Below are 57,671 nucleotides of genomic sequence, written 5' to 3'. Positions count from 1 at the left end.
GGATGGACGACACAGATTCATCAACGTTTACGCGCACTCGCGAGCGCGCTACGCAGCAAGTAGTCCAGACAGCCGATAGCCATCGATCAACGCGTCTCCGAGAAGTTATTCTGAGCGGCTTCTCACTGAATTGTGTACTGGCTACGGAGGCGAAAATGGCGCGGGGCTCGTTCGTCACCACCGTCGAATCAACACCCCCTCTGGCGAGCAAACCTCGCTCACCATCTCCGAGTACCAGGCGTTTCGTCTCGTATCTGCTCAACTTCGCTTCGCAAGCGCATCAGCTAGGTTTCCCCTTGCTCAAGCGGAGGCTCCTACTTGGCCACTACTGGAGCAAGTCTCCGCGTTCGATACAGCGACAGGCACTACGTTGGCAGCGAAAATCTCCCGGATTCCCATGTCTCTTTTTCGTACTCCTTGAAATTTCTCAGCGATTTCCTACATTGGCTTTTGCGCTCCGTAATTGCAGCGCCATCTGACACCTAAAGCCGGAATGGCAATTCCGTCGGACCCCTATTTATGAGAGGGTAGTCCGAGCGGAGGCCGTTATGGAACAGATGAATGCAAACGTCGTAACAGGCATGGTTCGCCGTTGTAGCGGGGTTGATTGGCGCAGAATCAAGTATGAGGACTCACTCGCCTTCGATCGCGGCGAGACACGCCAGCATAAAGGCGGCGGAGAACCTTCTTCGGTTGACCTTTCGGTTCAACTGGTCCGCATTCTCAAATATCCCGATTTCCTCCAAACGCAAGGCCAGTTCCTTGTAGCCGATGCCGTGTTTTTTCATGGCCAACACGATTACATTTCGTGCAGCGGCTTCCCACTCTCCGTACACGTCGTCATTGAACGTGTCCGCATCTGCCGTCATCTACTCATCCTCCTTTGTCCTCAGGTTGAACCCCATCGACACCCTCAATCGCATTTTCTCACCTCGTTAATCGGTCGTAAACGACTGATTTGGGATTCATGGGCCTCTGATGCTCCTACACGTCTATATCGCATCAACTACGCGTAGGACGTCATGCTTGACAAGGCTCAACTCACCGAAATTTTCGATCGGCTCGGCACGCCTGCCGCTGGGCGCGAGCTCATCCTGAATGCGCGCATTCTGGCGCCCGTACGCGAAGTAGTATCACGAGGCGGCAACGTCATCACCGTTCTGGCTAGCAGGAAGATGGGGCGGGAAATTCGCACCGAGAGCCGACACATTGAATTTGCCGTCGCAGTGACCAAGGAGCATTCAGAAGATGTGCTCGAATACTATCCGCAACCTTGTGATCTGAAACTGAAGCTTGTCAACGATGCTACCGGAGAAATACGTGCGATCTCGCACGTCCCAGACTTCCTGACGATCAGCCACGACGGGTTCACGCTTGAAGAGTGGAAATCCGAGACCAAGCTAAGTCATTTGGCGGAGAAGTACCCATACCGCTACGCCAAAGACTCCGATGGCCAATGGTATTCGCCACCGATTGAAAAGCAGGTTGCGGAGCTCGGGATTCGCTACAAGCTTTGCAGCGAAGAAGCGATCCCACGCCGCCGTGTCGAAAATCTTCTCTACCTGGCAGACTATTTCCTTCCAGATGCGGAGCCGTGCTCCGAGGACACGCTAACTCTGTTGTATTCCGCTCTCCGTGAACACGGCTCTTTGTCGTTCCACGATTTGCTGTCGTCCCCACATAGCTTCAACGCTGACTTTCTCAATCAGGCAATAGCAGACAACCTCGTGGTCACCGACCTAGACCGCGATTCGCTCGCAGAGAAGCGCCTCTTCCGGCTGTACCGCGATGCGGCAGTTCGCGATTTCTCAAACGCTGCTTTGCGATCTGGCAGCTTGCCTCGTGAGGAAAGCTTTGCACTGGACATTGCAGAAGGCTCGAAGTTCTTGTTTGAGGGGCGCGAGCTGACCATGCTCGTCGTGGGCGAGGACATGATTATCTGCAAGACGCCGGACGATTCCACGATTTCGTTGACTCGAGAATGGATCGAAGAGGCTCACGAGAAAAAGCAGATTACAGCGGTACGCGCGGGGAAGAAAAAAGACACAGATCTGAGCCGATTTTCAGAGAAGGATCTCAAGGATGCGCTTGCACGTCAGGCATTTCTCAACTCATCTTCGGACCAAAAGCACATCGCTTCAAGAACGCTGCGTCGATGGGCCGCTCGGCGGCTTGTTGCGTTAGCCAACGGTGACAACGAGATTCTTGCGCTTGTTCCTAACACGAAAGGGAGGGGCAACCGCAAGCCACGACTGAGCGATATTCAGATCGAGTTGATGGACCGCATCATCGAAACCGAGTGGAAGAATAGCAAAGCTATCAACTATACAACGTGCCATCGGAAGATGAAGGTCGCATTTGAAGAGGCTGGCGCAACATGCCCCTCATTACCAACGATGATCGCGCACATCAAGGCAAACGCGACGAACGAAGACGTCAGAACTCGACTAGGTAAGCGCATTGCCTACCAAGAGAACACCTTTATTGATGTTCTCTACTACGACAGTCCTGCTCACGGCAGCAGACCGCTGCAATATGTCCATATCGACCACACTCAACTTGATATTGAAGTCATTTCAAGCAAGACAGGCAAGTCGCTCGGCCGACCGTGGCTGAGCTTTGCGGTAGATGCATGGTCACGGCGTATTGTGGCGATCTACCTGACTTTTGATTCGCCGTCGTACACCTCTTCGATGATGGTCGTTCGCGACCTGGTAAGGCGATTTAATCGCTTGCCTGAATTCATTATCGTCGACAACGGAAGCGACTTCCTCTCGGACGCTTTCAAGTCCTTCCTGCGAGTGTTGGGCACGCATGTGAGATTTCGTCCGGCCGGGAACCCAAGGCACGGTGCGGTACTTGAGAGGATGTTTGGGCGTCTCAACACCGAATACATCCACAACCTCGCAGGCAATACCAAGGCGACCAAAAACGTTCGTATGGTTACCGGCTCGCACCTGCCCAAAAAACTCGCCGAATGGACCCTTCACGACCTCTACTACGGCATTCAGCATTGGGCGTTTGAGTTTTATGACGAACAGGAACACCCAGCGCTCGGCGATTCGCCGAGAGCCACTTTCGTGCGCGGCTTACGCGAAAACGGGTCACGCGAGCAACGACGTATCACGTTCGACCGAGACTTCTTGATTGCAACCTGCCCACCTGTGGATCGAACGGGCATGCGGCAAGTTCATCCCCAGCGTGGCGTCAAGGTGGACAACCGATTCTATTGGAACGAGGCGTTTCAGGATTCAAAGGTTTCCAAAAAGAGCTTCCCGGTACGGTACGACCCGTGGAACGCGTCGACAGTTTACGTCCTTATCAAAGATGGGTGGGTACGCGCAATCTGTCGCAACCTCCATGGCCTTGGACAGATGACAGACGTCGAACAGCGCGCAGTCACAGCTGAGTTTAACCGGCGCAGCAACACAGTCGCGGGCGACGAAAAGTCTGCGCAACGACTCCGGGAATTCCTAGAAGTATTCACACCGGAAGGCGCGGTCGCACTCGAAATGGAGCGTCAATCGGAAAACAAGAAGCTGTGGAACAACCTGCAATTTGCGAGTGTCGAGCCCATTGTGCCTGCGGATATCGCTGATTTCAGCCGAATTGAGATTCCGCTAACCAAGCCCATCGCCTCACAACCAGCTCAAAACAAAACTCCCAACGTTGCGATCCAAGCGCGACCGAAATTGCCCGATGAATCACCCCGGGCAAACCACGTCAAAAGCGACCATTCCGCCGCCGACGACGACGAATTCGAAGACTTCTAAGGTACTCACATGCAGCAACAAAAGCAAACTTCGACCCAATCCACAAGTCAGAGCACCGATATTCTGGCGGCAAAACGCATCAAGCACACACGCATCGGGGACGTCATGATGGAACTCGACACTCTAATCTACCCCGGCAGTAAAGATAGCATCCTGCTGGTGTGCGGCCCCTCTGGGGCGGGCAAGACGACGTTGTCGAGGTTCATGGTCAGTTCCGCATTGGAACGAGCCCGTCTCGAAATGGAAGCCAATCGAGGCATTATCCCTGCGATCTACGTCGAGGCCCCGTCATCCGGGGAGAACAATTTCTCTTGGCGCATGTTTTACCAGCGGATCCTTGCTGAACTTGGCGACGAAATGGACTATCCGAAGGTCGTCTACGGAGTCGACCCGGAATCTGGGCGGATGGTAAAGCCGCGGGGATCCTCCGGCAACACGCTCGCTGCTCTGCGCAGCGCGGTTGAAAGAGGCCTTAAGGCTCGCGGTGTGCAATTTCTCGTTATCGACGAGGCCGCTCATATCATCCGCCAGACCCGAGGCGAAGGCAGGCTGGAGATTCAGCTGGATACTTTGAAGTCTTTGGCCAACACCAGTGGCGCTCAAATGATTATGGTCGGGGCGTATGACCTCTACAAACTCGTGTCGCTGTCGGGGCAAATCGCTCGACGCACCCATGTCCTTCACTTCTCGCGCTATCGCGAGGATCATCCGGAGGACGTGCGGGCGTTTGAACGCTGCGTTAGTGCGTTCGAGAAAACCCTTCCCGACCTTTGGGGCGGCAAACTCTCGCAACACTCAAAGGCGTTGATGCGAAATACGTTGGGATGTGTCGGCACACTCAGCGACGTATTGAAACGCGCCGCCAGACTCGCCGACGCTTCGGGCGGATGGAGTGAGGAGGCGCTGGAACGCGCACTTCTTACCGAAGCACAGCGGCGAAAGATTCTGGATGAAATTCTCGATGGAGAGGCGGCGATCGAGCCGAGCTTCATACGAATTCTGGACAGCTCCGAAGCCCAAACGAAGCAGAAAAAGCAGCAATAAACAATGAACACTTTCTATCCAAGTCCGCGATCGGTACTTCACGCGCTCGAACCTCTCGGCGTCGGCACGCCCGATACTGAAAGCCTACTGAGCTACTTCTATCGCCTCGCGGTCTCGCATTGCGTATCCGCCCATTCACTGATGGGGAGAGTCTCAGCCGATATGGGTTGGGACAAGCGAGTCGATTCAAACCTTCAGATGCGCGAATTCAACGTGAATGCGAGCGGTGAAGTTGCTCAACGCTGGTCCGCCGCCCTGTCACAACTTACATCTGTCGCTGGCCTCCACAACCTGACCATGCTTCCGTGGCGCAGCGTCGTCGCCCAGAAAGGGCTAACAGCGAGGCCCAATAGGTGGTGTCCACTCTGCTTCGCACAAGATGTCGCAGAAACGCGTACGCCATACTTTCGACTCGCGTGGGACCTCGTCGACGTCACGGCTTGCCAACATCATCGGATCAAGCTCATTGACGCATGTTCCGAGTGCGGAAGCGCCAACGCTCGCAGTCGTATGGGCTGCGTCGTGCCCGGTTGGTGTGCCTCTTGCGGCGCGTTCCTCTGCGGTACGAGTACGTTGAGCGAAGCAAACTCCGGGGAAATATGGAAGGCAACAGAGGTCGGAGAGTTGCTGGCCGCCGCACGCAACCTGCAGTCAAATCCAAGCGCTGACGCCATGCTTGACGGCATTTCGACGCTCGTCAGGAATTGCGATAATGGGACCGGCGCAGCATTCTCAAAAAGGATCGGTGTCGCCAAGTCATCTGTTACTCACTGGCTCAAAGAACGTGGCATTCCCGCGATGTCCGCGCACTTACGTATCGCGTCGCAATGCGGAGTCAGCGTAAAAGAATTACTGACTGCAGATACAGACCGATTTTCGCACCCCTCCGAACCTACGCTGCAATTGTCTGGGCTTTTTGAGACACCGAATCGCAAAGCATCCGCGCCAATTGATCGAAAGAAAATCGATGAGAAATTGGATGAATTCGCTTGCCTTAATGTTCCAATTAGTGTCCAAGAAGCGGCACGCCGACTCAACGTTACTCCCCGAACCCTTTACGACATCTCGAATGAGAGGGCTCGCCGCGCTGGAGCACGGTGGAAAAAGCATGTAGGGGAAAGGAGCCATCAGAGACGAGAAAGAATCGTCAACAGAATGAGGAAGGCAATCGATGATCTTTGCCTTAAAGGTGAAAGTACCAGCCTTCGACAAGTGAAGAAGCTTATCAAGAATGAGTCTGGTGAGAAATTTTATAATGCAAATAATTTTTATCACAAAGCGAAATCTCGGATTCTCGCTGAATAAACAGCGATTTCTCGCCGTGATGTGGCGAAATCGAAGAACTGTTTAGCAATGTGGTCAGCCACTGGGAGAGACTGAAAAATGAGTTCCACCTCATCACTACTTCGCTCGCATCTCAATCCACTATCGCCTAAAGGTCTAGGAACTTCGGATGCCGAGAGTCTCCTCAGCTATTTTTTGCGACTTGCACTTTCTCATTGCATCTCAGCTCCGTCGCTCAAGCTTCACGTGTTCGCCTTAGCAGGCTGGAAACAACCTGGTAAGTTTCGCTTAAACGACATAAACCTCAACGGGATGGGCAACTCGACTGAACAGTGGTCGTCCGTACTGTCGCAACTCACTGGCATCGCGCAACTTGACCTGCTCACCATGCTCCCGTGGCGCAACGTCATTGCCGGTATTGGTCTTCTCTCGCCGCACTGCCGTTGGTGCCCACTGTGTTTTGCTCAAGACCTCAGCGAAGGTCGCGAACCTTACTTTCGACTCGCATGGGATATTGGGACAGTTGACGCGTGCCCAAAACATGCGGCTAAGCTCGTTGGCTTCTGCCCGAATTGTGGGCGCCCGGACGCGCGTAACGGCTCCACTTGCGTCGTTGCGGGTTGGTGTTGTTTCTGTGGAGCATTCCTTGGTGATTTTCCTGCGCCATCGTCAGCAACGGCTGCGACACTCTGGGCATCGCTCCAAATTGCGAAGTTACTGGCAGCACCTGCGACGCTTCGCGGAACGCCGACGCGGGAAACAATGATCGAGGGCTTAGTCCGTCTCATAGATCTGCTAGATGACGGGATGCCTGCCGTCTTCGCTCGCCGGATAGGGCTCAATAAGTCAACGGTGCACTACTGGCTTAGCGATGGCGGCACTCCTGCGATGCCTGCCCTCCTTCGAATCTCTGCTAGCACAGGCCTAGAGCTCCCGGCTGTGCTTAGCGGCGACGTCTCGGGTGCACACGCCCTCACGATCGTCGCCAGCGAATCCAACGAACTACGCCCGCGTCACCACAAGCGTGCATCGGCAAGGAAGATTGACTTCGAAAAGGTCAACGCACAGCTAGATGAGGTCATCGTAAGTAGCAGCGGGCTCAGTGTTAGCGAGGCAGCTCGCCAACTGAAAATGCATCCGAAGCAGTTGTATGAGATAGCAAACGACAAGGCGAAAAAAATTGCCGAAATATGGATGCGCGATCGTAAGGAACGCGCTAGCCGAAGCCGCGCAAGAGCCGCCGCACTCATCGAAGCGGCGGTTCTCGACATTCTGGCTGAGGGAAAGGGACCTAACCTGCGCGAGTTGAGACGAAGGGTTCCTAAAGAGGTGCTCGGAAGCGTTCGCGAAATCTTCGTGCTTCTCGAAGAAGCAAAGGAAAAGGTCTGCCGGAGATAGTCGTACGAGTTGGCTCAAGCGGTGAAGGTCCTAGTGGGACGGCAAGCCTCCCCTCTGGCTAGCCGTCTCTCATGTCGTTACTTCGATGCCTTTTCAGCTGGCAGTCGGGGTCGAAGATCCAACAGATGAACGCTTATCGCAACAGAATTGCCCATCGTTTCTTGAACGCGCGTGGCTTCCGACCGGAGCAGCGACATCAGTTCATCCACATCGATGCGCCGGCCATCCTCAGGATGGTCCCATTTGCGATGCCTGGCTAGGGTGATCAACAAGCACCCTGACCGGCTGTTTTCAGCGGCCATGTACTTCCTGACCAGTTGATTGTGGATCGTGTCGCGCAGGTCTTTCGCCGTTCGACCATCACCAAGCTTCAACTCAATCACCGCTTCAAGATCGGATGAGATAGACCGCAGTCTAATGTCCGTCTCCTTTTCATCCGCCGTGACAGCCTCTTGATCGACTCTGTAAACTCCATTGGCGGCGTGACTCAATTCGCGCGCAATCTCACGGCGCATAACCCGTTCCTCTGCGATACCCGCCCATGCTTCTCGTGGCGACACGTCGCGCAGGAGAAGGTCATCGAGGTCAGCCAAGCGATCTTTTAATACTGAAAACATCGCCTCGTTCGTCGACGCGGGAGCTTCGCCTGTTTTATCGAGTGAAACGGCCTGTGCGTCGTCGAACGCAGCAGAATCGATTTCTTGCGCCCAATGCTCTTCTGCAATGGACAAGACACGGTCCTTGAAATGTGCACATAGGGGATCGTTGGCCATCTCAAGTTTCGCAGACCACCCATCCTCTCCGTCGGCATCAAATAGTGCGCCAACAATTTCATTTCTCGCACGCTCAGCATGGTCCCGAGTGTCCGGACTGTAAGCGCCCTCGTGTTTAATATCGTCGCTCGGACGCACATGACGGTACGAAAGACGCAACAATCGCAATAGCAAAGATGGAGCGAACGCTTCACCGCGCAAGCTAACAGACTCAAAACGATCGCCGAACAACATACTGAACCAAGTCACAGCCTCACTATGACGTCCGGGTTCGATCGTGCTCAAGCGATCCTCTAGCTCTGCGACCCCGACCTCAGGATTGAGTCGCATAACCGTTGACAACCACGCGAAGATGAATTCACTCGGCACACTGTCCTGTAGACGCTGTCGAGCCGTCGCAAGCAGATGCTCGTGCATCTCTTCGTCACCACGCTCCAATATGACGCCAACTACCTGCCTCAGCCGCTGCGCGGTTGCTGCGTTAGCGTCTGCCAAACAGTCCCCTTTTTTGTCTAGCCACGCCTTAAGCCGCTGAAGAAAAAAATTAGCCGATGGAGCGTACCTAATGCTCTGCAATAGCAGCGGCTGACCGGATTCCGCCTTTTGGCCCAACTCCCAAGTAAGCTCGTGGCCAATGACGGCATCTACCGCTTGAGGATGAGCCTCGATAAGGCTATCCAGCCAAGCGGGTAGCCCTCCAACTTCGATTAGTGCAAAGCGCGCGGCGAGCATTGCTTCTGCGTGGGTCACTCGTGATGCCCAAGTCGCATCCTCGGCCTCAGCATAGATGGCTGCGAGCCCAAGCTGCCATCGCACGAGATATGTGTTGCGCTGCTCCAAAGGCCGTTCGCTCGCACACGTCGGCGATTCTGTCCGCCAAATTCTCATCAAGATGCGGCGTAGGCGATCAGCCGTCGCCTTGTCGAACTGTTCCTCGATAAGACGTCGATTCCAGCCGGATTCCCGACTGTCCGCTCCAGCGTGGCTCATTGCTCGCCACAAATTCCATGCAGTATTCCAGCTACGTTCGTCGGAGAATGCGCTATCAGGCTGCTGGGAAACCTCTCGCCAAAATAGCATCCAGCTCGCTCTGTCTTTAGCGGCTCGCCGTTCGCGTTGCTGTTTTATCGCGGCCCCTCTCGCCTCAATTCGTTCGAGTTCTTTGTTTCTTGCTGGTGGCTTTCTACACTCGTCAACGATAGCGAGAAGTTCCGGCAAGTCAGCAACGAGCGGCTCTAGTTCTGAAAGATGACGCGGCCACAACTCTTCGCCCGGACAGAGGCGCAGGGCAACTTGCAAGACAAACGCACGATCAGTGCTTGAACGCGCAGTATCACCTAGTGCACTTCTTACCCACGAAAGATCCCTGACTGCAACGAGCTCTAGTGGACTGTCGTGAAAAATGACTTCCACTAGGCGTTCCCGCGGATCGGTGATGACTCGAAGGGACTGAATGAATGCGTCCGTCGTCCAGAACAACAGTGCATTGTCTGTCGCCCCAAAGTCTTTGAGTCGTTTCCTCAGGGATTTGTGCGCGTCGTCTTTGCCATTCGTTCGATCGTGGAGACGCAGAGCAAGAACGCACGCTCGCAACCATTGCGAATCTATGCTGATGCTGAGCCCTCGTGTGCAAACCGCCGCGAGAGCTCCGGTGAGATTAGGCCGGTTGCTAACGAAGTGCGGCCATCGACTATCCCATCTGTGCCCCTCAGATAAAAGTTCGACAAGACCATCGCGAACAGCCACAAGCTGTGAAGAATCGAGTTCGGCGTTCTCGAGCAAGCGTGGCAATTGCAAGCCCAAACCATTGAAACTACGATCGGTTCCTTTCAGCCTCTTTAGCGTCTGACACAACTGGTCTACCGAGAGGTCGCGTGGAAACATCCTAACGAGCGCCATGCGCGCAATGTCGTCCGGCCACGCAGCATGGTCGTTTGCGACGGAATGCGCGATGCTCGTTAGCCTCGAGTCCTGAATCGCTATCATCGCATCGAGCGAAATTACGCGTTCCGAGGCCTCGGCTTTCAGATCACACACACATCCGTACGCCACATCCGCGCAGTCTACCAGGCGTCCACTCTCAATGAGATATAGCAGGATGCATCTCACCTCAGGATTTTCGACCCCCGCATGCCAAAGTCGACAAATCTCGCTTGAGAGTTCTTGAGATGCGAAGCGATGGATTTGAATGTGCGGTACTTGTCGCCCCTGCCATCCGCCCTTCCCATAGCGTTCGACGTACGATCGAAGCGCTTGAATGCGCTGACTCGGCGTGAGCGATTCGGGATCACCCTCACTTAGTAGGACTGCAGGTTCATTGTCGCGCAGCGTCTCGAATATTGCGGCATCACTCAGAGCGAGCCAGCCCGCCACTGGTCGCTTTGAGGGGCGAACGATGACTTTGCCTCTGGTCTCCGCGAAAAGCAGGCGCATCAAAGCGCGGTGCGACATCCCGCTTTCGCTGAGCGTACGAAGACGATGCGCCGCTAGGTACTCTGCGACCGAGCGGTGATGGAATCGCACGCGCCCATAAGACGCAAAACCGAACAACGGTCTTTCAAGAAGAGCTTTTCGCTCGCCAAGTTTCCAGTCCGCAAGAATGATCGATGGATCGACCGCTGCATCGTTGTGGCCAGCGTCGGAGGCAGCATTGTGCCTTATGGTCAGACGTCGGGTCATAAGCATTGCCAACGCGAGCCGACTGGCACCCTCTATCGCTTTCTCCACTGACAACTCGGCGGGCTCGGGCCTGTCGTCCCGAGGCTGCAACTTGACCCGTACATTCGCCGTAACTTGTTCATAGTGCGTGCGGATACGCTTATGCTCTCGCCAATCGCTGCATAGCTCGATCAAGTCTTGTGGTCGCCGCGCAAACTCCTGCGCGTTACGTCTCTGCAAGTCTTGGAGCAAAACATCGGGATTCTCCACGCCCTGTCCACGAGCGAATTCAACGATTTGCGTGTCCGAAAGCGGCATCAGAGCCACCGTTCGCCAATCAGGGATTTCGTCTTCTTTGTTGTCCTTTTTCTGTTCCGTTCGCATGGCAATCATCGCGAACTGCTCCTCACTCGGCTCGGCGGCAGCGGTCAATGGAATCGGAAGCACAGTGCGAACGAGCTCACCGTCAAATGCGACGGGGCGAGTTGTAATGACGATGCGAGCGCGCCCTAGTTGGCTTGCAATACCCTTCTTAAAGCGTTTTAGCGCACGCTCAAATGAGCCCAAGCTCAGTTGCAGCTCGTCTATCGAGTCCAAGAAGAACGTAGCGACGTCTGACTGGGACGAAAGCCATGCGTCAAGCCTAGCCTCTTCTTCATCGTCCAACAGGGCACGCAGTTCATCTTTTGCCAAACCTGCCAATTCAACAAAGAAGGCAGGCTCGCCAGCTGCAGACAAACGTTGAGCCTGAGTACGACATTCGAAGGTCTTCCCCGCTCCGGCCTCCGATATCAACAGCACACGTCGTGACTGTAGGAGGTCGCTCCATGACGAGCCTCGGGACCAGCCCAAGCTCGTCAGGAACGGTTGCTTGTCTGCTTCTCCGAGTTTGCCTTCGGGAATATTCTGAAAAATTCGCTCGACCATATGCCGTTTAGATAACTAGTTGGCTGCGCTCTTAAAACTCCGGCGTCACGCAGAGTTTCTCCGCCTTTTCGCCAAGAATCCGCCCGTGATCGCTACGAACGAGCACAAACGTTTCTCGATCGGAATCGTTGTGCTCGCAAAATGTGCGCAGCGTGGCGGTGGCTAACTGAGCGTAAGTGTATGCGCGAACGCCTAGGTGCCACAACGACCATACTGCACGTGTTCACGGATAGGAGCCGCAGCATACGCTCACTTCTGGGGCCCCTACGACTATGCCACCCCCATGGGCTAGCCACGCCGCTCAGCGAGAGCGTCGGCCGCGCGAATGGCACAGTGAGAAAACTTCGCTTATTTTAATGATGATTTTCAAATCATTGATTCGACATTAAAGATAAATCCAAATTCTCTTTGATTTTAATTTCGAGAGTGCTAGTCTATTCAAACCACAGCGCAAGGATGATTTAATGCCCCAGCATTACTTCCCTGCTTGCACGTCGTATTTTCATTGATTTTAAGGTGATTTTTTCATGTGCTATGCGCACATTCAAATAGGCTGCAACTCTATCAGTGACATGGCGAATGGTTACAGCCGGTGGCTATTTGAGAAATCCGATCGCGTATTTTTGGACCCGGACCGTGGTGAACATGAAATGCGGTATGCGTACTATACAACCACTGCAGAGCTTCGCCGGCGCCTTCAACTCGTGGGGTTCACCCGAGAAACCCTCGAATGCGAATTCCGAGAATTCAAACACAATGGCGTGTGGTTCTCCAATTTGCAAAAGCTCTACGACACGCCCGAGAAAGCGCAACGCCGCGCGTACACGGTCGAGCACGCGAGCCTTGACGATTGGCTCCATGCGCTTGGGCTATGGGTTAGCGGATACATGGCCTCGCGTATGCACGAGTACCGGGTTTCCGATCCACTCGTCGATATCGGGATTTTGAAGGAATGCTTTGAGCGAACTTGGAGTCCGCATAGCAAGGCGAAGAAACTTAGGGATGTGCTCCCCCGCCACAATTCAATCGGCTTCCCCTGCGCTAGCTTAGAGTGCTTGGCGGTGGCACTCTTGGAGGTCGTCAAAGAGGACGCTCCGTGCGAACTGGATGTGAGCGAATTTGTGAACTGCGGGGACTCAAGTTTCGACGATGTCGAGAGATACGATGGCGAGATCTGGTTTCCGGGCGACAGGAAGCCGATCGAGAGCAACTTTACTGGTTACGTCGAGTGTGATGACATCTAACAGGGGGTTGCCCTCGCAAGCCGCTAGATCGGAAGTCTGAGAGCGGCGGGCGACGCCTGGACGAAGATGACCCGTGTGACACGTTAAGAAGCGTGCGCGTCGGACCGATTTAGGCGGAAAGCCGCGGCCCGAAGAGTAACGGCTTCCCCGTCTAGCACTTTTTGCCCATAAGGCAAAAAGTGGCCGATCGTCCAATAAAGCATAACGTGGCCAAATGGCCAATTTATGCTTAACGGCACAAGATTCACGCGTAATGCGAGTGCGTATAACCTGGTGGGCCGGGTGGGGTTCGAACCCACGACGTCCTTTCGGAGGCGGATTATGAGTCCGCTGCCTGCAACCAACACGGCGTCCGGCCCAACGACGCTACAACAAAGACAGCGTCAACAAAAAAGCCCGGTCTGCCAAAGGCCGGGCTTTTCGACGGCAGGCCGACATACTACACGAAACCGGGCCAGCCTGACCATCCGATCCCTGCTTTCGCTTGCGATAACTCCGAATCGCAAGCGCGCAAAGCGATCAATTGCCTTCGAGGAACGACTTGAGCTTGTCCGAGCGGCTCGGGTGACGCAGTTTACGCAGCGCCTTCGCCTCGATCTGGCGAATCCGCTCGCGCGTCACGTCGAACTGCTTGCCGACCTCTTCCAGCGTATGGTCGGTGCTCATCTCGATACCGAAACGCATGCGCAGCACCTTCGCCTCGCGCGGCGTGAGCGAGTCGAGCACGTCCTTCACCACGTCGCGCATCGAAGCGTGCAACGCGGCGTCCGACGGCGCCACCGTGTTGGTATCTTCGATAAAGTCGCCCAGATGCGAATCGTCGTCGTCGCCGATCGGCGTTTCCATGGAGATCGGTTCCTTCGCGATCTTCATGATCTTGCGGATCTTGTCCTCCGGCATTTCCATCTTCTCGGCGAGCGTGGCCGGATCCGGCTCGAGACCGGTTTCCTGCAGGATCTGCCGCGAAATGCGGTTCATCTTGTTGATCGTCTCGATCATGTGAACCGGAATACGGATCGTGCGCGCCTGGTCCGCAATCGAACGCGTGATGGCCTGACGGATCCACCACGTGGCGTAGGTCGAGAACTTGTAGCCGCGCCGGTATTCGAACTTGTCTACCGCCTTCATCAGGCCGATATTGCCTTCCTGAATGAGGTCGAGGAATTGCAGACCGCGGTTCGTGTACTTCTTCGCAATCGAGATCACGAGACGCAAATTGGCCTCGGTCATTTCGCGTTTGGCCTGACGCGCCTTCAGTTCGCCCGCCGCCATCTGGCGATTGGTTTCCTTGAGGTCCTTGAGCGGCAGCACCACACGCGCCTGCAGATCGAGCAGGCGCTGCTGCTGTTCGCGGATCGCCGGAATATTGCGCGACAGAATCGCGCTATACGCGTGATTCTCGCTGACGATCTTCTCGGACCAGTCGAGGTCGGTTTCATTGCCCGGGAACCGCGCGATGAACTCCGAGCGCGGCATGCCGCACTTGTCCACGACCGTGTGCAGGATCTGGCGTTCGACCTGGCGCACTTCGTCCACTTGCGCGCGCAACGTGTCGCACAGACGCTCGACGGTACGCGCCGTGAAGCGGATCGACATCAGTTCGGTCTGGATGGTTTCCTGCGCCTTCAGGTAGGCCTTCGACTTGTAGCCTTCCTTTTCGAACGCGCGGCGCATCTTGTCGAACCATTCGCTGATGAGCGCGAATTTTTCGAGCGAGGCGCGCTTGAGCGCTTCGAGCTGCGCCGCGTTGGCCGTCGCCTGCGCCGCGCCGTCGTCGTCCTCTTCTTCTTCCTCTTCTTCCTCTTCCTCTTCGTCTTCCTCGCTTTCGTTCTCGATCTCTTCCGCTTCCTTGGCGTTGAAGCCGTCGGTGTCTTCGGCGTTCGGATCGACCAGGCCATCGACGAGCTCATCGACGCGAATCTCGTCGTTCGCGACGCGCTCGGCCATGGCGAGGATGTCGGCAATCGTGGTCGGGCAAGCGGAGATCGCCATGACCATGTGCATGAGGCCGTCTTCGATACGCTTGGCGATTTCGATTTCGCCTTCGCGCGTCAGCAGTTCGACCGTGCCCATCTCGCGCATGTACATGCGCACGGGGTCGGTCGTACGGCCGAATTCGGAGTCGACGGTCGAGAGCGCGACCTCGGCTTCTTCCTCGACTTCGTCGTCGGAAGAGGCGTTCGGTGCGTTGTCGTTGAGGAGCAGCGTTTCGGCATCCGGCGCCTGTTCGTAGACGGCGACGCCCATGTCGTTGAACGTGCTGATGATGCCTTCGATCGCCTCGGTTTCCGTGAAATTATCCGGAAGGTGATCGTTGATTTCGGCGTAGGTGAGGTAGCCGCGCTCCTTGCCAAGCTTGATGAGCGCGCGAAGCTTGTTGCGACGTTCCTCGAGTTCCTCGACGGTACCGGGCTGCGACGACGCGAACGCGTCTTTCAGCAGCGCCTTTTCCTTCGCTCGCCGGTCGCGCGCACGGGTGGTCTTCTCACCCTTGGCCGCCGGGGTGGGCGTGCTTTCCTCGCTCTGGTTTGCGTCGTCATCGACGGGCACTTCATTCAGCTTTTTCGTCATGGAGTTCGCCGTACCGGCTGTAGTCTCGACTCGCGGCTGTTGGACATCAGCCTCTTGAACCGTGGATACTGGAGCCTCGCGCTCTGCCGCATCGTCCGCAACGGCAGGCACTTGCCTTGCACTACTCGGACCACCGGACCGCTTCGTTGCCGGATGAGTTGCAGCTTTCGCCGCACGGGTTGGCGCCGCTCGCGCGGCCGAAGCAGCCATGGCTTTCTTCCGGACTGCGGGTACTTCATGACTGGCGGTTGCCGCCTTGCGGCGGGAACTGGCGGATGGGGCGTCCTGGGCATTCGTGACCTTGCCGGTCGGCTCCGTCGAGCCTGTGCCTGTCGCCTTTTTTCCGCCTGTAGTCTTTGCCATTGCCATTCCGCCCCTTGCTGGAAACTGGACACCTTTCGGCATCACCCGGCGAAACGACCTCCGAGTGATACTTGAGCTGCCCGCCCGGAAAAAACAAAAACAAACCGCTGAAAACCTTTTATTATAGCACGCACGGTAATAATCACCCCCGCACACGCCTCCCTTACAGTCCGAGCTGACGTTTCATGTCAGCCCGCGTCTGATTCAATTTAACGTATTCGGCCAATTCTTCAGGCGTGTGCCTCGATTGCCGCGAAAGCACGTCCAGCCGTTCGCTGCAGGCGTCGAAGCGCATTTTGAGGATGGCAGCCGTCATTTCCTCGCTCACGAGCCGTTCCTGCTCGCGGCGCTCCTCCTGCACGGCACCGTCTTCTGGATTTTTCATCAGCAAATCCCGAACGTTTTCATCATAGTCCAGAATTTCGCGAAAAATCTCCTCGAACGTGGGGGCATTGGCCCCATTGCGCAAGAGATCCGAAAGCAGCTGGAACTCCGCCGCGTCGCCCAGCGCGCGCGCATGGGTGGTCACTTCCTCGAACAGCTCGCCGTGGCGCGTGAGCGTGATGAGCGCCTGTTCGGCCTCCTCGTCGAGCTGCGCCACGATGCGCGGATACATCACGAGGTTGCGCAGCGCCTTACGCTCGATACCGGTCACGAGGTGCCGGTCCTTGCGCGCGGGCGCCTGGCGCGCCGCCTGGGCGATGCGCGCGTCGACCTCGCAGAGTGCCGCCACTTCCTCGAACGGCACGTCGAGCCGGTCGGCGAACATGTGCATGATCTGCGCACGCAACGCGTTCGCAGGCAGCGCCTGGAGCAGCGGCTTGGCGTCGAACAGCGCGCGGGCGCGGCCTTCCGGCTGATCCAGCTCCTTGCCCGCCAGCACTTCGTTCAGCATGAACTGCGACAGCGGCATGGCGCGGTCGACCTGCTCCTTGAACGCCTCCGTGCCGAATTCGCGCACGTAACTGTCCGGATCGTGTTCCGTGGGCAGGAACAGGAAGCGGATCGTGCGGTTGTCGGCCGCATGCGGCAGGCACGCGTCGAGCGCGCGCCGCGCCGCGCGCCGGCCGGCCGAGTCGCCGTCGAAGCTGAAGATCACCGTATCGGTCTGACGCATCAGCTTCTGCACGTGGATCGGCGTGCAGGCGGTGCCCAGCGTGGCCACCGCGTTCTGAAATCCGAGCTGGGCGAGCGCGACCACGTCCATGTAGCCTTCGACCACCAGCACGTAATGCTGTTCGCGAATCGCGAGACGCGCCTCGAACAGCCCGTACAGCTCGCTGCCCTTGTTAAATAGAGGCGTTTCGGGCGAATTCAAATACTTCGGTTCGCCGCCGTCCAGCACGCGGCCACCAAAGCCGATCACCTGCCCCTTCACGTTGCGGATGGGGAACATCACGCGGTCGCGGAAGCGGTCGTAGCGGCGCGCCTGGCCCTGTGCGTCCTGCTTTTCGCTGACGATCACGAGGCCGGCTTCGACGAGCGAGTCGTCGCGATAATCGGTAAACGCGGTTTCGAGGTTCTGCCATCCATCGGGCGAATAGCCGAGCCCGAAGCGGGCCGCGACTTCGCCGGTCAGGCCGCGTTTTTTGAGGTACTGGATCGCATTGGGCGCGCTGCGCAACTGCTTGCGGTAGTAGTCGCAAGCCGTCTGCATGATGTCCGACAGCGCGTTCGTGACCGCTTTCGAGACACCGGGCGCATAGCCGCCCTCACCGCTCTGGCCGCCCTGTCCGGGGCGGCCGCCGCCAAAGCCGCCGCGCATCGGCGACGGTTCCTGCGGCACGGTCAGGCCGACCGACTGCGCGAGTTCATTGACGGCTTCGGGGAACGTGAGCCCGGCGTGCTCCATCAGGAAGCCGATGGCGGTGCCGTGGGCGCCGCAACCGAAGCAGTGATAGAACTGCTTCGTTGGACTAACGGTAAACGATGGGCTCTTTTCGTTGTGGAACGGGCAGAGACCCATGAAATTCGCGCCGCCCTTCTTGAGCTGCACGAAGCGTCCCACCACGTCGACGATATCGACGCGGTTTAGCAGATCCTGCAGGAACGAATGCGGAATCATCGGGGCCTGGTCGCTCGGTTGGCGTAAAACGGGGGCGCGCTTGCGCGGCGCCCATGACGGGCAGTCGCCTCGCCGCGGCGGCAGGCTGTCATGCAGACGCCGGCGCCGCGCGAGAGCGTGCCGTTACTTCGAGAGCGCGGCCTTGACGAGACCGGAGACGGCCGTCATGTCGGCGCGGCCGGCCAGCTTCGGCTTGAGCACGCCCATGACCTTGCCCATGTCCTGCGGGCCCGCCGCGCCCACCTGGGCGACCGCGGCCTGCACTTCGGCGGCGATTTCGGCGTCCGAAAGCTGCTCGGGCATGTAGGCAGCCAGAACGACCAGCTCGGCCTGCTCCTTTTCGACGAGGTCCGCGCGCGCGGCGGCTTCGAACTGGCTGATCGAGTCCTTGCGCTGCTTGATCATCTTGTCGATGACCGCCGTAATGCCCGCGTCGTCGAGCGTCACGCGCTCGTCGACTTCACGTTGCTTGATGGCGGCGAGCAGCAGACGAATCGTGGCGAGACGCTCGCTTTCGCGCGCGCGCATCGCGGCCTTCATGTCGTCGTTGATCCGGTCTTTGAGACTCATCACTCACCTGAATTGCGTTGGTTGCAGAAACCCGGAAAACCGGGGCAGTGAGGTCGTCCTGCCGAAACATCGTAGCGAAGCATCGGAGAAACGCAAAAGCGAATGCAAAAACCCGCCTGGAAGCGTTTCCAGGCGGGTCGGTGCGGATTCGGCTGGGTTGCGACCACACCAGAGAACAACACGGCGCGCGACGGGATCCTGCAGGAACCCTGCGGGCCGGCGCGCCGCGCTGCTTGCGCCGTCATGGATTTCCGCGGACGGAACGGCCATGGCGGCGCGGAAATCAGTACATCTTCTTCGGCAGCATCTGGCTGCGCAGACGCTTGAAGTGCCGCTTTACCGCCGCCGCCTTCTTGCGCTTCCGTTCAGCCGTAGGCTTCTCGTAAAACTCACGCGCACGAAGCTCGGTCAGCAGCCCGTTCTTCTCGATCGTGCGCTTGAAGCGCCGCATGGCGACTTCAAAGGGTTCGTTTTCTTTTACGCGGATGGTCGTCATTTTCCAATAACGGATCGGGGGTAAAGAGGATCGAGTATAGCAGAGGGTTTTTCAAAAGACAGGTAAACGTCGAGCCCGTTTTACCCGCCTCAAAACCCGCTCAAGCCGCGCCGGTAAAGGCTGCGGCGGCTTCGCCCGCCGCCACGCCGGAGGCCCAGGCCCACTGGAAGTTGTAGCCGCCGAGCCAGCCCGTCACGTCCACCGCTTCGCCCACGAAATAGAGTCCCGGCACGCGCTGGCTCATCATCGTCGCCGACGACAGTTCGCGCGTATCCACCCCGCCGCGCGTGACCTCGGCCTTCTTGTAGCCCTCGGTGCCGGTGGGCGTGAGCGTCCACTTCGCGAGGCCGTCGCCGATGCGGCGCAGCGTCTTGTCGGGCAGATCGGCAATACGCGCCTCCAGCGGCACCTGATGCGTCTCCAGCCAGGCGTGCGCAAGCCGCGCCGGCACCCACTCGGCGAGCAGATTGCCGATCTGGCGCTTCGTCGCGCCCTTCGCCTCGATCAGCGCCTCGGTGGCGTCGCGATCGGGCAGCAGGTTCACGCGGATCGGTTGCCCAGGCTGCCAGAAGCTCGAAATCTGCAGGACGCCGGGGCCGGACAGGCCGCGATGCGTGAACAGCAAGTCTTCGTCGAAGGCGCCGCCGGTCTTGCGCTCGCCCGTCGCCACGTTCACCTCCAGCGAGACGCCCGAGAGCGGCACGTACGGCGCCCATTCGTCGTGCGCGAAGGTCAGCGGCACGAGCGCCGGACGCGTGTCGATCAGCTTGTGGCCGAACTGTTTGGCGACGCGATAGGCGAAATCCGTCGCACCGATCTTGGGGATCGACAGGCCGCCCGTGGCGATCACGAGCGCCTTCGCCCTGATCTGGCCCTGCGGCGTGCCGAGCACGAAACCGGTTTCGTCGGCGTGGCCGACCTGCTCGACCGGCAGCGGACGGCGCCACGCGACGCGCCCGGCGTCGCATTCGGCGCGCAGCACGTCGATGATGGCTTCGCTCGACTGGTCGCAGAACAATTGGCCCTTGTGCTTCTCGTGCCACGTCACGCGATGCTGGCGCAGCAGCGCGAGAAAGTCGCGCGGCGTGTAGCGCGCGAGCGCCGAACGGCAGAAATGCGGGTTGTTCGAGAGATAGTTGGCGGGACTGGCGTGCAGATTCGTGAAATTGCAGCGTCCGCCGCCCGAGATGCGGATTTTTTCCGCGAGGCGCGGCGCGTGATCGATCAGCGCCACGCGGCGTCCCTGCTGGCCGGCCACCGCCGCGCTCATCATGCCGGCCGCCCCTGCGCCGATCACGGCGATGTCGAATGATTCCATGGCGCGCATTTTACCTGTGCGGCCGCTCGCCATCGCCCGCCAGCCGTCTTGCGCGTGCGCTGCTATACTTTCAGGCTTCCCTTTTACTTTGTTTTAGCGACGGTTCGCGCCTCTTTGGCGGCCGTTGCGCGCCCCACCATGCTCGTACTCGGCATCGAAAGCTCCTGCGACGAAACCGGCCTCGCGCTCTACGACAGCGAGCGCGGCCTGCTCGCGCACGCGCTGCATTCGCAGATCGCCATGCATCGCGAGTACGGCGGCGTCGTGCCCGAACTCGCTTCGCGCGACCACATCCGCCGCGCGTTGCCGCTGCTCGAGGAAGTGCTCGCGAACAGCGGCGCGGCGCGCACCGACATCGACGCCATCGCCTTCACGCAAGGCCCTGGTCTCGCGGGCGCGCTGCTGGTGGGCGCGAGCATCGCCAACGCGCTCGCGATGGCGTGGAACCGGCCGACGGTCGGCATCCACCATCTCGAAGGGCACCTGCTCTCGCCGCTGCTGGTGGACGCGCCGCCGCCGTTCCCGTTCGTCGCGCTGCTGGTCTCAGGCGGCCACACGCAGCTCATGCGCGTGACCGACGTGGGCGTCTACGAAACCCTCGGCGAAACGCTCGACGACGCCGCCGGCGAAGCCTTCGACAAGACCGCCAAGCTGCTCGGCCTTGGCTATCCGGGCGGCCCGGAAGTCTCGCGGCTCGCGGAGTTCGGCACGCCCGGCGCGATCGAATTGCCGCGTCCGATGCTGCATTCGGGCGATCTCGATTTCAGCTTCAGCGGCCTGAAGACCGCCGTGCTCACGCATGTGAAGAAGCTCGGCCCGAATATCTGCGAGCAGGGCAAGGCCGATATCGCGCGCGGTTTCGTCGATGCCGCCGTGGACGTGCTGGCCGCCAAGTCGCTGGCCGCGCTCAAGCAGACGAAGATGAAGCGCCTCGTGGTCGCGGGCGGCGTGGGCGCGAACAAACAGTTGCGCGAAAAGCTCTCGGCGGCGGCGCAAAAGCGCGGCTTCGAGGTGCATTACCCCGACCTGTCGCTGTGCACCGACAACGGCGCGATGATCGCGCTTGCGGGCGCGCTGCGCCTGCAGCGCTGGCCCGACCAGGCCACGCACGACTACGCGTTCACGGTGAAGCCGCGCTGGGATCTGACCTCGCTCGCGCAGCAGTGAGCGCGACGTCGGCGCAATAAAAAAGCCGCCTTTTCAGGCGGCTTTTTTACGTCAGCAACGCACGCTTTCGACCCGATCAGGCCGACACGCGCTTGTCGTGTTCGATCACGGCGTAGGCGCTGTGATTGTGGATCGACTCGAAGTTTTCGGCTTCGAGCGTATAGGCGATCACGCGCGCGTCGGCGTTCAGACGCACGGCCACGTCGCGCACGAGGTCTTCGACGAACTTCGGATTCTCATAGGCGCGCTCGGTCACGAACTTCTCGTCCGGACGCTTGAGCAGGCCCCACAGTTCGCACGAGGCTTCCTGCTCGGCGATGACGATCAGCTCCTCGACCGCCAGTTCGCCGTCGAACTCCACGTTCATCGTCACGTGCGAGCGCTGGTTGTGCGCGCCGTACTGCGAGATCTTCTTCGAGCACGGGCACAGGCTCGTGACCGGCACGAGCACCTGCAGGAACAGGCGCGTCACACCGTCGCGCACGTCGCCCGTCAGCGTCACTTCGTAGTCCAGCAGACTCTCGACGCCCGACACCGGCGCGACCTTCTTCACGAAGTACGGGAACGACACTTCGATGCGGCCCGCCTGCGATTCGAGCTTCGCGATCATCGCGGTCAGCATCGCGCGGAACGTCGACGGTTCGAGCGGCTGCTTGTTCTCTTCGAGCAGCGCCACGAAACGCGACATGTGCGTGCCCTTCTGGTCGGCGGGCAGATGAACGTCGAGATTCCACGTGCCGACGCTCGGCTGCACGTCGCCTGCCGCCGTCTTCACGGTCAGCGGATGGCGCACGCCCTTCACGCCGACGCGCTGGATCGGGATCTGGCGGGTATCGACGGAACTCTGGACGTCCGGCATCACGAAAGCCGGATTCATCTGATTCATGTTCTTATCCTCAGGCCGCGCCGAACTGCGGCGCGCAAATGGCAAGCGCCGGCATGAGCCGGCGCTGGCTGGCGGAGCGCGGGTGCAAGACCCGTCCGCCGGTTCAATTGTGGAGTGGGCGGCGGCGGCGCGCGCGACGGTTTTCCGATGAAAACCCGCGGCGCCGCTCAGCGCGATCCAACTCAGGCGACGCGCATCACCGACTTGCCGGACGCGTTCGCCGCGCGGTCGAGGAAGCGCTCGCGAATCGACTTCGCGATCCCTGCCGCGTCGAGGCCACAGCCCGCCAGCAGCTTGGCCGGGTCGCCGTGATCGATGAAACGGTCCGGGAGGCCCAATTGTAGTACGGGCTTGATAACCCCACTTTCAAGCAGGGATTCCACGACGGCCGAACCCGCACCGCCCATGATGCAGCCTTCCTCGACGGTCACGAGGTAATCGTGCGTCTCGGCGAGCTGCTTGACGAGCTCCGCGTCGACCGGCTTCACGAAGCGCATGTTCGCGACGGTGGCGTCCAGCTCCTCGGCGGCGGCCAGCGACGGCGCAACCATCGTGCCGAACGCGAGGATCGCCACGCGCTTGCCTGCCGGCGCGGCGCTTTCGCGGCGCACTTCGCCCTTGCCCACCGGCAGCGCGGCCATCTGCTTGACGGTCGCGACGCCCGTGCCCGCGCCGCGCGGATAGCGCACGGCCGTCGGGCAGTCCTGCTGGAGCGCCGTGTAGAGCATCTGACGGCATTCGTTTTCGTCCGACGCCGCCATGATCATCATGTTCGGGATGCAGCGCATGAACGCGAGGTCGTAGGCGCCCGCGTGCGTTGCACCGTCCGCGCCGACGAGGCCCGCGCGGTCGATCGCGAAGATCACCGGCAGGTTCTGCAGCGCCACGTCGTGGATCAGCTGGTCGTAGCCGCGTTGCAGGAAGGTCGAGTAGATCGCGACCACCGGCTTGAGGCCTTCTGCCGCGAGACCGCCCGCGAACGTCACCGCGTGCTGCTCGGCGATGCCGACGTCGAAGTAGCGATCCGGGAAACGCTTCTCGAACTCGACCATGCCCGACCCTTCGCGCATGGCCGGCGTGATGCCGACGACGCGGTTATCGAGCTCGGCCGCGTCGCACAGCCACTCGCCGAACACCTGCGTGTAGGTCTTCTTGGCGGGCGTGGTGGACGGCTTGATGCCTTCGGCCGGGTTGAACTTGCCGGGACCGTGGTACAGGACCGGGTCGGCTTCGGCGAGCTTGTAGCCCTGGCCTTTCTTCGTCACCACGTGCAGGAATTGCGGGCCGCGCAGTTCCTTGATGTTCTGCAGCGTGGGGATCAGCGAGTCGAGGTCGTGACCGTCGATCGGGCCGATGTAGTTGAAGCCGAATTCCTCGAACAGCGTGGCCGGCACGATCATGCCCTTCGCGTGCTCTTCGAGCTTGCGGGCGAGATCGAGCACCGGCGGCGCGTGACGCAGCACGCGCTCCACGCCCGCGCGAGCGGCGGCGTAGAAGCGGCCCGACATCAGGCGCGCGAGATGGCGATTGAGCGCGCCCACCGGCGGCGAAATCGACATGTCGTTGTCGTTGAGGATGACGAGCAGCGGCACGTCGTCTTCGACGCCGGCGTTGTTCATCGCCTCGAAGGCCATGCCGGCCGTCATCGCGCCGTCGCCGATCACGGCGATGCCCATGGCGTTATCGCCCTTGAGCTTGCTCGCGATGGCCATGCCGAGCGCCGCCGAGATCGACGTGCTCGAGTGCGCGGTGCCGAACGTGTCGTACTCGGATTCGTCGCGTTTCGGGAAGCCCGAGATACCGCCGAACTGACGCAGCGTCGGCATCTGGTCGCGGCGACCCGTGAGAATCTTGTGCGGGTAGGTCTGATGGCCCACGTCCCAGACGATGCGGTCGCGCGGCGTGTCGAACACGTAATGAAGCGCGATCGTCAGTTCGACCGTACCAAGGTTGGACGACAGGTGGCCGCCCGTTTGCGAGACGCTGTCGAGAACGAAAGCACGCAGTTCGTCGGCAAGCGGTTGCAACTGGCGGCGATCAAGGCGGCGCAAATCCGCCGGGTCGTCAATGGTTTTCAGCAAGTCGTACATCGTCGTTCCATTGTAGGAAATCGGGCGCTCCCGCACTTCTGTCGCGCATTACTTCCCGTTCATGCGCGCGGGCGGGTTGGCGCAATCAGCTAACCCGGTTCACCACCAGGTCAGCGAGTTCGGCGAGGCGCTGGGCGCGCGCGCCGAACGGTTCGAGCGCCGCGTGCGCGTCGGCGCGCAACTGCTGCGCGAGGGCGCGGGAAGCATCCAGACCGATGATCGACACGTAGGTCGGCTTGCCGTCCTTCGCGTCCTTGCCCGCGGTCTTGCCCAGCGTGGCCGAGTCTGCGGTCACGTCGAGAATGTCGTCCACCACCTGGAAGGCGAGGCCCACGGCCGCCGCGTACTTGTCCAGTGCGGCAAGGGTGTCGGCGGAAGGCGTTTCGCCCGCCACCGCGCCCATGCGGACCGAGGCGCGCAGCAGCGCGCCCGTCTTCAGGCGGTGCATCGTTTCGAGCTGCTCGCGCGTGAGCGAATGGCCCACGCTCGCGAGGTCGATCGCCTGACCGCCGGCCATGCCGATCGAGCCGCTGGCGAGCGCCAGTTCGCGCACGAGCGACGCCTGACGCGGCGCGTCGACTACGTCCGACGTCAGCGTGATGAAAGCTTGCGATTGCAGCGCGTCGCCGACCAGCAGCGCCGTCGGTTCGTCATATTTGACGTGTACCGTGGGCTTGCCGCGGCGCATGTCGTCGTCGTCCATGCAGGGCATGTCGTCATGCACGAGCGAGTAGACGTGGATCATCTCCAGCGCGCAGGCCGCCGCGTCGAGCGCCTCGGGCGTCGCGCCGGTCAGTTCGCCGGCCGCGTGGCACAGCAGCGGGCGCACCCGCTTGCCGCCGCCGAGCACGGCATAGCGCATCGCGTCGTGCAGCGGCGCGGGCTGGACGTCCGCTGCCGGCAAATAGTGATCGAGCGCGCTTTCGACCCGGTCGAGCACCAGCCGGGTCCATTGGTCAAATGTCATAGATCGTCGTCTCCGCCCATTGCGGAGCCTGTCGTATTGAGGGGCACGGGCCGCAGCGTTTCGCCGTCCAGCACGCGCACCTGTTGTTCAACCTTTTCGAGCTGCTGCTGGCAGAACTTCACCAGCACGGCACCGCGACGATACGCGGCCAGCGATTCCTCGAGGCTCAGGCTGCCGCCTTCCATGCGCGCCACGAGCGCGTCGAGTTCGGCGAGCGCTGCCTCGTAGCTGTCCGGCAGAGCCTCGGCCCCGTCCGGTACGCCAGCTTCCTGAGCCGCGCCAGCGCGGTCTTTCGATGCCGTTTTCGCCATCAGTGGTCGCCAAAATGAAACAAGGCGGACATTCTACGGCAAAAGCCCCCCATGCGCCCCGCTCGCCGGCTTCTGTACCGTCACGACCACATCACGCGGGCTTACAGGAATCGGTGCCGGAAGGTCGCGGTCGCCGCGATATTGTCGCTTTTTCGTCGCCTTCCCGCCGCAATTTCGCCGCAAACCGGGCAAAAATCAGTCACTTAGCCACCCCACCCCGGGGTAAACCAGTTATACTAGCCGGCTCCCTAAATCGAATCTTCGATGGTTGGGTTGTTCACTGCTTTCACGTCTTCATCGGGAGTGGGAATGTCCAATCTGAGCAATGCATTGCAGCTGAAGTCCATTCAAAGCCAGCTGCCAGTCACGGCTTACTTTGACGAAGCGCTTCTCAAGCGCGAAATCGAAACGCTTTTCCAGAAAGGTCCTCGCTACGTCGGCCACGAATTGATGGTGCCCGAAGCGGGGAATTATTTTGCGCTGCCCGGCGAAAAAGAGGGCCGCGTGCTGGTGCGCAACAAGAGCAACGAGATCGAACTGCTCTCAAACGTTTGCCGCCATCGCCAGGCCATCATGCTAAACGGTCGCGGCACCGCAGACAACATTGTATGTCCGCTGCATCGCTGGACGTACGACCTCAAGGGTGAACTGCTCGGCGCGCCGCACTTCGCGGACAAGCCCTGCCTCAACCTGAACAACACGCCGCTGCAAAAGTGGAACGGCCTGCTCTTCGAGTCGGCCGGCCGTGACGTCGCGCGCGATCTCGCGCGCCTCGGCCCCGCGAAACATCTCGACTTCACGGACTACATGTTCGATCACGTCGAGGTGCACGAGTGCAACTACAACTGGAAGACCTTCATCGAGGTCTATCTCGAGGACTACCACGTCGTCCCGTTCCATCCGGGTCTCGGCCAGTTCGTCTCCTGCGACGACCTGAAGTGGGAGTTCGGCGAGTGGTACAGCGTGCAGACCGTGGGCGTGCACAGCCAGCTCGGCAAGCCGGGCAGCCCCACGTACCGCAAATGGCACGACGAGGTCCTGCGCTTTCGCAACGGCGAGCCGCCCGAGTTCGGCGCCATCTGGATGGTCTACTACCCGAATCTGATGATCGAGTGGTATCCGCACGTGCTCGTCTGTTCGTGGCTGATTCCGAACGGCACGCAGAAGACCACCAATATCGTCGAGTTCTATTATCCCGAGGAAATCACGCTGTTCGAGCGTGAGTTCGTCGAGGCCGAGCGCGCCGCCTATATGGAAACGGCCATCGAAGACGACGAGATCGCCGAGCGCATGGACGCCGGCCGCCGCGCACTCATGGAACGCGGCGTCTCGGAAGTCGGCCCGTACCAGAGCCCGATGGAAGACGGCATGCAGCACTTTCACGAGTTCCTGCGCCGCGAACTGGGCGACATCTGAGCGCGGCTTCGAGGTCGCGCGCGGCCACGCCGGCGCACACTTCATGCCATCGACGGCATCACGGAAAGACGGGCTTCGGCCCGTCTTTTTGTTTAGACTGACGGCATCGGGCCCACGCTGTGCACACGCACATCCGGCGGCCGCGCACGATACCAGGAGCCGTCATGCCCCACACTCACTACACCACGCTGATCTCCGCCGCCAACCTGCACGAGCGCATGAGCGCCGCGCCGGGCAGCGTGCTCGTCTTCGACTGCCGTTTCGATCTGCTCGATCCCGGCGCGGGTGAAACGGCCTACGCCGCCGGCCATCTGCCGGGCGCGCGCTATCTGCATCTCGATCGCGATCTGTCCGGCGCCAAAACCGGCACAAACGGCCGCCATCCGCTGCCGGACCGCGCCTCGCTCGTCGCCACGCTGGCGAGCTGGGGTTTGAACGCGGGTCAGCAGGTCGTGGCCTACGACGCGCAAGGCGGCTCGTACGCGGCGCGGCTCTGGTGGCTGCTGCGCTGGCTCGGCCACGACTCGGTCGCGGTGCTCGACGGCGGCCTGCAAGCCTGGGAAGCGGCGGGCCTGCCGCTCGCGAAGGACGTGCCGGCGGCCACGCCGGGCACCTTCAAGGCGGGCGCGCCGCTACAGGTGACCATCGACGCCGCGGCTGTCGTGCGCAATCTCACGGCACGCGAACTGACCGTGGTCGATGCGCGCGCCAGCGACCGCTATCGCGGCGAGAACGAAACCATCGATCCAGTCGGCGGCCATATTCCCGGCGCGAAGAACCGCTTCTTCAAGGACAACCTGAGCGCCGACGGTCGCTTCAAATCGGCCCATACGCTGCGCGAGGAATTCTCGGCGCTGCTGCCGGGCGTGACGCCCGAGCATGTGGTGCTGCAATGCGGCTCGGGCGTGACCGCCTGCCACAACGCGCTGGCGATGGAAATCGCCGGCATGCATGGCGCGGCGCTCTACGGCGGCTCGTGGAGCGAATGGGTCGCCGATCCGTCGCGCCCGGTGGCAACGGGGGCGAATCCCTGATCCGCTGTCATCCTCGGATCGCCGCGCGAACGTTGTGCGACGAAAGGCGTCGGCCTCAACCGACGCCGTGTTCCTTGAACCACGCGATCGCGCGCTTCCAGCCATCTTCGGCATCGGCCTTGCGATAGCTCGGCCGGTAATCGGCGAAGAACGCATGGCCCGCGTCGTCGTAGACGACGAACTGCGAGCCGCGCGCGCCCTGCGGTCCCTGCGCGATCGCCGCCTTCATCTGCTCCAGCGTGTCCTGCGGAATGCTGGTGTCCTGCCGGCCGTACAGCCCGAGCACCGGCACCTGCAGCGTGCCGGCGAGATCGAGCGGATTCTGCGGCGTATTCGCGGTGTGATCGCCCACCACGCGCCCGTACCACGCCACTGCCGTCTTGATGCGCGGATTGTGTTCCGCATAGAGCCACGCGTAACGCCCGCCCCAGCAAAAGCCGTTGACGCCCACGCGCTTCACGTCGCCGCCATGCTGGCCCGCCCAGGCGATGGCCGCGTCGATATCGCCGAGCACCTGCGCATCGGGCACCTTGCTCACGATGTTTTCGTTGATCTGCTGGATCGTCGGATACACCGAGGCGTCGCCCTCGCGCACGAAGAAGTCCGGCGCGATCGCCAGATAGCCGAGCTTCGCGAAGCGGCGGCACACATCGGCGATATGTTCGTGCACGCCGAAAATCTCGTGAATCACGATGATCACCGGCAGATGCGTCTTGCCGCGCGGCTGCGCGCGATACGCCGGAATGAGCGTGCCGTTCGACTGGAATGCGACTTCGCCCGCGTCGAGACCTTCGCTATCGGTGTGGATGGTTTGCGCGGACACCGGCAGCACCGCGGCGGCGAATCCGCTGCCGAGCGCGGCCTTGAGAAAAGTGCGCCGATCGAACGGCACATGCGGGACGAGACTATCGACTTCGGGCTTGAGCATGCAACGCTCCTCGCGATAAGAACAACGCCATCAAAAAAGAATGCGCCCGCAGGCGCATCACAGGATCAATGCAGTTTCACGCGCGGCAGCGTCGTGCGCCGCAGCCAGTGCGCGACGGTGTCGAGCACCATGCGCGCGTAGCCGTGCAGCGCGGCGATATGCAGCCGGTACAGCGACATGTACATGAAGCGCGCGAACAGGCCTTCGATCAGCATGCTGCCGCCGATCAGGCCGCCCATCAGATTGCCGACCGCGCTGAAGTGACCGAGCGACACCAGCGAGCCGAAGTCGCGATAGGTGAATTCGGGCAGCGGCCGACCTTCGAGCCGCATGCCCATCGAGCGGAACAGGAACGACGCTTCCTGATGCGCCGCCTGAGCGCGCGGCGGCACGCCGCGTTCGTTGCCGGGCCACTCGCAGGCGGCGCAGTCGCCGAGCGCGAAGACGTTGTCGTCGAGTTCGGTTTGCAGCGTGCGGCGCACGATCAGTTGGCCCAGCCGGTTGACGGTCAGGCCGTCGAGTTCCGAGAGAATCTGCGGCGCCTTGATGCCCGCGGCCCACACCGTGAGATCGGCGCGCACGGCCTTGCCGCTCGCCGTGCGCACGACGCCCGGCGCGACCTCGGTCACGCGCTCGCCGCTCAGAATGCGCACGCCGAGTTTCTCCAGCAATTCGGTCGTCGCCGACGACACGCGCTCGGGCAGCGCGGGCAGAATGCGCGGCCCCGATTCGATCAGCACGATCCCCACGTCGTGGCTCGGATCGAGCTTGTGCAGACCGTACGCCGAAAGCACCTGCGCCGTGTTGCGCAATTCCGCCGACAGTTCGACGCCGGTCGCGCCTGCGCCGACGATGGCCACCTGCACGCGCGGCTCTTCCTTGCCTTCGTGATCCCGCGTGACGGGTTCGGGCGCCTGATGTTCCGCGCGCATGCACGCGGCGATGAGCTTCTTGCGAAAGCGCTCGGCCTGCCCGACGGTGTCGAGCGCGATGGAATTCTCGGCCGCGCCCGGCACGCCGAAGAAATGCGTCGTGCTGCCGATGGCGAGCACGAGCGTGTCGTAGTCGAGCACGCGTTCGGGCAGCAGTTCGGCGCCGTCTTCGTCGTTGACGACACCGAGCGTGATGCGCCGGGCCGCGCGGTCGATGCCGACGAGTTCGCCCTGCTGAAACTCGAAGCCATGCCAGCGCGCCTGCGCCGCGTACTCGAGTTCCTGCGTGAAGGGGTCCATGCTGCCCGCGGCCACTTCGTGCAGCAGCGGTTTCCAGATGTGCGTGGGATTGCGGTCGACCAGCGTGACCGAGGCGGTCGGGCGGCCGCGTTTCGCGCGCGTTTCGCCGTAACGGTCGCCCAGCCGCGTCGCCAGTTCGAGCCCGCCTGCACCTCCGCCCACTACGATAAAGCGATGCATAGTTTCTCCGTGCATGTCGATTGGCGATAGAACGTCCGATGCGCGCCGCTTGTCCGCATCGAGTTGGACACGATGCATACAGCGGCACGGCCATCGGCCGTCGGTTCATTGTCGGATGACGGAGCGCGCGGCGGCAAGACGGGCGGCACACATGCATCACATGTGCTCCGCCCACTTGCGCGTGGCCGCGCGCGCGGTTACGGCTTAGTTACGGTTCGACTACTGCGCACGCGTCATACGTAAGCTCAGTGCGCGTTCAGTGCGCCGTCAGTGCGCCGTCAGTGCGCTTCTTCCCAGTTCGCGCCCACGCCCACTTCGGCGACGAGCGGCACCTTCAGCTTCGCCACCGAGCACATCAGTTCCGGCAGGCACTTGCGCACTTCGGCGAGCTCCGCCTCGGGCACTTCGAGCACCAGTTCATCGTGCACCTGCATGATCATCTTCGTGCCGATCTTGCGCTCGTCGAGCCACTTCTGCACGGCGATCATCGAGAGCTTGATGAGGTCGGCGGCCGTGCCCTGCATCGGCGCGTTGATGGCGGCGCGCTCGGCGGCCTGGCGGCGCGGACCATTCCCGCCGTTGATCTCGGGCAGCCACAGTCGGCGGCCGAACACCGTCTCCACGTAGCCGCGCGATTTCGCGTCCATGCGCGTCTCGTCCATATAACGCGCGACGCCCGGATAGCGCGCGAAATACCGGTCGATATAGAGCTTCGCGGCGTCGCGCGTGATGCCGAGATTCGACGCGAGCCCGAATGCGCTCATGCCGTAAATCAGGCCGAAATTGATGACCTTGGCGATACGGCGCTGATCGTTGCTCACTTCGAGCGGCGTCACGCCGAACACTTCGGCGGCGGTCGCGCGGTGAATGTCATCGCCGCGCGCGAAAGCCGCGAGCAGCGATTCGTCGCCCGAAATATGCGCCATGATGCGCAGCTCGATCTGCGAATAATCCGCCGACACGATCTTGCAACCCGGCGACGCGATAAACGCCTCGCGAATGCGACGGCCTTCGCCGGTGCGCACGGGAATGTTTTGCAGATTCGGATCGTTCGACGCGAGACGGCCCGTGACCGCGACGGCCTGCGCGTAGTTCGTGTGCACGCGGCCCGTCTGCGCGTTGACCATGCGCGGCAGCTTGTCCGTATAGGTGGACTTCAGCTTGGCGAGGCCGCGATGTTCGAGCAGCAGCTTCGGCAGCGGATAATCTTCGGCGAGCTTTTGCAGCACTTCTTCGTCGGTGGACGGCGCGCCGCTCGGCGTTTTCTTCACGATCGGCAATTGCAGCTTCTCGAAGAAGATCTGGCCGATCTGCTTGGGCGAACCGAGATTGAACTCGCCGCCCGCGAGCGCATACGCTTCCTGTTCGAGTTCGACGAGACGCACGGCGATCTGCGCGCTCTGCTTTTCCAGCCGCTCGGTGTCGATCAGCACGCCGTTGCGCTCCATCTTGCGCAGCACGCGCGACGTGGGCAGCTCGATGCTGCGATACACGTAATCGAGGCCCTTCTCCGGCGCGATCTGCGGATAGAGCGCGCGATGCAGTTGCAGCGTGACGTCGGCATCTTCGGCGGCGTATTCGGCGGCCGTTTCCAGCGCCACTTCGTCGAAACCGATCTGCAGCGCGCCCTTGCCCGCCACCTCTTCGTACTTGATCGTCTTGATGCCGAGATGGCGCAGCGCGAGGCTGTCCATGTCGTGCGTGCGATGCGATTCGAGCACGTACGATTCGAGCAGCGTGTCGTGCTCGACGCCGCCGAGTTCGATGCCGTAGTTCGCGAGCACCTGCTCGTCGTACTTCATGTGCTGGCCGACTTTCTTGTGCTGGGCGCTTTCGAGCCACGGCTTCAAGCGCGCGAGCACCTCGTCGATCGGCAATTGCTCGGGCGCGTCGGGGCCGCGATGCGCGAGCGGCAGATACGCGGCCACGCCCGGCTCGGTCGAAAACGACATGCCGACGAGTTTCGCAACCATCGGATCGAGCGCGGTGGTTTCGGTATCGAACGCGGTGAGTTCGGCGGCTTCGATCTTCTTGAGCCAGGCGTCGAACTGCTCCCACGTCTGAAGGGTTTCGTAGTGACGCGGCGCGTCGACGAACAAGGCGGGCTGCACGTTCGCGTCTTTCGCGGGCGCATCGCCTTGCGTGGCGGCAGGCACCGTTTCGCTCTGCTGGCTCGCTTCGGTCACTTCGCGCAGCCACGTCTTGAAGCCGTGACGCGCGAAGATATCGCGCAGTTCCTCGCGCGCTTCGGGGCGCGTGGCGAGCGACGTTTCGATCGATTCCAGATGCGGAGCGAGATCGCACGCCGTCTCCACGGTGACGAGTTTTTTCGCCATCGGCAGGAAGTCGAGCGCATCGCGCAGATAACCGCCCACGGCGCCCTTGATTTCGTCCGCGTGGGCAATCACGCCGTCGAGCGAATCGTATTGCGTGAGCCACTTCACGGCCGTTTTCGGTCCGCACTTGTTCACGCCCGGCACGTTGTCGACCGTGTCGCCGATCAGCGAGAGATAGTCGATGATGCGCTCGGGCGGCACGCCGAACTTCGCGATCACGCCTTCGCGGTCGAGCGTTTCGTTCGTCATCGTGTTGATGAGCGTAACGCGCTCGGTCACGAGCTGCGCGAGGTCTTTGTCGCCGGTGGAAACGATCACCTTCATGCCGAGCTTTTCGGCCTGCGCCGCGAGCGTGCCGATGACGTCGTCGGCTTCCACGCCGTCGACCATCAGCAGCGGCCAGCCGAGCGCGCGCACCGCCGTATGGATAGGCTCGATTTGTGCTGCGAGCGGTTCCGGCATGGAAGGACGATTGGCCTTGTACTCCGGATACCAGTCGTCGCGAAACGTCTTGCCCTTGGCATCGAACACGCACGCGCTATACTCTGCCGTAACGTCCTTGCGCATTCGACGCAGCATGTTGATGATGCCGTAAAGCGCGCCTGTGGGTTCGCCGTCGGGACCGCGCAGATCCGGCATTGCATGGAAGGCCCGATAGAGATAGCTAGAACCGTCGACCAGTAATAAGGTCTTACCTTCCAGCTCAGTTTGTAGCTTCGTTTCCACGCGTAGTTCTTCAGGCATTATGGACAAGAGAAAAGTGATTCCGAGTCTGCGTTCACTCGCAGATCAAGAGCGCGCAACGGCCAAGAAGGCGCGCGCATCGTGGCAGATGTTCACGATTATGGCAGAGTTTATCGAGGCGACCGAATACCTGTCCGAGATCCGGCCAGCGGTCAGCATCTACGGCTCCGCGCGCCTGAAACCCGACTCGAAGTACTACCAGCTGGCCAGCACGATCGCGCGAAAAGTGTCCGACGCGGGCTTCGCCGTGATCTCCGGCGGCGGTCCCGGCATCATGGAAGCGGCCAACCAGGGCGCGCACGCGGGCAAGTCGCCGTCGGTGGGTCTGAACATCGAGTTGCCGCACGAGCAGTCGGGCAATCAGTGGCAGGACATCTCGCTGCGCTTCCGCCATTTCTTCACGCGCAAAGTCACGTTCGTGAAGAACTCGGACGCGGTCATCGTGATGCCCGGCGGCTTCGGCACGCTCGACGAACTGGCCGAAGTGCTCACGCTCATCCAGACCCGCAAGTCGCGTCACGTCCCCATCATTCTGGTGGGCGCGGAGTTCTGGGCGGGCCTGCTCGCGTGGTTCCGTTCGGCGCTCGTGCCGATGGGCCTCATCAATCCGGAAGACATGGATCTGATGCAGGTAATCGACGACCCCGACCAGGTGCTCGAAGCGGTGCTGAAGTTCTACGAGGACAGCGGCGAGGAAGCGGAGAAAGAACATCCCGCACGCGGCGACTCCGACGAAGACCGCATGTTCTATCTGTGATGGCTTGATGGAGCGTGCTTGACGCAACGGCGCGCGGGCCTCCCGAGGTCCGCGTGGCGCGGCGTAACGCTTTATCGCCATCGAGGCGCGATCGCCGCAAGGCATCGCGCCGTTTTTATTTCACCAGCTTTCTGCGGCTTTCTTGCCGCTTGCAGGTGCGGATGTTGCGCTTGCTTGCCCAGGTACGCGTCACGCCTTCGCGGTCTGCGCCATCTGCGCCGGTTGCGCGCGCGCCTGCTCCTCCAGCCACGCGCAGAACTGCGCGACTTCGGGCACGTCCGCCACTTCGCGACGCGCCACCCACCAATAGCCGCGTGCATCCAGCAGCGGTCCCGCGAGCGGCGCGACGAGCCGGCCCGACGCCAGTTCGTCGTCGAGCAACGGCAGCGGTCCGAGCGCGACGCCCAGACCATCGACCGCCGCCTGCAAGGCCAGATAGAAGTGATCGAACGACTGCTTCTTGCGGCAGCGCGCCTTCACGTCCGCCGCCGCGAGCCACGCGCGCCACGCATCCGGACGCGTATCCGAATGCAGCAAAACGTGGCGCGCGAGATCGTCGGCGTGCTGGATCGGCGCACGCTTGAGCAGCGTGGGACTGCAGACCGGCAACTCCATTTCGTCGAGAAAGTGGCCGCTCGCACAGTCGCGCCAATGCGCCGGGCCGCGCCGCACGGCGACGTCGAACGCTGCGAGCGTCTCGACCGGCGCGTTCGACGTCGACAGACGCAGTTCGACATTCGGCGCAAGCCGCTGAAACTGCGAAAGACGCGGCAGCAGCCATTTCATGGCGAAGGTGGGCAGCGCACTCACGCGCAGCACCCGCACGGCGCCCGTGTCGCGCAACTGCTCGGTGGCGCGCGCGATGTCGTCGAAGGCGGCCTGAACGGACGCGAGATAGCGCCGCCCGTGCTCGTTGAGCGCGACGCGCTTGCCGTGCCGATGAAACACCTGCACGCCCACCCACGCCTCGAGCGCGGCAACCTGGCGGCTGATGGCACCGTGAGTCACATGGAGTTCGCCCGCGGCGGCCGTGAAACTGTTATGCCGCGCGGCGGCTTCGAACGCACGCAGCGCCGGAAAGGGAGGAAGCGATCGGGACATGCTTGTGATTCTAGATCACAAGAGACGCGCTAAAAAATCGTTTTGTGGCGCAGCGATTCGGCGCTACCCTCGCTGCTTGCCACAGAGGTTCCCGCATGCATAAACATCCCGCCGATCCGCCCCACCACAACGAGCCCGCGCCGCAGAACGCGCTCCACCAACCGAGCGTGCGCGAAATCTTCCTCGGCTTCCTTGGTCTCGGCTTCACTTCGTTTGGCGGCGCGCTTCCGCTGGCGCGACGCGCCATCGTCGAGCAGCGACGCTGGCTCAGCGGCGCGGAGTTTACCGATCTGCTCGGCTTGTGCCAGTTCCTGCCGGGTGGCAACGTCATCAACCTCTCGGTGGCGATCGGCATGCGCTTTCACGGCTGGCGCGGCGCGCTCGCGGGACTGCTCGGGCTGATCGCGGGACCGTCGATCGTCGTGGTCGGGCTCGGCGTGCTCTACGAGCGCACGCAGAACGATCCGCACGTGCGCCATCTGTTCGTCGGTCTCGCGGCGGCGGCGGCCGGGCTGCTCGTGTCGATGGCGCTGAAAATCGTGCTGCCGCTGCGGCACGACAAGGCTGCGGCGGTCGTCGCGCTGCTCGGCTTCGTGGCCATCGCCGCGCTGCGCGTGCCGCTCCTGCCGACCATGCTGGTGCTGACGCCGCTCGGCGTCGCACTGGCCGCGCGCGCCGCGCGTCGCGAAGGTGGTGCGCGATGAACTCGACACTCGTTGCGCTCGCCGCAATCTTCAGCCAGCTCTCGCTGCTCGCTTTCGGCGGCGGCAACACCATCCTGCCGGAAATGCAGCGCCAGGTCGTCGAGGTGCATCACTGGATGCCCGCCAGCGAATTCAGCGCGCTGTTCGCACTCGCGCAGGCCGCGCCGGGCCCGAACATGATGATCGTGACGCTCGTCGGCTGGCACGTGGCCGGCTGGGCGGGCATGCTGGTGACCTCGATCGCGAAGTTCGGCCCGTCGTCGCTGGTGACGATCGCGGCGCTGCACGCGTGGGACCGCTTCAAGGACCGGCCGTGGCGCCGCATCGCGCAGCGCGGACTCGTGCCGGTCACGGCGGGCCTCGTCGCGGCGAGCGCCGTACTGATCGCCAAAGCCTCCGACCCGACGTGGATCGCCTGGGCGATCACCGGCGTTTGCGCCGTGCTGGCGTTCCGCACGAAGATCCATCCGCTCTGGCTGCTCGCGGCGGGCAGCCTGATCGGACTGACCGGATTCGGGCAGTGACGCGGCACAATGCTGCGGCCCTGGATTGATTCGGAATGCGATTTGAATCGATGGACGCCGCATTGCAACGCGATGAGCAACACACGCCGCGCAATGCTTGTCACGATTTCTTCTGAAGATTATGCGCGCTGATTTTGCAGTGCAGCAATTCGTCGCCTAGAGTGAAACCTGTCTCACTCGTGTGTTTCACAGGCACGATTCGCGGGCCGCTGACGAGCGGCTCTTTTTTTGCGCGTTGACCGTTCGGCAGACTTGCGTGGCCTCATCGGCACGCGGACGGCGGCCGTGCGCATTCGCCACTGGCCGAACGGCTTGCTACACCGCTTTCCCCGCCTTTTCCGCACGCGATTTGAACGAACGCACAGCACGCCGCCTCGGCGTGTTGCGCGTATGCATCACGCGCTGCCACGGCGCCACGGCCTGACTAGATTGATGAGCAGGACAACAGGCGACGGCAGGTGACGAATTGGTGGAACCGCATTCCGACTGCGCGATGACGCAGACGTTCGAGCCGCGCACATGGACATACGGCTGGAATTTGTTCGTGACCGCGATCGTGGTGATCGCGCCGCTCGCGCTCATCCTCATCGAATACAAGTTACGCGACGAGATCTGCGCGCTGCGCGGCCGCGAAGCGTGTCACGCGCTGGAATTCTTCACGCCGGCGATGATGGCCGCCGCGCTCGCCATGGTGCTGCCGTGCATGAATCTCGCGTTCACGCGCCCTCAATTGCAGCCCTTACCGCCCGCGCCTTCGTTCGCGCGATTTGCCGCGCGCCGCCGCTGGGCGCGTCGAAATTGCGTCGCCCGACGTCGAAACCGCGCGAATACTTTGATCTGGATACTCGATCACGGCATTGCCTTCTTTGCGCTAGTTTTATCGTGCGGCATCTTTGCGATGTGGCTGCTGAGCCTCCATCCCGAAGGCAGCCCCGGTGCGGGAGAAACATGGGGCACCCCTCACAAGCTGAGTTGCGCAACTTACGCACTGGCCACGCTACTCACCTTGTCCAAAATCACCCTGGAGCGGTACAGAAAATGAATGAATGGCCTGTAGAAGTCCTGTTCGGCATCCCGGCCGCGGCGATTGTCGTTGGCATCATCGGATCGTATGCGCTGCACCGCTGGCTATGCTCGGTCGACCGGATGAACGCGCTCTTCGCTCAGGCGGACGCCGCCGAGTTGGCGCTGCGGCGCGTGTCCTATCGGCAACCTACAGCGGTTCCCGTGGATCCCTTCACGCGTATCGGCATGAACGTGAAGGCGCGCGACCTCGCTATCCGCATCGATGGCGGTCGCTACGCGCGCCTGCCCGCAAACGTCATGTATGCCGCGCCGGCTTGAACGGCGGCTTGCGCGATACGCATTCGCGCATCGCGCACAGACACCCGCCGCCGAATCGCGCCGTTACTGGAACGCCACTTCCGCGAAGCTGCGCAGCTTGCGACTATGGAGCTTGTGCAAGCCGTTCGTGCGCAGGATCTCCATCGCCAGCACGCCAATCTGCAAATGCTGATCGACCTGCGCGCGATAGAACGAATCGGCCATGCCGGGCAGCTTCAGTTCGCCGTGCAGCGGCTTGTCCGACACGCACAGCAAGGTGCCGTACGGCACGCGGAAACGGAAGCCGTTCGCGGCAATCGTTGCGCTTTCCATATCGAGCGCGATTGCACGGCTTTGCGACAGGCGCTGTACCGGTTCGCGATGATCGCGCAGTTCCCAGTTGCGGTTGTCCACACTCGCCACCGTGCCCGTGCGCATCACGCGCTTGAGTTCCACGCCGTCGAGCTGCGTGACCTGAGCAACCGCGCGTTCGAGCGCCACCTGCACTTCGGCGAGCGCGGGAATCGGCACCCAGAGCGGCAGGTCGGCATCGAGCACGTGATCCTCACGCACATAGCCGTGCGCGAGCACGTAGTCGCCGAGACGCTGCGTATTGCGAAGCCCCGCGCAGTGGCCCAGCATGATCCAGGCGTGCGGACGCAGCACCGCGATGTGATCGGTGATCGTCTTCGCATTCGACGGCCCCACGCCGATGTTCACCATCGTGATGCCGCTGCCGTCCGCGCGCTTGAGGTGATACGCGGGCATCTGCGGCAGACGCGCGGGCGTAGTGCCCTCGACATCCTGTTCGCCGAGATTCGCGTTGTACGTAACCACGTCGCCGGGTTCGACAAAGGAGGTGTATTCGCTGCGATAGTTGCGCAGATCGGCGTCGTCGGTGCGCGCCATCATGGCGCGGCCCAGCTTCACGAACTCGTCGATATAGAACTGATAGTTCGTATAAAGCACGTAGTTCTGGAAGTGCGTGGGCGCCGTGGCCGTGTAGTGCTTCAGGCGATGCAGCGAGAAGTCCACGCGCGGCGCCGTGAAGAGCGCCAGCGGAAACGGCTCGCCGGGCGCCGGTTCATAGGTGCCGTTCACGATGCGGTCGTCGAGTTCCGCGAGGTCGGGCGTGTCGAATACGTCGCGCATCGCGAACAGGCGCTCGCGGTCGAGATCGCCTTCGAGGTGGATGCCTTCGGCGAACGCGAAGTGAATGGGAATGGGCTGCTGCGAAACGCCCACTTCGATCGACACATGATGGTTCTTCGCGAGCAATCGCAATTGTTCGCGATAGTAGTTGCCGAACAGGTCCGGGCGCGTGATGGTGGTTTCGAATTCGCCGGGGCCGGCCACGAAACCGTACGAGCGCCGCGAGTCAATATGCGTATTGACGGCCGTGCGAATGCACACGAACGGATAGCATGCGCGCACGCGCCGCTCGAATGCCTCTCCGCGGCGGTAGCGCGCGAAGGCATCGCGCAGGAACGAGGTATTCGCTTCGTAGATGGCCGCGAGGCGCGCCACGGCGTCGGCGGCGTCTTCGAAGGCTTCGACGGGAAAGTCGTGTGGTGGCGTCATGAAGGCCCGCCCGTTGATGTCGTTTTTCATTGTCGTTTGCCCTGGTTCGTTTCAACGACATTAGCACGGAAGCAGGACAATCTGACATCGCCCTGCGCGCAAACGGGAGATTCTTCATCGCTGCGCGAGCCCCCGCCGCGCGGGGACGCGGACCGCCCCGCCGGCGCGGACCGACACGCGAATCGAGGCGCGAATTTGCTAGAATTGGAGGATCCCGGTCTGTGCCGGGACCAGATTACGGCGTTGACCTGCCAGGTCTGGTCAACAGGAGAATCACAATGAAGTCGCACCTTCTAGCCGCCGTCGCGGCGACGCTCGCGTTCAGCGGGTTCGCCATGGCTGCGCCGGCCGACGACGCCCAGACCGCCGTCGAGGCCCAGTCCGCCCAGCCTGCCCAGTCCGAGAACGAACGGGCCGGCTTGCCTAATCTGGAGAAGATCAACCGTCCGGCTGCGCGCGTCAGCTCGAAGGTCGACATCAATGACGTGCCGCGCACGCCGAGCTTTCATGAAGTGAGCCCGACCGGCACCGAAATCACCGAATACCGCGACAAGGGCAAGCCCGTCGAGATCAACGTGCATTCGAACTTCGGCACGCATTACACGATGAGTTCGAACCCCGACACCTCGCCGCAAGTCCGCCAGAACGGCCAGGCCAGCACGCGCCTGCCGTCGATCAACCTGCATTACTGATACGTCCCTTCGCGCGCGGGCGGCGTGCGCTGTCCGCGCCGCCTCCCGCCCGGCACGCCGCCCCTGAAACTACTCTGGCGCGAGCGGCCACGTCCGCGAACCGGGCCCCGATTACGAACACCTCACGACCTCAGGCATGGCCGTCTTCACTGCTGTCACCGACACCCAGCTTGCCCATTGGCTGCACGACTACGATCTTGGCGACGTAGTCGATTTTCGCGGCATCCAGTCCGGCATTGAAAACAGCAATTTCTTTCTGACGACGACGCGCGGCGAATACGTCCTGACGATCTTCGAAAAGCTCACGGCGCAGCAACTGCCGTTCTATCTGGATCTGATGCGCCATCTGGCCTCGCACCGCGTGCCGGTGCCCGACCCGATGCCGCGCAAGGACGGCGCACTGTTCGGCCTGCTGCACGGCAAACCCGCGGCCATCGTCACGAAGCTCGACGGCGCGCCCGAACTCGCGCCCGGCGTCGAGCATTGCACCGAAGTGGGCCAGATGCTGGCGCGCCTGCACCTCGCGGGCCGCGACTTCAGCGGCGACCAGCCGAATCTGCGCAGCCTGCCGTGGTGGGAAGAAACGGTGCCGACGGTCGCACCGTTCCTCGACGGCGCGCAGCGCGAACTGCTCGAAAGCGAGCTGGCGCATCAGCAGCAGTTCTTCGCCAGCGACGACTACGCCGCGCTGCCCGGCGGCGCCTGCCATTGCGACCTGTTCCGCGACAATGCCCTGTTCGCGCACGCCAGCCCGGAAACGGGCCACACGGTGCGCCTCGGCGGCTTCTTCGACTTCTATTTCGCGGGCTGCGACAAGTGGGTGTTCGACGTCGCCGTCACCGTGAACGACTGGTGCGTGGACCTCGCGACCGGCGAACTCGACATCGCGCGCGCCGAGGCACTGCTGCGCGCCTACCAGACCGTGCGGCCGTTCACGCCCGAGGAAAACCGCCACTGGGCCGACATGCTGCGCGCGGGCGCGTACCGCTTCTGGGTCTCGCGCCTGTATGATTTTTACCTGCCGCGCTCGGCCGAGCTGCTCAAGCCGCACGATCCGGGCCATTTCGAGCGCATCCTGCGCGCGCGCCGCGCCGGCGTGCCCGACGCTCTTCACGCACACGCTCACCGTTCATGCAACTGATCGAAGTCCCCGCGAAACAGGGCTATGTGTGGTTCCGCCAGGGCATCTGGCTGTTCCGCCGCAATCCGCTCGCCTTTCTCACGCTGTTCTTCGCGTATCTGCTCGCGATGACGCTCATCTCCGCGGTACCGGTGATCGGCGGCGTGCTGCCGCTCATCTTCGTGCCGGGCATCGCCGTGGGTTTCATGGCCGCGTGCCGCGACACCATCGCGGGCAAACCGGTGTTCCCGACCATCCTCGTCGACGGCTTCCGCTCGTACGGGCAAACGGTCACGAAGCATCTGTTCGTGCTGGGCGGGATTTACGTCGTAGCGATGACGCTGGTGCTCGCGGCATCGGCGCTCGTGGACGGCGGGACGCTGCTGCGCCTCATGACGCTCGGCGGCAACCTCGACACCGAAACAATCGAGAACAGCAACATACCGCTCGCCGTGCTCGCCTCGCTGGCGGCCTACGTGCCGGTGTCGATGATGTTCTGGTTCGCGCCGGTGCTGACCGCCTGGCACGACGTGCCGCCAGTCAAGGCGATTTTCTTCAGCATCGTGAGCTGCTGGCGCAACAAGGGCGCGTTCGTGGTGTACGGCGCGCTGTGGTCGGCCGTGTCGATCGGGGTGTCGCTGGGACTGTCGACGCTGCTGCGCGCGCTGGGCGCCGGCGACTTCGCGCTGGCCATCCTGATGCCGGCGCTCATTCTGGTCACGACGATGCTTTACTGCTCGTTCTACGCGACCTACCGCGGCTGCTACGGCGTACAGGAAAAACCGGCCGCCGATCTGCCCGATTCGTCGAATTCGACCGGTTCGGGACGTTGACGCTGGCCGCGCGCTGCGGCTGGTCACACCTGCGGGGCGCCATGGTGCGCCCCGTTTGCTTTTCAGACTACTAACGCACTGCCGACTGGCTTAGCCGTAGTGGTTCATCCACGACGGTTGACGGCCGGTCTTCTCGCGATCGAGCTTGCGCATGCGGAATTCCAGGTCATAGATGTCGGCCGATTCAGACAGATAGGCTTCTTCACGCTCTTTGCGCGAAGTTTCGGCGGATTTCGTGAGGAACAGGAAGAGGCGGCTGATCAGGTACATGGTCTGGCTCCGATAATTGGGCACATGCCCGCGGAAGGAATAGAGCCATTATAGGGAAAACCCTGACTAGGGTAAACCCTGAATGTGACACGGATTGTCGCATCTGTTCAACGAATTGCCCGGATCAATCCGCGCCTTGGGCGAGCTCGCCGTCTTCGTAGTAATCGTCGCTTACGGCATCGCGGCGCCTGGATTCGAAAAAGTCCCAGATCATCGCGCTGGCGTCCGGGCCTGCTGACGAGTGGAACGGCACGCTGTCGTCGCCGCCGCTCCAGGCGTGATCGAGTGTGTTCACGCGGCACAGCCGCACCACGCTCGCGCCGTCGCGCGCGTAGTCGTGGAGCGTATAGCCGTCGCCCTCGCTTTCGTGCGACACGACGCCCTGGCGCACGCCATGCGCATCGGCCAGATTGTTCAGACGCAGAAATTGCACCGCGAGCTGCTCCGCATTGACCGGCGCGACTACCGCGTCGGCGTCGCCCTGCACAATCAGCGCGGGCATGCCCGGATACGGACGGCCTGCCAGTTGCTCTTCGACAAGTTCGACGGGATCGTGGTGCAGCCCGCGCCGCATCACGTCGAGCGCGGAGACGCCCGAGCGCGCCTCGCCGAACGCCGGCCCCGAATGCAGCGCCAGCGCCGCGAAGCGGCCCGGCGCACGCACCGCCAGCATCGATGCCAGCCCCGCGCCCGCGGACAGACCCGCCAGATAGACGCGCGAACGATCGAAACCGTGGCGCTGCACGAGCGAATCGACGAGCGAGATGATCGCCGTCACCTCGCCGCCGCCTGCGGGCTGACGCGCGTCATACCAGTGCCAGCACTGATGCGGATGCGCCTGCGCCGATTGCTCCGGATACAGCACGGCGAAACCGTGCTTGTCGGCCAGCAGATTCATGCGCGTGCCTTCCGCGAACGAATCCATCGTCTGTTTACAGCCGTGCAGCATGACCACGAGCGGCATGCCCTTCGTGTCGAGGCCTGGCGGGAGATACAAGCCGTAGGCGAGCGGCCGCGTCATGCTTTTGGCGAGATACTCGTCGCGGTGCCATTCGCCCGCCGCCCACGCCGCAGCACGCGGCCCGACGCGCGATTCACGCACCGGCGGCCGCGCGGGCGCGGGCGACTGCGCCACGTGCACCGCGCGCGCCACCGCTTCGCCTGCGGCATGCGCGGCATGCTGGGCGTCGCGCCACATGGTCTGCACATCCGGCGCATGCACGCCGGCTTCTCGCAACGCCTCGCGGGCGGCGCGTTTCTGGATGGCGAGCAGACGCTGCATGCCACCCGCCCATAGCTTCGTCAGATTCTTCGTCATCAGCGGCCTCGTGAAAGGGGGTCGAACACCCGAGGCGATTTGCCACGGTGATTCGTTGTGCGATGCACAATAACACCATTCCGCGCTGCCTGCAGAAATGCTCATCCGGCTGTCTGGCCGCACCGATCGGGCTCTTTCGTGCAGTGCACCGCACCGGCTCATTTCGCGACGCCGCTATACTGGAAGATCACGCAACGCCATGTCGGCCTACCCGGCCGCTTGCGCGTTAAACAATGGATACCCTCTAACGCCCGCGTCACGGCGCCATGCCATGCCCGACTTACCCGCACACCTCTGGATCTCGATCACCAACCTCGGCAGCGCAGGCCTGACGTTGCCGCTCGCGCTCGGGATCGCGCTGTGGCTGCTCACCGGCTATTCATGGCGCATGGCGGCGAGCTGGCTGCTGCTGCTGGGTGCGTCAATCGGACTCGTCACCGTCACGAAGATCGCGTTTTTGGGCTGGGGCGTGGGCGTGCGTTCCTACGACTTCACGGGCCTGAGCGGACACGCCATGCTCTCCACGGCGGTCTATCCGGTCGCCTTTTTCCTGATGCTGCAAGGCAGCCGCACGGCGCTACGCGCCACGGGCGTGGCGATCGGGCTCGCGGTGGGCATCGCGGTCGGGACGTCGCGCGTGGTGCTGGTCGCGCACTCGCCGTCCGAAGCCGTGACGGGCTGCATCGTCGGCGCGCTCACCGCGCTTGCCTTCGTGGTCTATTGGTGGAAGACGCCGTCCACGCGCATTTCGGCCGCCGTGGTCACGCTGAGTCTGGCCGTGCTCGCATTCGCCGTGCACGACGTGCGCGTGCCTACGCACCGTTGGGTGACGAATCTGGCGCTCACGGTATCGGGGCACAATCAGCCGTACGTGCGCGCCAAGTGGAAAGCCAATCGCAACAGGCTCGCGCCCGGTACGCCGAACGCGCCGGTCTCGCAAACCCGCGACACGCTCACGCCGACGCTGCAACGCGTCGCCTGAGTCCGCATCGGGCATACGCGGCTGCGGCGCTCGCGCGAAGGCGCGCTCGAAACCGGCTCGAAACCGGCTCGAAGCCAGCTCAAGCCACCGCCAAACCACGCTATCCGGCCACGCCCAGCAGCACGCTCGACGCCTTGAACGCGGCCGTCGCGGCCACGCCCACTTCCAGTCCGAGCGCGTCCACGCTTGCCTCCGTGACGATCGCCGCGATCACCACGCCGCCCGGCAACGCCAGCGTCACCTCCGCATTCACCTCGCCGCGCCGCAGCGCGCTCACCGTCCCGCTCAGGCGATTGCGCGTGGAGAGCCGCGCCGCCTCGCCGTCCGCGCCACCGGCCACCAGCAGCACCGACGACGCCTTCACGAGCGCCACCACGTCCGCGCCCACGGCCAGCCCAAGCGACTCGGCGCTCTCGCGCGTCACGATGGCGGCGAGCGTCTGGCCGCCCGGCAACGCGATCGACACCTCGTCGTTGACGGCGCCGCGCACGAGCGCCGTAATCGCACCGTAAAGCTGATTGCGCGCACTGGTGCGCAGACCGAAGCGCCCGAGCACGGCGAGGTCGCCGCTCGCGCCTTCCAGCGCGCCGCCCAGCTCGCTCACGGCCTGCGCCGCGCGTTCGAGGAAACGGCGATGCTCGCGTTCGATCGCGCGATACGTGTCGATGAGGCGCAGCGCACGCGGCGTGAGCGTCGTGCCGCCGCCGCCCTTGCCGCCGGCCGCGCGCTCGACGAGCGTCTCGCCGGCGAGGTTGTTCATGGCGTCGATGGTGTCCCACGCGCCCTTGTAGCTCATGCCGACGGCCTTGGCCGCGCCCGTGATCGAGCCGGTCTCGCGAATCGCCGCCAGCAGCGCAATGCGCGCCGCACCGCCGAGCATCTGCGCGCCCGCCTGGAACCACACCGAGCCGCCGACGCCCAGCTCGCGCGCGTCAGCGTCGGGAACGGGCGGGGAAGGAAAATCGCTCATCGCGCCAACCTGGAAAGAGTTCGGATCGAGCGTCGATTATAGGTACCGCGGCAGACGCCAGGCGTCACGCGCCGCGCGACACCTTCGGCGGCGGCAACTCGCGCAGCAGCCGCTCGCCCTCCTTCGCCGTGTAACGCTTGACCGCCTCGCACCAGCCGCGCGCGAAACCAAGCTGATACGGCTCGGCATCCATGCGTTCGAGATAGCGCAGCGCGACGGCCGCGTCGTTGCCGTCGCCGAGCACGCTTTGCAGCCGCGACAGCGTGCGCGCGGTCTGCGTGCGCGTGCGGCGCGAGGTGATCGACGTGAAGAATTCCAGCGTGTAGCGCAGATATTTCGCGGCGATACGCACGCGATGGCGGCTGGCTTCGTCGATGGCGGTGAGCTTCTGCGTCTGCGCGAGGCGCTCGAAATAACGCCGCACGCGCTTCCTCGCATGCCGATACAGCGAACGTCCGTCCTCGTTCGACGCACCGGACCGACGCGCCAGCGCCGCCAGCCACTGAAGCCACGCGAGCGCCGCGTGGGCGTAACGCGGCGACGCCAGCGCCTCGCGCACGCGCGCACGCGCGGCGGCGCGTTGCGCTTCGGCCGCGTCGCGCAGCTCGTTCCAGCGCGCGGGTTCGGTATCGGCGCCCGCGAGCGCGGGCAGCGTCGACTCGACGAACACATCGCGATCGCGCGCCTCGCCGAGCAGGCCGCCCAGCCATTTCAGCTCGGGCGCGATGTGCGTGTTCCAGACCGCGTCGCGCCAGCGCGAAAAAATCCGCATCGCCGTGCGCAGTCGCCGCTGCGACACACGCATCTGATGAATGAACTCCGTGTTCGGCGAATCGCGCACACCCGCGTCGTTGCCGAACCATTGGGCGCTGATGTTCGCGCCAATCGCGAGCAGCGCGGCCTCGGCGGTCGCCGCACCGCGCAGATCGACGGGATCGGCGTGAACGGCGGCGACGTCTCCCGCCGCGCAGCCCGCCGCCGCGCGCTCGAGCGCATCGGTCACACGCACGAAGGCCGGCAGCACGTCGACGATGTCGTGCGCGCAGGCGAACAGCGCATCGACGAGCGGTGCGGCGTCGGCGCCCTCGTCCCACGCGACGCTCACGCGCAATTCGTGCAATTCGTGCAGTTCGCGCAATGCATTCCGTTCCTCGGCCTCGCGCGAGGGCGCGAGTGCGTCGCGCACATCGGCATCGAGCACGACCTCGGTGCTCACGCCTTCGCGCGTCCAGCGCCACGCATGGCGTTCGCCCGCGAGCGCCGCCACCGGCTCCGGTGCGCCCGCCGCCGCCAGCGCTTCGCGAAAGGGCGCGGGCGCGGCGTCGAACAGCGCGCTCTCGATATCTTCGGCTTCGAGCGGCGCGTCGAAAATCGGCTCGACGATGCGGATGCCCGGCGTGAACGTGCGGCGACGCGACACCACCACGCCATGCACCGCGCCGCGCGTCTCGACGGCGAGCCGCCAGCCGCCCCGCGCGAGCGCGCCGCCCCGATCGAACATGACGCGGCGCATCGACGCACCTGCATCGGTGGCATCGGTGGCATCGGTGGCATCGGTGGCATCGAGCGCGCAGAGCTGCGGCAACGCGGCGCTGACGATAGCGGCGAATGCGCCGGGAGCCGAGCCGCGCGAAGCGGACGCATCAGGCGAAACAGCGGAACGAGGCGCAGGGGACGAGGCGCAAGACGCGGTAGATCCGGCGGACCGGTCGGCATGAGCGGCCGGAGCGGCTGGTGGGGCGGCGCGCACGACGTCGAGCACGATTTCCAGAACGCGGGTCATTGACGCTCCGAGTTGTCGGTGGGCGGCAGGTGGGGCGGCAGAGGGGACGGCAAGCAGCAAGGTCGCCAGTCACTGGAGCGGCATCCTGCGGCGGCGGCGCTGCTGTCCTGATATTACACGCGCGCCGTACGCTCTGCGCCCGACGGCATCCCCCGATTGACTCACACGATTTGTACGACTTGATAACGGTCAAAATCGTAAAAACGCGACGGTGAAACAATGCTTACATAACCTGTCGATGTTCTCCGTTCCATAAGGAGTATTGAGTGTTTCCCGAATTCCGCGAGCTTATCTCCCACCTCAAGATTCAGGACGATCATTTCGCCCGCCTCTTCAATCGCCACAACGATCTGGACCAGCAAATCAAGAATATGGAAGCCGGCATCGTGCCCGCGAATGGCATGGCCATCGAGCAACTGAAGAAAGAAAAGCTGCAACTCAAAGATTCGCTCTATCTGATTTTGCGCAAGGCAGCAGACGCGTAAGCGGCGGCCTCCGGCAGCGTGTCGCGCGCGGTTGCCGGTTACCGGTTGCCAGTTGCTGGCAGCCGTGTCCCGGCGGCCAGCGCCGACAACACGCGCACGCCATCGGGCGCAACCTGGCCTGGCCGCCCGAACGGCCGACCGCCTGCCGCCCCGGGCATCCGTCCTTCGCGGTATCCAACGCTTTGTCGCTATCAAGCGTTGTCCAGCGCTTTCCAGCGCTTTCCAGCGCCGCCTTGCGGACTCCCGAACGCTTCGTTCGCACACGTCGCGCAAGCCGCACGCGTCGCGCCTCGCGAGTCTCACCTGTTGCGCCTGTTCAATGCAGTCGGATCGATACCGGCTCACCGTTTCCGTCGAGAGAACCTGACTTATGCCCAAAATCGTTCCCAACGTTTCTTCGCTGACGCCCGCTTCCGCAGGCGCCCGCAACCGCAGCGCGCGCAATGACGACGGCCCCGCCGCGCGCCAACCGGCACTCACGCCGCTCGGCGCGGAACGCCGCACCGTCGACGACGCCGTGGAAGCCGCGACCCAGGTCATCGCCGGCGCGATGCACGATCTCGTCGTGGCCAACGGCGTTGCGCCGCCATCGGCCAATGGCGATGCGCGCATCCATGCAAACGGCGCCGAAACCGACGCCGCAGAAGTCGGCGTCGACATGCCCGCGCCGCTGCTCGACTCCATCGCCGCCCTGATGAAAGGTCTGTCGCCCGACGAAGCCGTGCAATTGCGCAGCCTCATCCTCGAAGGCCAACCGGCCGAGTGGCGCAAGCCGCGCGCGCGTCATCCCGACGAGGAACTCTCGAGCGGCTGGCGCGACGGCGAGTATCCGTATCGCAATCTCATGTCGCGTCGCGCTTACGAGCGGCAAAAGTACCGACTGCAGGTCGAGTTGCTGAAGCTCCAGGCGTGGGTGCGCGAGACCGGCCAGCGCGTCGTCATCCTGTTCGAAGGCCGCGACGCCGCCGGCAAGGGCGGCGCGATCAAGCGCTTCATGGAGCATCTGAATCCGCGCGGCGCGCGCGTGGTCGCGCTCGAAAAGCCCACCGAGGTCGAGCGGGGCCAGTGGTATTTTCAGCGCTACGTGCAGCATCTGCCTTCGGCGGGCGAAATCGTGCTGTTCGATCGCTCCTGGTATAACCGCGCCGGCGTCGAGCGCGTGATGGGCTTTTGCTCGCCCGCCGAATACACCGACTTCATGCAGCAGGTTCCGGAGTTCGAGCGGCAGTTGATCCGCAGCGGCATTCACCTGATCAAGTTCTGGTTTTCGGTAAGTCAGTCCGAGCAGCGCCGCCGTTTCAAGGAGCGCCGCGTGCATCCGCTCAAGCAGTGGAAACTCAGCCCCGTCGATCTCGCCTCGCTCGACAAATGGGACGAGTACACGCAAGCCAAGGAAGCGATGTTCTCGCAAACCGATACGGCAGACGCGCCCTGGACCGTCGTGCGCTCCGATTGCAAGAAACGCGCGCGTCTGAACGCCATGCGCTACGTGCTGCACAAACTGCCGTATGCGAGCCGCGAAACCGAGTCGATTGGGACGGTCGATCCGTTGCTGGTGAGTCGGGCGCTTTGAGGGTTTGAGGGGTTGTCTCGGTCGAGAGGCCAGCCAGGAACGCGCCGCGGGAAACTGCGGCGCGTTTTTCTTTGGCGCGTGGTGCGACGCCTACGTCGCATACTGCGCCGCCCCGTTCCCAAAAGACACTCAATGTAACACCACGAGAAAATCGCTCTGAGCCGCGTGTGTCAAGGTTTTCCGGCTACTCGGCCAGCGCAGGAAAGGGCGCAGAGAAGCTGATTTTTACGCAATTCAAAGCGCGACGCGGGCAAGCCTCCAAGTCCATCCGACACCAATTTATCGAGTCGGGCAGCCAGCTTTTAACTCCCGGGGGTTTGCCGCTACGTCTGCCCCAGTAGGCGGCGGGGGCCCTCTGCGAGCTCAACGGCCTGAGCCCGCAGTCGCTAAGTGCCCACAATCATCTGCTCGCCTTCGTTGGCTGGAGTCCTCGAGCTGATCGAAGGCCACACGCGCAGTTAGCGCATAGATCGAGTGCATCGCGTGTTGGCGATAACAGCAAAAACGCACGACTGCCATGCAGTTTCACGCATTCGCAGCGCAGCGCACGCGGCTTAACATCGGCGCGTCGCTCACCACACCGCTATGCGAATGTCTAACTTCTCACTCATCCTTGTCGTTTCCATGCTGAGCGCCTTCGGCCTCATCGCCTCCGATGTCTACCTCCCGGCCATGCCCGCCATGGCGCATCAATTTGCTATTGGCGCCTGGCAAATGCCGCAGACGGTCTCGGCTTATCTGATCGCGCTGGCCTGCGCGCAACTTTTCTACGGCCCACTGTCCGATCGCTGGGGACGCAAACCCGTGCTCTCGGTCGGGATCCTGCTCTATGTCCTTGGCTCGCTTGGCTGCGCGAGCGCCAACGGGTTCACCAGTTTTCTGGCGTGGCGCATGCTCGAAGCACTCGGCGCCGCATCGGGCCTTGTGATCGGCCGCGCGATCATTGCTGATACCTGCGACAAGAAGAGCTCCGCGAAGGTGTACAGCGTCGTTTATCCGCTTGTCTCGCTCTCACCGGCTCTCGCGCCTGCGATTGGCGGCAATCTGGCCGCGTGGTTCGGCTGGCGCAGCGATTTTCTATTCGTCGCCGCGTTTGGGCTGGTCGCATTCTGCCTCGTGCAGACGTTGCTCAAAGAAACGCGCGTGGCCAGCGCGACGCCTCAACTGATGAATCCATTCGCAGGCTTCGCCGACGTGCTTCGCGACCGCGCATTCGTGCGCTATACGCTCGTCGTCTGCGCGATCTATTGCGCCTGGTTCATTTACCTGACGCAGTCGCCGTTCATCTTCTCGGGCTTTGGCCTGTCCGAGCAGCAAAGCGGTTGGCTGTATCTGCCGCTCACTTTTGGCATCATCTCGGCCAATCTCGTCTCGCGCCGCCTGCTTGACCGTGTCTCCTACGATTCGATTGTCGTAGCCGGAGTCGCGTGTTTCGTTGCGGGCGCAATCGCTTTCGTTGCGTTCCAGTGGTGGGACATGGCACATGTCTTCACGATCGTCCTGCCCATGTTCCTCGTCAGCCTCTCGAACGGTTCCTCGCTGTCGCTCGCGGTGTCGGGCGCGATCGCCAGCGAACATGGACGGGCGGCGACGGCCTCAGGGCTGGTCGGCTTCTTCCAGATCGGCAGCGCGTCGCTCGCGGCAGCAGCGGCGAGCGGTCTGCTAGGGACCGGCAGCCAAGTGCTGGCGATTGGCGTGCCGTGCTGCGCGCTGGTCGCCGCGCTCTCAATCGTGCCACGATGGTACGCCGCGCGGAGAACGTTAGCGCTTCGCAAGGGCGCATGGCGCTAAGCGATCAGTGTGTGCCAGCGACGTTGCCTCGCTGGTTCTCCGCTGTACCGAGGCTTACTCGCTAACGCAGGCGCTCGAAGGATTCGTCGATTGCGTCGATGGCCGCGCGCACGCGCGCGGCACGATTCAAGTCGCCGTGCAATACGAGCCACACCTGATACGGGCGCGCACGCGATCTATCCGGCCACACACGCACGAGCGCATCATCCGTTCTGGCCATATAAACAGGCAATTCGCCAATGCCAATGCCCGCGCGCACGACCGTCGCCAGCATAAGACTCGAACTGACCTCGGCGACGACGCGTCCGTTCGTCGTCGGCTCGCCACAAATGGACGAATCCTGATTGCGCGTAATCGAGGGCTGGTACATCACGAGGTCGTGGCCCTCGAATGCTGTTCCACGCTCGGGTTCGCCGCGTGCGGCGAGATACTCTCTGCTCGCGAACAGACCGACCTCCCATTCCGCCAATTTGCGGCACACGAGATCGGGATTTTCGGGGCGCACCGTTCGAATCGCGAGATCGGCGTCGCGCCGCGCGAGATTCAGCACCTGAATCGACGTGCTCAGCACCACCCGGATGGCGGGATGTTGCACACGCAGCCGTCGCAGCGCCGGCACCACGAAATCGAGGGCGAGCGAATCCGTCGTGGTCACCCGCACTTCGCCTTCAAGGCGATCGTCCGCGCCTTGTGCGCGGCGCTCGAACTCACTGGCCGCGTGCTCCATCGCCTCCGCGGCCTCTATCGATTGCTCGCCAATTGGCGTGGCCACGAATCCCGTTGATGTCTTGAGAAAGAGCTTTGCGCCAAGCGCCTTTTCAAGCGCGGTAAGCCTGCGCCCCACTGTCGCCTGATCGACTTCCAGTCTGGCGGCTGCTTCGCGCAACGTGCCGGACCGATGCACCGCGAGAAATACCCTTGCGTCATCCCAGTTCATGTAGTTCTTTCTTCCACCTGTTTCTAGCATTTTTGCATTGCTTGCCTGCGATTTTACGTGTTGAAGTTTGCGCGCTCAATATGAACAATCCGGTCTAACCCGAATGCGAACGATGCCTCCTCAGGATGGCGGGCCGGACGATTGCGGGTGAACGAATGAAGACCATAAGACGAAATACAACAAATATGCCAATGGCATTAATAAACACAGATCTATCAACCACCGCGAGGGAAGCGTGATGAGTTCCAATCCGTCGTTTAATGTGTCGAAGAGCCTAATGAGGCTTCTGGAATCGCTAGGTATCGGTCATATCTTTCTGGTTCCCGGCAAGATGGTTTACCCGCTCCTCAATGCCGTCGACGAGGCAGAAGGAATTCGCGGTATTGTTGCCGCGCACGAAACGGGCAGCGCATTCATGGCTGACGGCTATGCGCGTGCGAGTCGCAGGTTCGGTGTATGCCTCGCAATCTCGGGGCCCGGCACGATGAACCTGGTTCCGGGCATGGCCGCCGCTCGCGCCGACCGTATTCCTGTCCTGTATCTGGCGGGTGGCATCCCGTCGCAAGCCGAAGGAAAAGGAGCATTTCAGGACGGAACGTTCGGCGGGATCGCTGAAGCAAGCGTGGTCCGCAATCTCGTTGACGACGTCGTGGATCTGAAGAGCCGGCAGAACCTGCAAGCAGAAATGCGTCGCGCGACCAATGGCTTGAACTGGATGCGCCGCGCCCGTTCCTTTGTGAGCATTCCGCTTGATGTACAGGAGGAAACGATCTGCCCGAGCCACGAACTCGAACATCGTCCTTATCAGCAAGGTCATTTCAACTCGCACGACGTCCCGGCAAATGCGGCCGCCGTGCAGGAACTCTGCGCCCAGTATCTGCTGCGCAGCAAGAAGGTCGCTTTCCTGATCGGCGGACGTGGCAACGACGCCGCGACGGCGGCCGTACTGCGCGAGGTCGCGGAGAATTACTGCATTCCCGTCGCCACAACGCTCTCAGGCAAAGGGGCGTTTCCGGAGACTCATCCCCTGGCGCTCGGCGTTTATGGCTTTTCAGGCCACTCGCGCGCGATCCAGCTCATCAATTCGGAGGAGCTCGATGCTCTCGTCGTGTTTGGCTGCGATCTCAATCAACGCGACACCTTGAACTGGAGCCAACATCTTACGGCTGGCAAGGATCTGGTGATTTTCGATGACAGCTTCGACGCGCCGCCAATGGGTCACGTGCCAAACCGTTGCATCTTTTCGGGCATCGGCGCCACACTGCGCCTACTCGCACGACAGGACGCAAGCCCTGCCGAACTCGCGCCTGCCGCGCTCGAACATCGCACGACATGGGTCGAGAGCCTGCAAAGCATCCCGCTCTACGATTCCCGCTTCGAGGCCGCCAATCTTGGCGTTGTTGGAGAAACGGTGTCGCTCTATCCCGGCGATGTGGTGCGCCGACTTTGTGCCAGCATGCCGAAGGACGTGAATGTGGTCGTCGATTCCGGTGCACATCGCATTTTCATGGCTCATTACTGGCTCTCGTCCGGCATGGGCAACTACTTTTCGTCGAGCTCGCTGGCGCCGATGGGTTGGGCCGTTGCAGCGGGCATTGGCATCAAGCTCGCGGCGCCCGATCAACCTTGCCTCGTGGTGACCGGCGATGGCTGCATGTTGATGCACGGCGTGGAAATCCAGACCGCAGCACGCTACGGAATCAAGGTTGTATTCATCGTCCTAAACAATTCGGCGCACGGCGCCATTCACATCGACGCCATCAGCAAGGGCTCCGTCGACGAGCAGTTCAGCAAACTGCCGCGACACGACTGGACGGCCTTCGCAAAGTCGCTGGGCGTCCCATCGCGCAATGTCGACACGCTGGATGGACTCGATAAAGCCGTTGCCGAAGCGCTCGAGGCGCCCGGGCCGTTTGTGGTCGAAGTCGCGACCGGCGTATTTCCTGCACCCAATCGTTACTACGCCGAGTCTTCGCGCCGTTCGCGCGATGTCGCGGCCCCCGGGGAAGAGACGCAAAATCTGGCGAATGCGCGAGACGACGCTCTCCTGCTCGCAGACTGATTGCAAATAAAAATACATTACAGATGAAGACCAAAACGTCAATCCTTGCAACGGCCGCCTCTTCAGGCCGTGGCCGCCTGCTTGCGCTCACCTTCGCAGCTACGCTGGCTGGCATCCTGTGCGGCATCTGCGAACACGCTAACGCAGCGGACGACGATGTCGTTGTGACGCCGCTCATTCATACGTCGCGCTCATGGGATGGCGCCATCTATCAGGCCTGGCCTCAAGGTACGCCGCTGATCGATGTTCAACGCGTGCACGTGCCCGCACATACCATCCTGCCGTGGCATAGCCACGGCGTCGTGAATGCCGTTTATCTGCTCAGCGGAAGCCTGACCGTGGAAAAACGCAATGGCGAATCGCGTACCACCTTCAAGGCAGGTCAAGTTATCGCGGATACCGTGGGTACCGTTCACCACGGATACACGACCGACGAACCCGCGGAGATGATCGTCTTTTTCTCGGGTGCAGAGGGCTTGCCGCTGCGCACGCTCGACAACCACTGAGCATGGAGCGCCAACATGGCTGAAATCGTCGTTTTCTCAATCAATATTGCCAAGTCCGGGATGGAATCGCAGCTTGAAGTGCTGCTCTCGAGCCTCGTCGCCCCGACCACACAGGAAGCGGGAATGATTAAATACGAACTCTGCCGCGACAAGCGTAACCCGCGGGCGTTTGTCTTTCATGAGATCTGGGCAAGCCAGCAAGCGCTGGACGATCATCTGAATACGTCGCACATTGCCGAATATCGGCGACTCGCTCCGGATATGCTCGAACACAAATCGCTGCATATTACGGAGCGTGTCGCGCCCGTTCGCTAAATCGCAACGCGAGCTGCACACGCTCGCCAATCCCATCTGTCGCAACGCCGCCTGCTTTAGTAGCGCGGTGTTGCGCTACCTCGCTGTGTCTTTCACTACTGGTAACCCCAGGACGCCATGCTCCCTCACGCAAAGGCGCACGGAGGAGATATGTCTTCGCCCCGTTGTGCCTGTTCCAACATACAAGCTTCGACGTCTTACGCCGCCCAGCCAGGCGAGCAACGCTCGTTTGGCGAATCGCTGGCCGCCATGGCCGGAATCGGCATCGTCAACATGCTCATCGCGCTCGATCAGACCACGGTTAGCACCGCATTGCCATCGATCGTCGCCTCGCTCGGCGGCTTCGAGTTCTACACATGGATCGCAAGCGCTTATCTGCTAGCCTCGTTGATCTCCGTACCGATCTTTGGCCGGCTCGGTGATTACTATGGCCGAAAATCGTTTGTTGTCGTCGCGATCGTCACATTTACCGTGGCATCCGTGCTGTGTGCCCTCGCGCCAACTATCGGCGCCTTGATTGCCGCACGCGCGTTACAAGGAATTGGTGCGGGCATGATGACCGGCACGGCATTCGCATCGATACCCGATCTATTTCCCGATCCCAAGGCCCGCGCGCGCTGGCAGGTCGTGCTCGCGGCGGCATACGGAATTGGCACCGCCGCCGGCCCGTCTCTAGGCGGCGCATTGACGGATCTTTATGGATGGCGTTCGACCTTCCTTATAAACCTTCCGGTGGGCATTGCAGCGCTTCTTTGCGTGATCCGCTATTTGCCGCGTTCGTCACGCACGATCGAGGGTGGCATACAGATCGACTATGCGGGCGCTGTCATGCTGTCCTTGCTACTCGCTTGCGTGTTGCTTGCTTGCGCAGACGAAGCCTCGCAAGCGTCCGTGAACATCAAGCTGATCGCGACCGCGAGCCTACCGATCGTCTGTACAGTTTTCGTCAAATGCGAACAACGGGCCGCCGCACCGATCATTCCCCTCTACCTCCTGCGCAACCGGCAGATCGCCACCCTGTTATGTCTCTCGCTATTCACGGGTGCGATCATGTTTTCGATGATCTTCTTCACCCCGCTTCTGCTCCAGGCCGGTTTCAATCTTTCCGCTACCCAGGCAGGCAAACTGTCGACGCCGTTGGCCGCCTGCATCGCTGTCGGAAGCCTCCTGAATACGAGCATGGTTACGCGGATCAAACGCCCCGCCTATATTCTGACGACAGGCTTCGCACTGCTTGCACTCGCGTCCCGTGGAATCGCGTGTATCGATTCGGCGAATGCAGCAATCTTTCTGGAACTCGCGTTGTTCAGCGGCGGAATGGGTCTAGGCCTCATCCTCAATAACCTGAATATTTTCGCGCAGGAAATCGCTGGGCGGGACAATGTAGGTATTGCGACCTCGCTATTGCAATCGACGCGCATGGTGGGCGCGCTCGCCGGGGTCTCGATGCTCGGTTCATGGATAAACAGACGGTACGTAAGCGGACTCCCAGCCGTACTTGACGCGTTGCCTGGAGAGGGAAATCGACGCTGGATAGCGCAACTTGGCGATCCACAAATTCTCGTCGATACGGACAAACAGCTACATGTGCTGCGCGCACTGACCGTCGCGCCATTTTCAGGCATCAGTTTGCTGGACGGCTTAAGAACAATGTTTGTTTCAGTTCTGCATTGCGGATTCAACTTTGTTGCAGCTTTGGCTGCAGCAGCATTCCTTTTGACATGGACGGTCAGAAGCATTCGATTTGAGTGAGGCAACGTGCGATAAGGCAAGCAGTCTGCGAGGTAAAGGCCGGTGGTATGGCGCGTCTGGAACATTTGCGCAGCGGACTCAAACTCCGCATCTGGGCGCAACGCCGTTGAACCAATATAACCGCTCGATTTCGCACATCAAACTCATAGCCCACCCACGAAATTTGAATTCAGGGTGAACTCCCCTTTGACTATACGTATCTCAGACGGCCAGTCGAGGGAGGATCGGCTGGCAAAAGGCGAGAGATAAGTTGGACCAACGAACAGGCACGAGTCACCGGACGGCAGGAACCGACATTCGCCGGGCGACCAAGCTGAATTCAGCGAACGACACGTTTGATCACTTCAGTAGTGGTGCCACACCGCAAGTAAGTTAAGGAGGATTGATGGAAATTCTTGAAGCATATTGTGTGGAGCTTGGCAAAGTTGTTGATATCTACGTGAACCGAGCCGGGAATCGTGGAGGCTATTGGGTTTAAGTTAAAGCAGGCGCATCCGCAGTATTTCTGAGTTGCCTG

Annotated in this window: 46 protein-coding genes, 1 tRNA gene and 1 pseudogene; 25 read left to right on the top strand and 23 right to left on the bottom strand. The window is 62.0% G+C overall.

What is annotated here, in order from left to right; genetic code table 11:
* Window positions 1-632 precede the first annotated feature (632 nt).
* Window positions 633-869: a DUF6471 domain-containing protein gene (locus tag SB764_RS36000; RefSeq protein WP_410866227.1), complete on the bottom strand. Its 237-nt coding sequence runs from the start codon at window positions 867-869 to the stop codon at window positions 633-635.
* Between the two features lie 153 nt (window positions 870-1,022).
* Between SB764_RS36000 and SB764_RS35995 the strand changes: the two genes are divergently transcribed.
* The 5 genes and pseudogenes from SB764_RS35995 to SB764_RS35975 all read left to right on the top strand — a co-directional run bounded on the left by SB764_RS35995 (window position 1,023) and on the right by SB764_RS35975 (window position 7,499).
* Window positions 1,023-3,773, top strand: coding sequence for a DDE-type integrase/transposase/recombinase (locus SB764_RS35995; RefSeq protein ID WP_410866226.1), 2,751 nt, complete (start codon window positions 1,023-1,025; stop codon window positions 3,771-3,773).
* Window positions 3,774-3,782: 9 nt separating this feature from the next.
* A complete protein-coding gene (locus SB764_RS35990; protein ID WP_410866225.1) occupies window positions 3,783-4,817 on the top strand; it encodes an ATP-binding protein in 1,035 nt (344 codons plus the stop codon).
* A gap of 3 nt (window positions 4,818-4,820) precedes the next feature.
* Window positions 4,821-5,270 (top strand): annotated as a pseudogene (locus tag SB764_RS35985) (TniQ family protein); the annotation flags it as partial.
* Between the two features lie 120 nt (window positions 5,271-5,390).
* Complete coding sequence (locus SB764_RS35980; protein ID WP_410866235.1) at window positions 5,391-6,122, top strand: hypothetical protein; 732 nt, start codon at window positions 5,391-5,393, stop codon at window positions 6,120-6,122.
* A 78-nt stretch (window positions 6,123-6,200) separates the two neighbouring features.
* Window positions 6,201-7,499 carry a TniQ family protein gene (locus SB764_RS35975; RefSeq protein ID WP_410866224.1) on the top strand — a complete coding sequence of 433 codons (1,299 nt, stop codon included), beginning with the start codon at window positions 6,201-6,203 and terminating at the stop codon, window positions 7,497-7,499.
* A gap of 77 nt (window positions 7,500-7,576) precedes the next feature.
* Here the strand turns inward: SB764_RS35975 and SB764_RS35970 are convergent, their stop codons facing one another.
* Window positions 7,577-11,857: an NACHT domain-containing protein gene (locus SB764_RS35970; RefSeq protein WP_410866223.1), complete on the bottom strand. Its 4,281-nt coding sequence runs from the start codon at window positions 11,855-11,857 to the stop codon at window positions 7,577-7,579.
* A gap of 527 nt (window positions 11,858-12,384) precedes the next feature.
* Between SB764_RS35970 and SB764_RS35965 the strand changes: the two genes are divergently transcribed.
* Window positions 12,385-13,101, top strand: coding sequence for a HEPN/Toprim-associated domain-containing protein (locus SB764_RS35965; protein ID WP_410866222.1), 717 nt, complete (start codon window positions 12,385-12,387; stop codon window positions 13,099-13,101).
* 271 nt (window positions 13,102-13,372) lie between these two features.
* On the opposite strand, the gene SB764_RS35960 is transcribed toward SB764_RS35965, so the two are convergent.
* The 6 genes from SB764_RS35960 to SB764_RS35935 form a co-directional block, all read right to left on the bottom strand.
* Window positions 13,373-13,460 (bottom strand) — tRNA-Ile (locus SB764_RS35960).
* Window positions 13,461-13,620: 160 nt separating this feature from the next.
* Window positions 13,621-16,035 (bottom strand): RNA polymerase sigma factor RpoD, encoded by a 2,415-nt coding sequence (gene rpoD, locus SB764_RS35955; protein WP_183713820.1) that lies wholly within the window; start codon window positions 16,033-16,035, stop codon window positions 13,621-13,623.
* 163 nt (window positions 16,036-16,198) lie between these two features.
* Window positions 16,199-18,100 carry a DNA primase gene (dnaG, locus tag SB764_RS35950; protein ID WP_065059951.1) on the bottom strand — a complete coding sequence of 634 codons (1,902 nt, stop codon included), beginning with the start codon at window positions 18,098-18,100 and terminating at the stop codon, window positions 16,199-16,201.
* A gap of 123 nt (window positions 18,101-18,223) precedes the next feature.
* A complete protein-coding gene (locus tag SB764_RS35945) occupies window positions 18,224-18,670 on the bottom strand; it encodes a GatB/YqeY domain-containing protein (RefSeq protein WP_065059952.1) in 447 nt (148 codons plus the stop codon).
* A gap of 283 nt (window positions 18,671-18,953) precedes the next feature.
* Window positions 18,954-19,166: a 30S ribosomal protein S21 gene (rpsU, locus tag SB764_RS35940; RefSeq protein ID WP_065059953.1), complete on the bottom strand. Its 213-nt coding sequence runs from the start codon at window positions 19,164-19,166 to the stop codon at window positions 18,954-18,956.
* Window positions 19,167-19,266: 100 nt separating this feature from the next.
* Window positions 19,267-20,484, bottom strand: coding sequence for an NAD(P)/FAD-dependent oxidoreductase (locus SB764_RS35935; protein WP_410866221.1), 1,218 nt, complete (start codon window positions 20,482-20,484; stop codon window positions 19,267-19,269).
* A gap of 138 nt (window positions 20,485-20,622) precedes the next feature.
* On the opposite strand from SB764_RS35935, the gene tsaD reads away from it, so the two are divergent.
* Window positions 20,623-21,651 carry a tRNA (adenosine(37)-N6)-threonylcarbamoyltransferase complex transferase subunit TsaD gene (gene tsaD, locus SB764_RS35930; RefSeq protein WP_065059955.1) on the top strand — a complete coding sequence of 343 codons (1,029 nt, stop codon included), beginning with the start codon at window positions 20,623-20,625 and terminating at the stop codon, window positions 21,649-21,651.
* A 76-nt stretch (window positions 21,652-21,727) separates the two neighbouring features.
* On the opposite strand, the gene folE2 is transcribed toward tsaD, so the two are convergent.
* From folE2 to SB764_RS35910, 4 genes are all read right to left on the bottom strand, one after another.
* The gene (folE2, locus tag SB764_RS35925; RefSeq protein WP_065059956.1) at window positions 21,728-22,537 is read right to left on the bottom strand and encodes a GTP cyclohydrolase FolE2; all 810 of its coding nucleotides are present in this window, start codon (window positions 22,535-22,537) and stop codon (window positions 21,728-21,730) included.
* Between the two features lie 182 nt (window positions 22,538-22,719).
* On the bottom strand, window positions 22,720-24,627 hold the full coding sequence (gene dxs / locus SB764_RS35920; protein ID WP_065059957.1) for a 1-deoxy-D-xylulose-5-phosphate synthase: 1,908 nt from the start codon (window positions 24,625-24,627) through the stop codon (window positions 22,720-22,722).
* An 85-nt stretch (window positions 24,628-24,712) separates the two neighbouring features.
* A complete protein-coding gene (locus SB764_RS35915) occupies window positions 24,713-25,594 on the bottom strand; it encodes a polyprenyl synthetase family protein (protein WP_065059958.1) in 882 nt (293 codons plus the stop codon).
* Window positions 25,591-25,905, bottom strand: coding sequence for an exodeoxyribonuclease VII small subunit (locus SB764_RS35910; protein WP_065059959.1), 315 nt, complete (start codon window positions 25,903-25,905; stop codon window positions 25,591-25,593). The genes SB764_RS35915 and SB764_RS35910 overlap by 4 nt, the downstream gene beginning before the upstream one ends.
* 309 nt (window positions 25,906-26,214) lie before the next feature.
* Here SB764_RS35910 and SB764_RS35905 point away from each other — a divergent pair, with 309 nt between their 5' ends.
* Window positions 26,215-27,321: an aromatic ring-hydroxylating oxygenase subunit alpha gene (locus SB764_RS35905; protein ID WP_065059960.1), complete on the top strand. Its 1,107-nt coding sequence runs from the start codon at window positions 26,215-26,217 to the stop codon at window positions 27,319-27,321.
* A gap of 164 nt (window positions 27,322-27,485) precedes the next feature.
* Entirely contained in the window at window positions 27,486-28,355 is an 870-nt protein-coding gene (locus SB764_RS35900) for a sulfurtransferase (protein ID WP_074982588.1), read from the top strand.
* Window positions 28,356-28,410: 55 nt separating this feature from the next.
* Here the strand turns inward: SB764_RS35900 and SB764_RS35895 are convergent, their stop codons facing one another.
* The 3 genes from SB764_RS35895 to polA form a co-directional block, all read right to left on the bottom strand.
* A complete protein-coding gene (locus SB764_RS35895; protein ID WP_065059962.1) occupies window positions 28,411-29,283 on the bottom strand; it encodes a dienelactone hydrolase family protein in 873 nt (290 codons plus the stop codon).
* 65 nt (window positions 29,284-29,348) lie between these two features.
* Window positions 29,349-30,695 (bottom strand): NAD(P)/FAD-dependent oxidoreductase, encoded by a 1,347-nt coding sequence (locus tag SB764_RS35890; RefSeq protein ID WP_065059963.1) that lies wholly within the window; start codon window positions 30,693-30,695, stop codon window positions 29,349-29,351.
* Window positions 30,696-30,973: 278 nt separating this feature from the next.
* The gene (gene polA / locus SB764_RS35885) at window positions 30,974-33,775 is read right to left on the bottom strand and encodes a DNA polymerase I (RefSeq protein ID WP_410866234.1); all 2,802 of its coding nucleotides are present in this window, start codon (window positions 33,773-33,775) and stop codon (window positions 30,974-30,976) included.
* A 1-nt stretch (window position 33,776) separates the two neighbouring features.
* On the opposite strand from polA, the gene SB764_RS35880 reads away from it, so the two are divergent.
* A complete protein-coding gene (locus SB764_RS35880; RefSeq protein WP_065059965.1) occupies window positions 33,777-34,532 on the top strand; it encodes a TIGR00730 family Rossman fold protein in 756 nt (251 codons plus the stop codon).
* Window positions 34,533-34,721: 189 nt separating this feature from the next.
* Here the strand turns inward: SB764_RS35880 and SB764_RS35875 are convergent, their stop codons facing one another.
* Window positions 34,722-35,633 (bottom strand): transcriptional regulator GcvA, encoded by a 912-nt coding sequence (locus SB764_RS35875; RefSeq protein ID WP_110326685.1) that lies wholly within the window; start codon window positions 35,631-35,633, stop codon window positions 34,722-34,724.
* Window positions 35,634-35,728: 95 nt separating this feature from the next.
* Between SB764_RS35875 and SB764_RS35870 the strand changes: the two genes are divergently transcribed.
* From SB764_RS35870 to SB764_RS35855, 4 genes are all read left to right on the top strand, one after another.
* On the top strand, window positions 35,729-36,337 hold the full coding sequence (locus SB764_RS35870; RefSeq protein WP_183039070.1) for a chromate transporter: 609 nt from the start codon (window positions 35,729-35,731) through the stop codon (window positions 36,335-36,337).
* Window positions 36,334-36,861, top strand: coding sequence for a chromate transporter (locus SB764_RS35865; protein ID WP_065059968.1), 528 nt, complete (start codon window positions 36,334-36,336; stop codon window positions 36,859-36,861). Before SB764_RS35870 ends, SB764_RS35865 begins: the two co-directional genes overlap by 4 nt.
* 493 nt (window positions 36,862-37,354) lie before the next feature.
* Window positions 37,355-37,903 carry a hypothetical protein gene (locus tag SB764_RS35860; protein ID WP_124263082.1) on the top strand — a complete coding sequence of 183 codons (549 nt, stop codon included), beginning with the start codon at window positions 37,355-37,357 and terminating at the stop codon, window positions 37,901-37,903.
* On the top strand, window positions 37,900-38,205 hold the full coding sequence (locus SB764_RS35855; RefSeq protein WP_065059970.1) for a hypothetical protein: 306 nt from the start codon (window positions 37,900-37,902) through the stop codon (window positions 38,203-38,205). Before SB764_RS35860 ends, SB764_RS35855 begins: the two co-directional genes overlap by 4 nt.
* A gap of 63 nt (window positions 38,206-38,268) precedes the next feature.
* On the opposite strand, the gene SB764_RS35850 is transcribed toward SB764_RS35855, so the two are convergent.
* Window positions 38,269-39,795, bottom strand: coding sequence for an AMP nucleosidase (locus SB764_RS35850; RefSeq protein WP_065059971.1), 1,527 nt, complete (start codon window positions 39,793-39,795; stop codon window positions 38,269-38,271).
* Window positions 39,796-40,043: 248 nt separating this feature from the next.
* Between SB764_RS35850 and SB764_RS35845 the strand changes: the two genes are divergently transcribed.
* The 3 genes from SB764_RS35845 to SB764_RS35835 all read left to right on the top strand — a co-directional run bounded on the left by SB764_RS35845 (window position 40,044) and on the right by SB764_RS35835 (window position 42,410).
* Entirely contained in the window at window positions 40,044-40,457 is a 414-nt protein-coding gene (locus SB764_RS35845; protein ID WP_065059972.1) for a hypothetical protein, read from the top strand.
* A 136-nt stretch (window positions 40,458-40,593) separates the two neighbouring features.
* Window positions 40,594-41,598: a homoserine kinase gene (locus tag SB764_RS35840; RefSeq protein ID WP_074982596.1), complete on the top strand. Its 1,005-nt coding sequence runs from the start codon at window positions 40,594-40,596 to the stop codon at window positions 41,596-41,598.
* A complete protein-coding gene (locus SB764_RS35835) occupies window positions 41,589-42,410 on the top strand; it encodes a BPSS1780 family membrane protein (protein WP_065059974.1) in 822 nt (273 codons plus the stop codon). Before SB764_RS35840 ends, SB764_RS35835 begins: the two co-directional genes overlap by 10 nt.
* Window positions 42,411-42,500: 90 nt before the next feature.
* Here the strand turns inward: SB764_RS35835 and SB764_RS35830 are convergent, their stop codons facing one another.
* Complete coding sequence (locus SB764_RS35830; RefSeq protein ID WP_065059975.1) at window positions 42,501-42,680, bottom strand: DUF3563 family protein; 180 nt, start codon at window positions 42,678-42,680, stop codon at window positions 42,501-42,503.
* 124 nt (window positions 42,681-42,804) lie between these two features.
* Window positions 42,805-43,998 (bottom strand): alpha/beta hydrolase family esterase, encoded by a 1,194-nt coding sequence (locus SB764_RS35825; RefSeq protein ID WP_410866220.1) that lies wholly within the window; start codon window positions 43,996-43,998, stop codon window positions 42,805-42,807.
* Window positions 43,999-44,269: 271 nt separating this feature from the next.
* Here SB764_RS35825 and SB764_RS35820 point away from each other — a divergent pair, with 271 nt between their 5' ends.
* Window positions 44,270-44,980 carry a phosphatase PAP2 family protein gene (locus SB764_RS35820; RefSeq protein WP_410866219.1) on the top strand — a complete coding sequence of 237 codons (711 nt, stop codon included), beginning with the start codon at window positions 44,270-44,272 and terminating at the stop codon, window positions 44,978-44,980.
* A gap of 100 nt (window positions 44,981-45,080) precedes the next feature.
* Here SB764_RS35820 and SB764_RS35815 read toward each other — a convergent pair whose 3' ends face one another.
* On the bottom strand, window positions 45,081-45,950 hold the full coding sequence (locus tag SB764_RS35815) for a TOBE domain-containing protein (protein ID WP_065059978.1): 870 nt from the start codon (window positions 45,948-45,950) through the stop codon (window positions 45,081-45,083).
* A 64-nt stretch (window positions 45,951-46,014) separates the two neighbouring features.
* Window positions 46,015-47,535 (bottom strand): CHAD domain-containing protein, encoded by a 1,521-nt coding sequence (locus SB764_RS35810; RefSeq protein WP_410866218.1) that lies wholly within the window; start codon window positions 47,533-47,535, stop codon window positions 46,015-46,017.
* A gap of 464 nt (window positions 47,536-47,999) precedes the next feature.
* Here SB764_RS35810 and SB764_RS35805 point away from each other — a divergent pair, with 464 nt between their 5' ends.
* The 3 genes from SB764_RS35805 to SB764_RS35795 all read left to right on the top strand — a co-directional run bounded on the left by SB764_RS35805 (window position 48,000) and on the right by SB764_RS35795 (window position 51,582).
* Complete coding sequence (locus tag SB764_RS35805; RefSeq protein WP_065059980.1) at window positions 48,000-48,218, top strand: YdcH family protein; 219 nt, start codon at window positions 48,000-48,002, stop codon at window positions 48,216-48,218.
* A gap of 370 nt (window positions 48,219-48,588) precedes the next feature.
* Window positions 48,589-49,791: a polyphosphate kinase 2 gene (gene ppk2 / locus SB764_RS35800; protein WP_234774704.1), complete on the top strand. Its 1,203-nt coding sequence runs from the start codon at window positions 48,589-48,591 to the stop codon at window positions 49,789-49,791.
* 591 nt (window positions 49,792-50,382) lie between these two features.
* Complete coding sequence (locus SB764_RS35795; RefSeq protein WP_410866217.1) at window positions 50,383-51,582, top strand: multidrug effflux MFS transporter; 1,200 nt, start codon at window positions 50,383-50,385, stop codon at window positions 51,580-51,582.
* 61 nt (window positions 51,583-51,643) lie between these two features.
* Here the strand turns inward: SB764_RS35795 and SB764_RS35790 are convergent, their stop codons facing one another.
* Entirely contained in the window at window positions 51,644-52,519 is an 876-nt protein-coding gene (locus tag SB764_RS35790; RefSeq protein WP_410866216.1) for a LysR family transcriptional regulator, read from the bottom strand.
* Window positions 52,520-52,757: 238 nt separating this feature from the next.
* On the opposite strand from SB764_RS35790, the gene SB764_RS35785 reads away from it, so the two are divergent.
* The 4 genes from SB764_RS35785 (at window position 52,758) to SB764_RS35770 (ending at window position 57,154) form a co-directional block, all read left to right on the top strand.
* A complete protein-coding gene (locus SB764_RS35785) occupies window positions 52,758-54,581 on the top strand; it encodes a thiamine pyrophosphate-binding protein (protein ID WP_410866215.1) in 1,824 nt (607 codons plus the stop codon).
* A 23-nt stretch (window positions 54,582-54,604) separates the two neighbouring features.
* Complete coding sequence (locus SB764_RS35780; protein WP_410866214.1) at window positions 54,605-55,087, top strand: cupin domain-containing protein; 483 nt, start codon at window positions 54,605-54,607, stop codon at window positions 55,085-55,087.
* Window positions 55,088-55,102: 15 nt separating this feature from the next.
* Complete coding sequence (locus tag SB764_RS35775) at window positions 55,103-55,402, top strand: putative quinol monooxygenase (RefSeq protein ID WP_410866213.1); 300 nt, start codon at window positions 55,103-55,105, stop codon at window positions 55,400-55,402.
* Window positions 55,403-55,552: 150 nt separating this feature from the next.
* Window positions 55,553-57,154: an MFS transporter gene (locus SB764_RS35770; protein WP_410866212.1), complete on the top strand. Its 1,602-nt coding sequence runs from the start codon at window positions 55,553-55,555 to the stop codon at window positions 57,152-57,154.
* A 319-nt stretch (window positions 57,155-57,473) separates the two neighbouring features.
* Here the strand turns inward: SB764_RS35770 and SB764_RS35765 are convergent.
* Window positions 57,474-57,671: hypothetical protein (locus tag SB764_RS35765; RefSeq protein ID WP_410866211.1), on the bottom strand; the 198-nt coding region annotated here is incomplete at its 5' end.

The sequence above is a fragment of the Paraburkholderia sp. SIMBA_027 genome, from assembly GCF_046535315.1.
Taxonomy (GTDB): domain Bacteria; phylum Pseudomonadota; class Gammaproteobacteria; order Burkholderiales; family Burkholderiaceae; genus Paraburkholderia; species Paraburkholderia tropica.
Note: the sequence above shows the minus strand (reverse complement) of the source record. Positions and strands in the feature narration are given on the sequence as shown.

Bases quoted from the DNA above. Each gene is read 5' to 3' on its own strand.
- SB764_RS36000 (WP_410866227.1), bottom strand. From the start codon at position 869: ATGACGGCAGATGCGGACACGTTCAATGACGACGTGTACGGAGAGTGG.
- SB764_RS35935 (WP_410866221.1), bottom strand. From the start codon at position 20,484: ATGGAATCATTCGACATCGCCGTGATCGGCGCAGGGGCGGCCGGCATG.
- tsaD (WP_065059955.1), top strand. From the start codon at position 20,623: ATGCTCGTACTCGGCATCGAAAGCTCCTGCGACGAAACCGGCCTCGCG.
- SB764_RS35785 (WP_410866215.1), top strand. From the start codon at position 52,758: ATGAGTTCCAATCCGTCGTTTAATGTGTCGAAGAGCCTAATGAGGCTT.
- SB764_RS35795 (WP_410866217.1), top strand. From the start codon at position 50,383: ATGTCTAACTTCTCACTCATCCTTGTCGTTTCCATGCTGAGCGCCTTC.
- SB764_RS35915 (WP_065059958.1), bottom strand. From the start codon at position 25,594: ATGACATTTGACCAATGGACCCGGCTGGTGCTCGACCGGGTCGAAAGC.
- SB764_RS35775 (WP_410866213.1), top strand. From the start codon at position 55,103: ATGGCTGAAATCGTCGTTTTCTCAATCAATATTGCCAAGTCCGGGATG.
- SB764_RS35965 (WP_410866222.1), top strand. From the start codon at position 12,385: ATGTGCTATGCGCACATTCAAATAGGCTGCAACTCTATCAGTGACATG.
- SB764_RS35770 (WP_410866212.1), top strand. From the start codon at position 55,553: ATGTCTTCGCCCCGTTGTGCCTGTTCCAACATACAAGCTTCGACGTCT.
- folE2 (WP_065059956.1), bottom strand. From the start codon at position 22,537: ATGAATCAGATGAATCCGGCTTTCGTGATGCCGGACGTCCAGAGTTCC.
- dnaG (WP_065059951.1), bottom strand. From the start codon at position 18,100: ATGATTCCGCATTCGTTCCTGCAGGATCTGCTAAACCGCGTCGATATC.
- SB764_RS35780 (WP_410866214.1), top strand. From the start codon at position 54,605: ATGAAGACCAAAACGTCAATCCTTGCAACGGCCGCCTCTTCAGGCCGT.
- SB764_RS35860 (WP_124263082.1), top strand. From the start codon at position 37,355: ATGACGCAGACGTTCGAGCCGCGCACATGGACATACGGCTGGAATTTG.
- SB764_RS35790 (WP_410866216.1), bottom strand. From the start codon at position 52,519: ATGAACTGGGATGACGCAAGGGTATTTCTCGCGGTGCATCGGTCCGGC.
- rpsU (WP_065059953.1), bottom strand. From the start codon at position 19,166: ATGACGACCATCCGCGTAAAAGAAAACGAACCCTTTGAAGTCGCCATG.
- SB764_RS35880 (WP_065059965.1), top strand. From the start codon at position 33,777: ATGGACAAGAGAAAAGTGATTCCGAGTCTGCGTTCACTCGCAGATCAA.
- SB764_RS35890 (WP_065059963.1), bottom strand. From the start codon at position 30,695: ATGCATCGCTTTATCGTAGTGGGCGGAGGTGCAGGCGGGCTCGAACTG.
- SB764_RS35825 (WP_410866220.1), bottom strand. From the start codon at position 43,998: ATGACGAAGAATCTGACGAAGCTATGGGCGGGTGGCATGCAGCGTCTG.
- SB764_RS35870 (WP_183039070.1), top strand. From the start codon at position 35,729: ATGCATAAACATCCCGCCGATCCGCCCCACCACAACGAGCCCGCGCCG.
- dxs (WP_065059957.1), bottom strand. From the start codon at position 24,627: ATGTACGACTTGCTGAAAACCATTGACGACCCGGCGGATTTGCGCCGC.
- SB764_RS35865 (WP_065059968.1), top strand. From the start codon at position 36,334: ATGAACTCGACACTCGTTGCGCTCGCCGCAATCTTCAGCCAGCTCTCG.
- SB764_RS35835 (WP_065059974.1), top strand. From the start codon at position 41,589: ATGCAACTGATCGAAGTCCCCGCGAAACAGGGCTATGTGTGGTTCCGC.
- SB764_RS35840 (WP_074982596.1), top strand. From the start codon at position 40,594: ATGGCCGTCTTCACTGCTGTCACCGACACCCAGCTTGCCCATTGGCTG.
- SB764_RS35820 (WP_410866219.1), top strand. From the start codon at position 44,270: ATGCCCGACTTACCCGCACACCTCTGGATCTCGATCACCAACCTCGGC.
- SB764_RS35905 (WP_065059960.1), top strand. From the start codon at position 26,215: ATGTCCAATCTGAGCAATGCATTGCAGCTGAAGTCCATTCAAAGCCAG.
- SB764_RS35850 (WP_065059971.1), bottom strand. From the start codon at position 39,795: ATGAAAAACGACATCAACGGGCGGGCCTTCATGACGCCACCACACGAC.
- rpoD (WP_183713820.1), bottom strand. From the start codon at position 16,035: ATGGCAAAGACTACAGGCGGAAAAAAGGCGACAGGCACAGGCTCGACG.
- SB764_RS35900 (WP_074982588.1), top strand. From the start codon at position 27,486: ATGCCCCACACTCACTACACCACGCTGATCTCCGCCGCCAACCTGCAC.
- SB764_RS35910 (WP_065059959.1), bottom strand. From the start codon at position 25,905: ATGGCGAAAACGGCATCGAAAGACCGCGCTGGCGCGGCTCAGGAAGCT.
- SB764_RS35975 (WP_410866224.1), top strand. From the start codon at position 6,201: ATGAGTTCCACCTCATCACTACTTCGCTCGCATCTCAATCCACTATCG.
- SB764_RS35855 (WP_065059970.1), top strand. From the start codon at position 37,900: ATGAATGAATGGCCTGTAGAAGTCCTGTTCGGCATCCCGGCCGCGGCG.
- SB764_RS35945 (WP_065059952.1), bottom strand. From the start codon at position 18,670: ATGAGTCTCAAAGACCGGATCAACGACGACATGAAGGCCGCGATGCGC.
- SB764_RS35990 (WP_410866225.1), top strand. From the start codon at position 3,783: ATGCAGCAACAAAAGCAAACTTCGACCCAATCCACAAGTCAGAGCACC.
- SB764_RS35845 (WP_065059972.1), top strand. From the start codon at position 40,044: ATGAAGTCGCACCTTCTAGCCGCCGTCGCGGCGACGCTCGCGTTCAGC.
- SB764_RS35815 (WP_065059978.1), bottom strand. From the start codon at position 45,950: ATGAGCGATTTTCCTTCCCCGCCCGTTCCCGACGCTGACGCGCGCGAG.
- SB764_RS35995 (WP_410866226.1), top strand. From the start codon at position 1,023: ATGCTTGACAAGGCTCAACTCACCGAAATTTTCGATCGGCTCGGCACG.
- polA (WP_410866234.1), bottom strand. From the start codon at position 33,775: ATGCCTGAAGAACTACGCGTGGAAACGAAGCTACAAACTGAGCTGGAA.
- ppk2 (WP_234774704.1), top strand. From the start codon at position 48,589: ATGCCCAAAATCGTTCCCAACGTTTCTTCGCTGACGCCCGCTTCCGCA.
- SB764_RS35830 (WP_065059975.1), bottom strand. From the start codon at position 42,680: ATGTACCTGATCAGCCGCCTCTTCCTGTTCCTCACGAAATCCGCCGAA.
- SB764_RS35875 (WP_110326685.1), bottom strand. From the start codon at position 35,633: ATGTCCCGATCGCTTCCTCCCTTTCCGGCGCTGCGTGCGTTCGAAGCC.
- SB764_RS35970 (WP_410866223.1), bottom strand. From the start codon at position 11,857: ATGGTCGAGCGAATTTTTCAGAATATTCCCGAAGGCAAACTCGGAGAA.
- SB764_RS35895 (WP_065059962.1), bottom strand. From the start codon at position 29,283: ATGCTCAAGCCCGAAGTCGATAGTCTCGTCCCGCATGTGCCGTTCGAT.